Source organism: Streptomyces sp. NPDC037013 (assembly GCF_055607265.1).
In genome coordinates this window covers 279,388-336,197 of record NZ_JBVJRV010000004.1, presented here as the reverse complement: position 1 = coordinate 336,197, position 56,810 = coordinate 279,388, and the positions used below count along the sequence as shown (strand labels likewise).

Genomic DNA, 56,810 nt, shown 5'->3' with positions numbered 1-56,810 from the left:
GTTGGCCACGCCGATGTCGAAGCCCTTGGCCAGTTGGTAGCCGCTGTACTCGCCGTCAAGCAGCGCCGCCAGCACCGCGTGTCGCAGGGCCATCGCCGGATCCCCTTCCCTTTCGCCGCCTCTTCCCCTCATCATAGTCATGAATGTGACTAGTCAGATTCGTGACTATTTAGATTCATGACTACATGACCATGAGACTGCGGTGGCGTCGTGTGCCGCCGTCGGAACCTCGGGAGGAACCATGACTCACCCCACCGCCGCGCGCTTCCGCGCCGTCGTCGAGCGGCGCGACCTCGACGCCCTGGAGGAGCTCTTCACCCCGGACGTGCGCCTCTACAGCCCGGTGAAGTTCACGCCCTTCGACGGCCGTCCCATGGTGCTGGGGCTCTTCGGTGTCCTGCTGCGGACGTTCGAGGACTTCCGGTACGTCGGCGGGCACACCGGCGCGGCGCAGACCAGCGTCGACGGCAGCGAGGCCGATTCGGACGTGCTGGTCTTCCGCGCCACCGTGAACGGCAAGGAGATCCACGGCATCGACCTGCTGCACTTCGACGAGGACGGCCGGATCAAGGAGTTCACCGTGATGGTCCGCCCGCACTCCGCCGTGCAGGCCCTCGGGCAGGCGGTGTACGAGGGGCTCGTCGCCGACGGCCTCGCCCCTGCCCCTGCCCCCGCCCCTGCCCCTGCCCCTGCCCCTCGGTGAGCGTCGCCGGGAGCGGCCTCCTGCGCCGGACGAAGGATTCCGTCACCTGCCCGGCGGCCGTCCGCATGCGCTCCCCGCTCACGCCACGTTGGCTCTTCGTCAGGTAGCACGGGCGATCCCCGACTCTCGGCGGCGCATGGGTTGTACCGCCTCCCGTGTCACCGGAGGGCAGACTCATGCGTACTACTCAGATATGCGTCCGTACCGGCCTGACCGCCGTGGCCGCCGCGCTGCCGCTGGTCCTGGGCGCCCCGTCGGCGTCCGCGGCCGGTGACCTGACCGTCACCGCCACGGGGTCCACCGTCACGGCCACCACCACGGCGTGCGGCACCGACGGCGGCACGGCCTCGCTGATGGGCGGCTCCAGCGCCAGCTTCGCCGGAGGCCGGCAGATGGAGCTGACCAACGGCACGGCGACCTGGCACAACATCGGCGCCGGTACCTACACGGTGCTCGTGGCCTGCAAGGACGGCACGTCAGCCGGTCCGAAGACCGTCACCGTCGGCGCCGGGCCGACGGCCTCCTCGACGACCGCGCCCTCGCGCGGCGTGCGCGGAGGGCTCGGGGGCGGATCCGAGGACCGGGGCCAGCTCACGCTCGTCGCAGGCGGGGCCCTGGTGGCCGTCGCGGCGGCCGGCGGCGGTGCCTGGTACCTGCGGCGCCGCGGAGCCGCCGGCCGTTCCTGATCGCCGGCCGCCCGCGGCGGCCGGAAACGGCACCACCGGCTGCCGTCCACCCGTCGACGACGAGGGTGGACGGCAGCCGCGCGCCTACCCCACACCCTTGTCCGGCCCTGCCACGCACCCTTGCCCGCCCCCGCGAACCGCCTTACCGTCCTCCCAGCCGACAGGGAGGGCGCGTTCATGTCACGACCGCTCAGCGTGCAGCTCTACACCGTGCGCGATCAGCTCCTCGCCGACCGAGAGGAGACGCTGCGCCGCCTCGCCGCTCTGGGATACGGCGCCGTGGAGGCGTACGACGTGCTCGGCGACCCGCAGGGGCTGCGGCGGATCGTCGACGACTTCGGGCTCACCGTCTCCGGCGCCCACGCCCCGCAACTGCTGGGCCCCGAGCCCGGATTCGTCCTCGACGTGGTCGCCACCCTCGGCACGGACCTCGCGATCGTCCCCGCGGGCATCCTGCCCGAGGAGTTCACCTCGCGCGACGGGCTCGCGCGGACCGCCGACCGACTCAACTCCCTTGCCGCCACCGCCGAACGGCACGGCGTCCACATCGGCTACCACAACCACTGGTGGGAGATCGAGCCCCGCTTCACCCCCGACGGCGTCCGCGCGAAGGACGGCGAGGACGGGCTCCATGCCATCGACGTACTCGCCGAACTCCTCGACCCCGCCGTGTTCCTGGAGGTCGACACCTACTGGGCGGCGGTCGGTGGCGCCGAGGTCCCCGGGCTGCTGCGCCGCCTCGGCGACCGGGTGCGGGCGCTGCACCTCAAGGACGGGCCGGGCACCAAGGAAGACCCGAACGTCGCGGTCGGCGGCGGCACCATGCCCGTGCCGGAGATCCTCGCCGCCGCGCCGCCGGACGCCTGGCGGATCGTCGAGTTCGACGCGTGTGCGGGCGACTCGGACACCCTCTTCGACGAGCTCGCGGCCAGCCGCACCTACCTCGCCGCCCTGGAGTCGGCGTGACCACGGCCGCTCGGGGCGCGGGCCCCGTCGGTGTCGCCGTCATCGGCGCGGGCGTCATCAGCGCCGAGTATCTGCGGACGCTGAGCCGGTTCCCGGACGTCCGGGTGCTCGCCGTCGCCGACCTCGACGAGGGGCGGGCCGCCGCCGTGGCCCGCACCCACGGCATACCCGTCTCCGGCGGCCCCGCGGCGATCCTGGCCCTGCCCGAGGTCGAACTCGTCGTCAACCTCACCGTGCCCGCGGCACACGCGCAGGTCGCGGCGGCCGCCCTGCGCGCCGGGAAGCACGTCTACGGCGAGAAACCCATCACGCTGGCGCCCGCCGAGGCGGAGAAGCTGCTCGCCGAGGCGTCGGAGCGGGGGCTGCGGGTGGGCAACGCGCCGGACACGTTCCTCGGCGCCGGGCTGCAGTCCGCGCTGCGGGCCGTCGCGGCCGGGCACATCGGCACACCCGTGGCGGTCCACACCGTGACGCAGGGCCCCGGCCCCGAGGCGTGGCACCCCGACCCGGCGTTCTTCTACCAGCCGGGCGCGGGACCGCTCTTCGACCTCGGGCCCTACTACCTGACGTCGCTGGTCGCCCTGTTCGGCAGCGTGGCCGAGGTGGCGGCGACCTCGGCACGCGCACGCGAGGAGCGCGTCGTCGGCTCGGGACCGAAGGCGGGCCAGCGGTTCCCCGTCGACGTACCGACGCATGTCTCGTCGCTCATCGGCTTCGCCGCGGGCCCGCGCGCCGCCTCCACGTTTAGCTTCGACTCGGCACTGCGCCGCGTCCACTTCGAGATCACCGGCACCGAGGGCACCCTCGCGGTCCCCGACCCGAACACCTTCGGCGGGCCGCTGAAGGTGCTGCCGAGCGGCGCCGACGAGTGGCGGGAACTGCCCGTACGGGGACGGACCGACGGACGCGGCCTCGGCGTGGTCGACATGGCGCGCGCCCTGCGCGGCGGCGGGGCCCACCGGGCGTCGGGCGCGCTGGCGCTGCACGTCCTGCAGACGATGACGGCGATCACGCACTCGGCACGACGCTCGGAGTTCCTCTCCCTGCCCACCCAACTGGTGCCACCGGAACCACTGCCGCCCGACTGGAACCCGGAGGAGGCGACGCTCGGCTAGGGCCCGGCGCCGGGCCGGCGCGTGAGGTCACGGCGCCTCCAGTTCCTCGAGGGTTCGGGTCAGCCACTGTGTCCAGAACGTCTCCAGGTCGATGCCCGCGCGCAGCACCACGTGGCGCAGGCGGTCCTCGACGGTGTCCTTGCCGGGTGGGAAGTCGCGGCGCTCGATCTCCTCGTACTCGGCCAACTGCCGCCGGTGGAGGTCGAGGTGGCGGTGCAGGTCCTCGTGGATTCCCTCGGTGCCGACGACCGCAGCGGCGCGCAGCCGCAGCAGGAGGGTGTCGCGCAGTGGCTTCGGGTCCTGGCTCGCCGCCGTCCAGCGGGCCAGTTCGGCGCGGCCCGCCGGCAGGACCTCGTACTCCTTCTTCTGGCCGCGGGTGCCACCCTGCCGCGGCAGGGCGCGGATCGCCCCGTCGCGCTCCAGCTTGCCCAGCTCGCGGTAGATCTGCTGGTGCGTGGCCGACCAGAAGTAGCCGATCGACTTGTCGAACCTGCGGGTCAGTTCCAGGCCCGACGACGGCTTTTCCAGGAGCGCGGTGAGGATCGCGTGCGGCAGTGACATGGGGCAATCCTAGGGACGGCGCCGGAGCGCGGGGCGGGGCCCGGAGCGGGGGCGGCCGCGCGGCCCGGGGCGGGGCCGCGCGGTCCCCGGCTCACAGCGCGGCGGCCAGCTCCGTGCCCTGCTTGATGGCGCGCTTGGCGTCGAGTTCGGCGGCCACGTCGGCGCCGCCGATGAGGTGCGCGTCGACCCCGGCCGCGAGGAGCTCCTCGTACAGGTCGCGGCGCGGTTCCTGGCCGGAGCAGAGCACGATCGTGTCGACCGGGAGCACGGACGACTCGCCGTCCACGGTGATGTGCAGGCCGGCGTCGTCGATCAGGTCGTAGCTCACGCCGGCGACCATGGCGACGCCCCGGTGGCGCAGCTCCGTGCGGTGGATCCAGCCGGTGGTCTTGCCGAGGCCCTGGCCCACCTTGGACGTCTTGCGCTGCAGCAGGTGGACGGTGCGCGGCGGCGTGGGCCGTACCGGCTCGGTCAGACCGCCGCGCCCGCGGTAGTCCATGTCGACGCCCCACTGCCGGAAGTAGGTCGCCGGGTCGAGGCTCGCCTTCTCGCCGCCGTCGGTGAGGAACTCGGCGACGTCGAAGCCGATGCCGCCCGCACCGATGATCGCGACCCGCTCCCCGACGGGTGCCTCGTCGCGCAGCACGTCGAGGTAGCCGACGACGCTGGGGTGGTCGATGCCGGGGATGTCGGGGGTGCGGGGCATGACGCCCGCGGCGACGACGACCTCGTCGTACGCGGCCGCGGCGAGCTCGTCCGCGGTGACGACGGTGTTCAACCGGACGTCGACACCGCGCAGTTCGAGCTGGGTGCGGAAGTAGCGCAGCGTCTCGTCGAACTCCTCCTTGCCGGGGATCTTGCGGGCGACGTTGAGCTGCCCGCCGATCTCGGCGGCCGCGTCGAAGAGGGTGACGTCGTGGCCGCGCTCGGCGGCCGAGACGGCGAGGGCGAGCCCGGCCGGGCCCGCGCCGACGACGGCGACGCGCTTCTTGGCGCGGGTCGGCGAGAGCACGAGCTCGGTCTCGTGGCAGGCGCGCGGGTTGACCAGGCAGGAGGTGATCTGGAGGTTGAAGGTGTGGTCCAGGCAGGCCTGGTTGCAGCCGATGCAGGTGTTGATGGCCTCGGCCTGCTCGGCCTTGGCCTTGGCGACGAAGTCGGGGTCGGCGAGGAGCGGGCGGGCCAGGGAGACCATGTCGGCCGCGCCGTCGGCGAGCAACTGCTCGGCGATCTCGGGGGTGTTGATGCGGTTGGTGGTGACGAGCGGGACGGAGACCTCGCCCATGACCTTCTTGGTGACGAAGGTGTACGCGCCGCGCGGCACGGACGTGGCGATGGTGGGGATGCGCGCCTCGTGCCAGCCGATGCCGGTGTTGATGATGGTGGCGCCCGCGGCCTCGATCTCCTTGGCGAGGTGGACGACCTCTTCGAGGGTCGAGCCGCCGGGGACGAGGTCCAGCATGGAGAGGCGGTAGATGATGATGAAGTCCGCGCCGACGCGTTCGCGGATGCGGCGGACGATCTCGACGGGGAAGCGGATGCGGTTCTCGTAGGCGCCGCCCCACCGGTCGGTGCGCCGGTTGGTGGGGGCCGCGATGAACTCGTTGATCAGGTATCCCTCGGAGCCCATCACCTCGACGCCGTCGTACCCCGCGAGCTTGGCGAGCCCGGCGGCGCGCACGAAGTCCTCGATGGTCTGCTCGACCTCGTCGTCGGTGAGCTCGCGCGGCACGAAGGGGCTGATGGGAGCCTGGATGGGGCTCGGCGCGACCAGCTTGTCGTGGTAGGCGTACCGCCCGAAGTGCAGGATCTGCATGGCGATCTTGCCGCCCTCGGCGTGCACGGCGGCCGTGACCGCCGCGTGCTCCTTCGCCTCGGCCTCGGTGGTCAGCTTGGCGCCGCCGTCCCAGGGGCGGCCGACCTCGTTCGGGGCGATGCCGCCGGTGACGATGAGGCCGACGCCGCCGCGCGCGCGGGTGGCGTAGAACTCCGCCATCCGCTCGAAGCCGTTGGGCGCCTCTTCCAGGCCCACGTGCATGGAGCCCATCAGGACCCGGTTGGGCAGGGTGGTGAAGCCCAGGTCGAGCGGGTTCAGCAGGTTCGGGTAACGGCTCATGCGGCCCCTCCGTACGCGGTGTCTACAGGACAGTTGTAGACCAGCCCCGAACCGTTGTGCAACTAGTTGCATAAGGCGTGACCGGCGTCTCTCAGGGCGATGTCCGAATCCCGCCAGCCGGGCTCGCGCGCGCGACGCAGACTGGTCCATGTCAGCACGGAGAACCGCGACAGAACGCGGCACCCACGACCGAGGAGAGTCCGATGACCGTCTTCACGACGATCGACAGCCCGCTGGGTGAGCTGCTGCTGGTGGGCGAGGCGTCCGCCACCGCCAAGGGCGGCACCGCGCTGGCCTCGCTCTCCCTGCCCGGCCAGAAGGGCGGCGCCGTGGTCCTGGACGGCTGGGTGCGCGACGACGAGGCGTTCGACGCGATCACCGCGCAGCTGCGTTCGTACTTCTCCGGCAGCCTGACCCACTTCGACATCGAGTACGCCGCCGGACCGGGCACCGAGTTCCAGCGCAAGGTCTGGGACGCCCTGGAGACCGTCCCCTACGGCACCACGACGACCTACGGGCGGCTCGCCGAGCGGCTCGGCCTCTCGCGGGCCGCGGTCCGCGCCCTTGGCACCGCCATCGGGCGCAATCCGCTGCTCATCGTGCGCCCCTGCCACCGCGTGATCGGCGCCGACGGCTCCCTCACCGGGTACGCGGGCGGCCTGGAGAGCAAGCGCCGCCTCCTCGACCTGGAGGCGGCATGACCACCACCGCACGGACCCCCGGCACGGTGGTCGACGCCGCCCCCTGGCCGGCGCTCGCCGCCGAGCTCGACGCGCACGGCTGCGCGCTCACACCCCGGCTCCTCGACCCGGCCGCCTGCCGTCGCATCGCCGCCCTGTACGACGACCCGACGCTTTTCCGCTCCACCGTCGACATGGCCAGGCACCGCTTCGGCTCCGGACAGTACCGCTACTTCACCCACGAACTCCCGGGTGCCGTGGCCGAGTTGCGCTCCGCGCTCTACCCGCACCTGCTGACCGTGGCGCGGGAGTGGGCACAGCGCCTCGGCCGCCCGGCGCCCTGGCCGGACTCCCTGGAGGAGTGGCTAGAGCAGTGCCACGCGGCGGGCCAGACCAGGTCCGCGCAGATCCTGCTGCGCTACGAGGAGGGCGACTGGAACGCCCTGCACCGCGACCTCTTCGGCGACATGGTCTTCCCGCTGCAGGTCGTCATCGGCCTGGACGAACCGGGCCAGGACTACACGGGCGGCGAGTTCCTGCTCGTCGAGCAGCGGCCGAGGGCCCAGTCGCGCGGCACGTCGACCGTCCTGCGCCAGGGCCACGGCCTGGTCTTCACCACCCGCGACCGCCCGGTCCGCTCCGCGCGCGGCTGGTCGGCGGCGCCGGTGCGGCACGGGGTGAGCACGGTGCGGTCGGGGCTGCGCAGGTCACTGGGGCTCGTCTTCCACGACGCGGCGTAGGCGGCTTCGGCGGAAGGACTACGCAAGACCGCTCACGCGCAGCGTGATGTTCAGCCGCCCGGTGAGACCGAGCCGCGCCGGAGCGGTGCCGGGCAGCACCCGGGGCACCCCGTGGTAGGCGAGCCGGGAGGCACCGCCGAAGACCACCAGGTCGCCGCTGCGCAGCTCCACGTCCGTATAGGGCCTGGCGCGCGTGCGCGTGTTGCCGAACCGGAAGACACCCGTGTCGCCGAGGCTCAGTGAGACCACCGGCGCGTCCGACCTCTCGTCGCTGTCGCGGTGCATGCCCATCCGCGCGTCGGCGTCGTAGAAGTTGACCAGGGCGATGTCGTACGCCTCCACGGTGTCGTATCCGGCCGCCTCCGCCGCCCTGCGGCCCAGTTCGGCGAGGCAGGGCGGCATCGGCTTCACCGGGGCGCCGTCCCCGTCGACCACGGTGCGCGCGTACCCGTACGGGTACCAGTGCCACCCCAGGCAGAACTGCCGGGCCGTCATCGCGCCGCCGCCCGGCGTCCTGACCAGTCGCAGCCCGGCGGGCGGCCTCGCCCACTCCCGGCACGCCTCGAGGAGCCGCAGCTGCTCCCCCGGTGTCAGCCAGTCCGGCAGGTGCGCCGCACCCGGGCCGAGGACGGTCCGGGTGCGGGGGAACAGCTCGTCATCCGGCGCCATGCGCCTCCTCGTCGCTCCGCCGTCCGCACGGGCTCAGAACGGCCACGTCCACTCCGCGACCTCGGGCAGGTCCGTGCCGTGCTCGCGGATCCAGCCGTGGTGGCGGGTCCGGGCGTCGGCCATCGTCTGGCGCACGCCCGTCGCCCGCACGCCGAGGCCCGGCACGCGGTCGATGACGTCCATGACGAGGCGGTACCGGTCGAGGTCGTTGCGGACCACCATGTCGAACGGCGTGGTCGTCGTGCCCGCCTCCTTGTAGCCGCGCACATGGAGGTTGGCGTGGCCCGCGCGACGGTAGGCGAGCCGGTGGATCAGCCACGGATAGCCGTGGTAGGCGAAGATCACCGGCTTGTCGGGGGTGAAGAGGGCGTCGTACTCGGAGTCCGGCATGCCGTGCGGGTGTTCCTCCTGCGGCATCAGCCGGGCGATGTCGACGACGTTGACGACGCGCACGGCGAGGTCGGGCAGGTGCTCGCGCAGCAGCGCGGCCGCGGCGAGGACCTCCTGGGTCGGCACGTCGCCCGCGCAGGCCAGGACCACGTCGGGGTCCCGCGTGCCGTCGTCGGTGCCGGCCCACTGCCACGCCCCCGCCCCGCGCGCGCAGTGGGCGCGGGCCTCGTCGAGGGTGAGCCAGTCGAAGCAGGGCTGCTTGCCCGCCACGACGACGTTGACGTAGTCGCGGCTGCCCAGCACGTGTTCGGTCACCGACAGCAGGGTGTTGGCGTCCGGCGGGAGGTAGACCCGTACGACGTGGGGGCTCTTGTTGAGCACATGGTCCACGAAGCCGGGGTCCTGGTGCGAGAAGCCGTTGTGGTCCTGGCGCCACACGTGCGAGGTGAGCAGGTAGTTCAGGGACGGCACGGGTGCCCGCCAGGGCAGTGTGCGGGAGGTCTTCAGCCACTTGATGTGCTGGTTGACCATCGAGTCGATGATGTGGACGAACGCCTCGTAGCACGAGAACAGGCCGTGCCTGCCGGTGAGGGTGTAGCCCTCGAGCCAGCCCTGGCAGAGGTGTTCGGACAGGACCTCCATGACGCGGCCGTCGCGGGCGAGGTGCTCGTCGGTGTCGAGGATGCGGTCCTGCCAGGCCTTGCCGGTGGCGTCGTAGAGCGCGCCGAGCCGGTTGGACTCGGTCTCGTCCGGCCCCACCACCCGGAAGTCGCGGCGGTCGGCGGTGTCGGCCATCACCTGCTCCAGCAGGCCGGCGGCGACCCGGGTCGGCTCGTGCAGAGTGGTACCCGGCTTGTCGACGGTGACGGCGAAGTTCTCCAGCGGCGCCAGGGGCAGCGGGCGGGTGAGCCGGCCGCCGTTGGCGTGCGGCGTGGCACCGAGCCGGCGCTCGCCCGCGGGCACGCAGGCCAGGACCTGCGCGGTGGGGCTGCCGTCCGCGTCGAAGAGGTCGCGCGGCCGGTACGAGAGGAGCCACTCCTCCAGCTGGCGCAGGTGGTCGGGGTTGTCGCGCACGCCGGCCAGCGGCACCTGGTGCGCGCGCCAGGTGCCCTCGACGGGCTCGCCGTCCACCGTGCCGGGTCCGGTCCAGCCCTTGGGGGTGCGCAGCACGATCATCGGCCAGCGCGGCCGGTCGCGCTCGCCGTCGTTCCGGGCGGCCCGCTGGATGGCGGCGATGGTGTCGAGCGCCTGGTCCATGGCCTCGGCCATCGCCTGGTGGACGGCGGCGGGGTCGTCGCCGCTCACGTAGAGGGGTTCGTGACCGTAGCCCCGGAGCAGCGCGTCGAGTTCGGCCTCCGGGAGGCGGGCGAGCACGGTCGGGTTGGCGATCTTGTACCCGTTGAGGTGGAGGATCGGCAGCACCGCGCCGTCGTGGACGGGGTCGAGGAACTTGTTGGCGTGCCAGGAGGTGGCCAGCGGGCCGGTCTCGGCCTCGCCGTCACCGATCACGCAGGCGACCAGCGTGTGCGGGTTGTCGAGCGCGGCCCCGTAGGCGTGCGCGAGGGAGTAGCCGAGTTCGCCGCCCTCGTGGATCGAGCCGGGCGTCTCGGGCGCCACGTGGCTGGGCACACCTCCGGGGAACGAGAACTGGCGGAAAAGCTTGGCCATGCCCGCCGCGTCCCGCGTCACGTCGGGGTAGATCTCGCTGTACGAGCCCTCCAGCCAGGAGTTGGCGAGCACCGCCGGGCCGCCGTGGCCGGGGCCCCACACGCACAGTGCGTCCAGATCGCGTGCGCGGATGACGCGGTTGAGGTGGGTGTGGACGAAGTTGAGGCCGGGCGAGGTGCCCCAGTGCCCGAGGAGGCGCGGCTTGATGTGCTCGGGCCGCAGCGGCTCCGTCAGGAGGGGGTTGCTCATCAGGTAGATCTGACCGGCGGCCAGGTAGTTGGCGGCCCGCCAGTGGGCGTCGAGTGCCGCCAGGTGGTCCTTCGCCAGGGGTGCCACGGAGTTCTCTCCTCGCAGGGGTCGGGACGTACGGCCGGTTCGGGTACGGCGCGCTGCTGGTCTGGTTCCACGCGAGCGGCGGGTCACTCGTGCGGGACGCGGCCCGTGCCTGCTTCAGGACATCAGCCGTGCGCAAGGACCGCCACCGGGGCACGCCGCCTGGCGCGGCGCCACCGGGGCAGGGAGAAGGCGGTACTACGGGGGGCGTCGGCGGGCGGAGCCCCGCGCGGTGCCACCCGGGTCAGCGGCCGCCCTTGACCGCCCGCAGCACCACGAACTTCGGGTCGCTCGCCACGACCTCCGCGTTGCCGAAGAGCTTGCGGAGCTTCACGTGGTAGCCGAGGTGGCGGTTGCCGATGACCCACAGCTCGCCGCCGGGCCGCAGCGCGGCGCGGGCGCCGGTGAACATGCGCCGGGCGGTCGCGCCGGTCGTGGCCTGGTGGCTGTGGAAGGGCGGGTTGTTCAGGACGACGTCCACGCTCTCCGGCGGCACGGCAGCGAGCGCGTCACCGGCCACGAAGTGCGCGTCGGCGCCGTCGGCGGCGTTGGCCCGGAAGGTGGCCTCGGCGGAGGCGACGGCCTGGAACGACTCGTCGATGAAGGTGACCGTGGCGTCGGGGTCCGCGACGGAGGCGGCGGTGCCGAGCACGCCGTTGCCGCAGCCCAGGTCCACGACGTGGGCGCCACCGCGGGCGCGCGGCAGGTGCTTGAGGAAGAAACGGGTGCCGATGTCGAGCCGGTCGGCGCAGAAGACGCCGGCGTGGTTGACGACGGTCAGACCGGCGCCGGCCCCGGAGTCGGCGGGCAGCACGTGACTGCGCGGCCAGGGGCTCGGTCCCGCCGTGCGCGCCGGGTCCGGCGTGCTGAAGACGAGGCGCGCCTTCTGCCGGGCGAGTGAGGTCCTGGTCGGGCCGATGATCCGCTCGAAGAGCTCCAGCGTCGACGTGTGGATCTCGGTGACCATGCCGGTGCCGACGACGACGGTGCCTTCGTGCACGGCGGGCGCGATCCGGTGCAGCTGGTCCTCCAGGAGCGCGAGGCTCTTCGGTACGCGGACCAGGAGTACGTCGACGCGCGCGGGCGGAGCGTCCCTGGTCGTCAGGAGACGTGCCGCGTCCGGCGCGTGGCCCGCCCGGGCGAGGTTGGCCCGGGTCGCCTGCTGGGCGAGGAAGGAGTCGGTGATCTGTACCGGCACGCGCGCGTGCCCCGCGAGGACGGTGGTGAGCGCGCCCCACCGGTCGCCGACGACGACCACGGTGCCGGTGCCGGCTTCGGCGAGGTCGACCGGTTCGGCCCCCTCCTCCCCCGCCAGATGCCGCAGCAGGTAGGCGTCGGCCGCCGACCAGGCACGCAGCTGGTCGCGGGGGTCCTCGGGGAAGCGTGTGAGGTCGTACGCGCCCCATGACGTGCTCAAACGGTTCATCGTGCCCTCAGGCTAACGGAGATCGACGGTGGGCCAGAATCAGCGCATGGACGTCCCCGAACTCCTCGAAGCGGCCGCCCTCCTGGTCCCCCGGGAGGCGGCGACGGAGCACGACCTCACGGTGGACGACGTCTGGGAGCACCTCATCCACGACGAATGGGAGGTGGCTCTCGGGCTCCTGGAAGACCTCGCGGACGACGGCGCTCCCGTCCCGCCGCTGCCGGTCGGCTTCTGGACCTCGTTGGCGGCCGCCGCCGAACAGCTGCGGCTGGAGCGCAGCGCGGCCTGGCGCCATTGGCGCGCCGCGGAGGTCCGCGACGGCGTCGTCCGGGCCGACCTCACCCTCCGCCCGGCCGCCGGGGCGCGGCGGCGGACTCCCGTCGACGGTGCCGGGGTCCTGCGACCGATGTGGGACATCGGCAACCGTTCCCCGGCCGGCGCCCCGGTCCTCGACATCGCCCGGCTCTGGGTGGAGTTCGTCCCCCTCCTGGAGCCCGGCGGCCGGGCCCCGGTACGGCTCGCCCCGCTCGACCCCGCTCGGTGGCGGCACCTCAAGGCCGGTCAATCGATCACCCTGCATGAGGACCGCTCCGTGGCGGGCACGGCCGTCATACGGGAGGTCCGGCCGCCCGCGACCGGCGCCTGACCGGGCGGCTCAGTGGCGGGAGCCGTCGAAGAGGGGGGTGGGGTCCGCGTCGTACGGCAGGGTGGAGAGCGCGTCGGCGTACCCGCGCTCCAGCGCCCGGCACTGGCGTGCGGTGTGCGGGTCGGCGGGGTGTCCGGCGAGTCGGGCCATGCGCTCGCCGTGCGCCTCGGTGAGCTCCGCGGCGGCCGCCCGCCACTCGGCCTCGTCCGGTACGCGCACCAGCTCGACGCACTCCGGTTCGGCGCCCTCGGCGAGGGCGGCCGCGGCCCGGTCGTGGCCGTCGAGGATCACCCAGCCGTCCAGGAAGGAGATCCACCACAGCAGGACGGGGGCGAGGGTGCCGGCGCGGGCGTGTCTGCGGTGGGCCTTCACGCGCGGGGCGTCGGGTTCCGGGAGCGGGCGCAGCGGCAGGACCCCGTGCCAGCCGCCGCCGCAGAGCAGTTCGAGGGTGGCGTCGGGCCACTCCCGGACGAGGTCGCTGCTCCAGATGCCGGGTGCGAAGGCGGCACGCGGGGTGAGGCGCCAACGCCCTCGGTGCAGGGGGCCGTTCTCCGCGTCCTCCAGCCATCGGGCGTAGCGGTGGGCCCAGTCGGCTCCGGCCCGCATCGCCGCGGCCGTCACCGGCGGCAGGGGCGAGCGGTATCCGGGCAGGCGTCGCAGCCGGAGATCGCGGCAGCATCCGTCGCCCTCCGACCGGGCCTGGATCAGCTGCCGTTCGCCCTGCCGAAGCGTCCACCGGCGGTCCGTCACCCGCTCGAAGCGCAGCGGTGGCCGCGCGGGCCATGCCTTGCCCGCGTCCAGGACGAGCCCGCCGTCCGGCAGCGGTTCTCTCGCCGCCCGGGTCACCCGCGCCCGGTCCTGTCGCCCGGTCACCGCTCTTCGGGCGCCTCGAACCAGGTGGGGCCCGCGGCCAGGGCCTGCTTGATCCGGAAGAGCGAGAACTCGTGCAGGTCGGGCAGTGCGTCCACGTCGAACCACGCCACTTCCAGCGACTCGTCGTCGTTGACCCGTGCCTCGCCGCCGACCGCACGGCAGCGGAGGGTGATGTCCATGAACTGGCAGGTGTCGCCGTTGTCGTAGGTGACCGGTTCCAGCGCCTGCACCAGGACCACCCGCTCGGGCACGCAGTGCACCGCCGTCTCCTCGTACACCTCGCGCACCGCGCACTGGGCCGGCTGCTCGCCCGGATCCGGGATGCCTCCGATCACCGACCACCTGCCGTTGTCGGAACGCCGTCCGAGCAGCACCTTGCCGTCGTCGTCGAAGACGATGGCGGTGACCCCGGGGAGCCAGAGCAGTTGGTGACCGGCGTCGGCGCGGATCGTGCGGATGAAATCAGGAGTAGCCATGCCCTCGACCCTAACGGCGGCGCGCCGCCTTCCTGCCGGGACGACGGGGTCTACCGCTCGGCGGTCCGCCGGCTACGCACGGCCGACGTCACGGCCCAGCCGAGGCCGCCCGCGGCGATCAGCACCAGGATCGCCTCCGGCAGGACGCCGAAGCGGGTGGCGGGGGTCCGCGAGGAGCGCAGCGGGACCTCCTCGACCAGCGAATCGGCGGTGTACCACGTCGTCTTCGCCCTGACCTTGCCGTCGGACATGATGACGGCGCTGACGCCACTGGTCACCGGCACCGCCACGGCCCGGCTGTGCTCGACCGCGCGGATCCGGGACATGGCGAGCTGCTGGTAGGTCATCTCGCTGCGGTCGAAGGTGGCGTTGTTGCTCGGCACCGAGATGATCTGCGCGCCGTGGGTGACGGTGTCGCGCACCGCCCAGTCGAAGGCCGCCTCGTAACAGGTCGCGATGCCCACCCGGGTGCCGGCCATGGTGAAGACTCCGGGCTTGATGCCGCGGCTGAAGTCCTGGCGCACCTTGTCGACGTCGCTGCTGAAGGAGCTGATGAGGGAGCGCAGCGGGATGTACTCGCCGAAGGGCTGGATCTGCCGCTTGTCGTAGGTGTCCGTGGGGCCCTTCTTCGGGTCCCAGAGGATCTGCTCGTTGTAGAGCCTGCCGTCCTCGTTCTCGACGACGCCGCCGATGGAGACCGGCACGCCGATCGCCGCGACCGCGCGCTCGATGGCGCCGCGCGCCTCGGGGTCGGTGAACGGGTCCACGTCGGAGGAGTTCTCCGGCCACAGGACCAGGTCCGGGCGCCGGACCTTGCCCGCCTTCACCTCGGCGGCGAGGCGTTCGGTCTCGCGCACGTGGTGGTCGAGGACGGCACGGCGCTGCGCGTTGAAGTCGAGGCCCGCGCGCGGGACGTTGCCCTGGATCGCGGCGATGGTGGCGGTGCCGTCCTCCGCCGTGTCGCTGACGAGCGTCCGCGCCGCGAACGCGCCGGCCACCGGGACGAGCACGCTGAGCGCCGCGACGGCCACCGCGCCCCGACGCACGACGCGGGTGTCGCGCATGTCGGCGGCCCGGCGCACCACCTCGTACAGCCCGAAGCCGCACAGGACGACCGCGAAGCCGAGCACCGGGGTGCCGCCGACCGCGGCGAGCGGCAGGAAGACACCATCCGCCTGCCCGAACGCGATCTTGCCCCAGGGGAAGCCGTGGAACGGCACGCGCGCGCGTACCGCCTCACCCGCGATCCACAGGGCCGCGGCCCAGAGCGGATATCCGGGCAGCCGGGAGACGGCCGCGATGCCGGCGCCCACCAGGGCGACGAAGACCGCCTCGACGGCCGCGAGCGCCAGCCACGGCCCGGGGCCGACCTCGACGCCGGTCCACACCAGGAGCGGCAGCAGGAAGCCGAGGCCGAAGAGGTAGCCGAGACCGAGGCCCGCCTTCCAGGTGCGGCCTTGCAGACACCAGGCGAGGAGCCCGAAGGCGGGGAGCGCGAGCCACCACAGCGTGCGGGGCGGGAAACTGACGTAGAGCAGCACTCCGGAGAGGGCCGCCACGGCGGCGGGCACGAGCCGGCGCAGGACGCGCACGGCGCGAGAGGAGGCCTGCGGGGGCTGCGGATCGAGCTGGTCCGGCTCGTCTACGGGAGTGGTGGTGGCGGTCACCCGGGGAGTGTACGGCGCCCCACCTGGGCGCCGACAGCTCGGTGGGCGGGGATCACGCGGGCCCGCCACGGGGGTATGCGCACCCTCGTTCGCCGCATCGTTTCCGCACAACGGGTCCCCTGGTCGGGGTGGCGACCGTTAGCGTGTGGGTACGTCCCTGATGTCCGGCCGTTTCACGCCACCGTGGAGCGGTCCGCGCCGAGGGGACCCGTCATCGACCGGGGGGCGACGGGTGGGGTCAACGGGGACAGCTGTGTCGATGGGCCCGGCAGTGGCGCGGGAACGGCGGAACGCCTCCGACGCGACGGGCGGAGCGCTGCTCGGCGCGTGCGCCGCCTGGACGCTGATCACCTCGGGCGTGCACGGCGGCAGCCCCGAGGGGGTGCTGCTTGCGGTCCTCGCCGTGGCGGCCGGTTACGCGGGCGGCCGGATCTGCGGGGCACTGCTCCCGGTCGCGGCCCCCTGCGCGGGGGCGCTGGCGGGTCTTGGTCTCGCCGTGACGGCGCCACGGCTCACGCCGGGCCCGTCCTCCCCGCTCGGTCATGCCGGGGCCACGGCCGCTCTGCTGATCCTGTCGGCCGGCGCGGCCTGCTGTGCGGCGTGGGCGGCCCGGACGCCGCGGCTCCGCCTCGCGCTGCGGCTGCTCGCGGCGGGGATCGCCGGTGTCGCGGCGGCGCTCGGCTCACCGGTGGGGTGCGCGGGGGCCCTGGTGGTGCTGCTCTGCTCGCTGGCGGCGGCCAGGCTGCGGACGAGGGGGTTCTGCGTCGCCGGGCTCGCGGTCGCCGCGGCGCTGGTCGCCGGGGTCTGCCTGGCGGTGGCCGACGACGCGCTGCCGGACGGTCTCGCGGCTCCCGTGGAGGGCTCGCTCGGCCGGCACCGCGTACTGCTGTGGCAGGACGCGATGGGCCTCGCGGAGCGGGAACCGGCCATGGGCGTGGGTCCCGGCCGGTTCGGCGAGGCCCGGCCGGTGGTCGTCGAGGACCTGCCGGTGGAGGACAAGCCGCACTCGGCGCCGCTGCAGCAGGTGTCGGAGCAGGGGCTCGTGGGGGCTTCGCTGCTGGCAGCGGTCTTCTGCTGGCTGTTGTTCGCGCTGTGGCGTTCGCCGGGCTCCACGCAGGTGGCGCTCTCGGCGGGCGCGGCCCTCACCGCGCTCACCGCCGTGGCGGCGGTGGGCAACGCGCTGAGCGTGACGACGGTGACGACGGGCGCGGGGCTGCTGGCGGGGATCGCGACGGCGCGGCCGTTGTACGACGAGGTGGCGGACGGCCCGGTGCGTCCCGTCAGGACTCGGTGGACTTGAGGCCGAGCCGGTCCCGGATGGCGCGGACCGCCGCCTCGGCGTTGTCCACGGTCACCGTGAACTTGTGGCCGTCGCCCAGGCTGAGCACCAGGCCCTCGCCGCGCCGGACCACGACGGCGGTGCCCTTCTCGGGCCGCCAGCGGTAACCCCAGCCGCCCCACTGCCGGGGCGTGACGCTCGGCGCGAACTCCGCGCCGACGACGTGCGAGAGCGGGATGTGGCGGCGCGGCAGTCCCAGGTGGCCGCAGCGCACCTCCAGGCAGTCCTTGTCGACCTTCACGGCGACGTGGACGAAGGCGAGCGTCCCGAAGAGCATCAGGAGTCCCACGGTGATGCAGCCGACCACGGACATGACCAGCGGGGCGATGCCCGAGGTCCACATGGAGTCCACGGCCAGCTCGATGCCGAGCGCCATGCAGGCGGCACCGGCGCACGCCAGGAGCCACTGCACGCGGTTGGTCGCGCGTCCGGTCCAGACTTCGGACGGGCTCTCGGGAACGGCCCGCTCGCCCGGGGCTAGGTCCTTCATGGTTCGAGACTACTCAGATTCCGCCGCGAAGCCACCGCGTCACACAGGGTGACGAACGCCACGGCCGTCCGGGGCCGCGGCCGGTGCGGCGCGGGCGGTCCGGCTCAGAGAGCGGGGCTGACCGCCGCGAGCAGGCGACCCTCGGCGTACGCGAGCGCGGCGGGCGGCAACTGCTCCTCGCGTCCGCTCAGCAGCACGGTGAGGGCGGGGGGCTCGGCCGTGGTGCCCGCGCCGGAGAGGGTGCCGGTCCTGCGCAGCGCCTGGGCGGCCACCGCTCCGGCGGAACCGTGCAGGACCAGGGGTGGCATGCCGGGGCGCTGGACGGCGGCGCGGATGCGTTCGGCGACCAGTTCGTAATGGGTGCAGCCCAGGACGACGGCCCTTACCTCACGGGGGGTGAGGGCCGCGGCGGCGGCGATCGTCTCGTCGATCGCCTTCTCGTCCGCGTACTGCACGGCGTCGGCGAGGCCCGGGCAGGGCACCTCGGTGACGTCGACGCCGTGGGCGAAGTCGTCGATGAGTCCGCGCTGGTAGGGGCTGCCGGTGGTGGCGGGCGTGGCCCAGATCGCGACGGGGCCGCCGCCCGCGGCGGCGGGCTTGATCGCCGGCACGGTCCCGATGACGGGGATGTCCGGCTCCAGGCGGGCCCGCAGGGTGGGCAGCGTGTGCACGGAGGCGGTGTTGCAGGCCACGATCAGCGCGTCGGGCCGGTGCGCGGCGGCGGCCTCGGCGACGGCGAGGGCCCGCTCGGTGAGATCGGCCGGGGTGCGCGGCCCCCACGGCATTCCGTCCGGGTCGGAGGAGAGCACGAGATCGGCGTCGGGCCGCAGGCGGCGTACCGCGGCCGCCGCGGCGAGCAGTCCGATGCCGGAGTCCATGAGCGCGATCTTCACCCGGTCACCATAGTCGATGGCCCCCACAGCCCCCGTCCCGTGGGGCAGACTTCGGCGGATGAGCGCCGTTGCGTGGATCGCCACCGGATCGCTTGCCGCGTGGCTGTGGCTGTTGCTGGGGCAGGGCTTCTTCTGGCGTACGGACATGCGTCTGCCGCCGCGCGAAGATCCCGCGCGGTGGCCGTCGGTCTGTGTCGTCGTCCCCGCGCGGGACGAGGCGGGTGTGCTGCCGGGCAGCCTGCCCTCACTCCTCGCGCAGGACTATCCGGGGCGGGCCGAGGTGTTCCTCGTCGACGACGGCAGTTCCGACGGCACGGGCGCGCTGGCCCGCGCGCTGGCCGAGCGCCACGGCGGCCTGCCGCTGCACGTCTCCTCTCCCGGTGAGCCGCCCGAGGGGTGGACGGGCAAGCTCTGGGCGGTACGGCACGGAATCGGCCTGGCACGCGCGCGTGGGCCCGAATATCTGCTGCTCACCGACGCGGACATCGCCCACGAACCGGACAGTCTGCGCCGGTTGGTGGCCGCGGCGGGGCACGGCGGCTTCGACCTCGTCTCGCAGATGGCCCGGCTGCGGGCCCAGAGCGTGTGGGAGCGGCTGGTGGTCCCGGCGTTCGTCTACTTCTTCGCGCAGCTCTACCCCTTCCGGTGGATCGCCGGGAAGGGATCGCGGACGGCGGCCGCGGCGGGCGGCTGCGTCCTGCTGCGCACGGACGCCGCCGAGCGCGCCGGGATCCCCGACACCATCCGGCAGGCGGTCATCGACGACGTGGCGCTGGCCCGGGCGGTGAAGCGCTCCGGCGGTCACATCTGGCTCGGGCTCGCCGAACGCGTCGACAGCGTGCGCCCCTATCCGCGCCTGGGAGACCTGTGGCGGATGGTCTCGCGCAGCGCCTACGCGCAGCTGCGGCACAACCCGCTGCTGCTCCTCGGCACGGTCGCCGGGCTCGCGCTGGTGTATCTCGCGCCCCCCGTGACGCTGGTCGCGGGCCTCGCCACGGGCGACGCGGCGGCGGCCGTCGCGGGCGGCCTCGCCTGGCTGGTGATGACCGCGACGTACCTGCCGATGCTGCGCTACTACGGGCAGCCGCTCTGGCTCGCCCCGCTGCTGCCGGGGACCGCGTTCCTGTACCTCCTGATGACCGTGGACTCGGCGGTGCAGCACTACCGGGGGCGTGGCGCGGCCTGGAAGGGACGTACGTACAAGCGCCCCGACACCACCGCGGCGGAGCCCTCGGCCGAGCCGCGCTGAGCGGTCACTTCCTGCCGGGCGTCCAGTTCATTCCCCACCCGTAGACGTGGTCGATGGTGCGCTGCGGGCTCACGCCGCGCTCCGGGACCAGATAGCGCGCCTCGCGCTGGACGACGAGGTCGCCGCCGTCGTTGGTGAGCAGGGCCAGCGCGCATACGGTCGAGGGGACCGTGCACTCGTCGAGCGAGAAGTCGACGGGGGCGCCGTGCTGCGGCTGGAGGGTGACCGTGGCGTTGAGGTCGGCGAAGCTGCGCGCGCCTTCGTAGATGGTCACGAAGATGACGATGCGCCGGAAGTCCTTGATGTGGTCGAGGTTGATGGTGAGGTTCTCGCCGGTGGCGACGGCGCCGGTGCGGTCGTCGCCGTCGAGCAGGATGTACGGGGGCTGGTGCAGGGCGCCGAAAGCGTTGCCGAGCGCCTGGACGACTCCCTTGCGGCCGTCGGAGAGTTCGTAGAGGGCGCAGAGGTCGAGGTCGAGGTCGGCGTGCATGGCGACGGCTCTGCCGAGCTTGGCTCCCCAGCCCTTGAACTGCTTGCGCACCTCCCAGTTGAGGTTGACGCGCATGCCGCCCGAGGTGCCGCCCTGCTTGGTCAGGGAGACGGAGGGGGCGTCCTTCGTCAGGGTGACCTTGGTCAGGCGTACGGGTGCGGGGGTCGCGGCGGCCGGAGGGGCGGGGGGCGCGGGCGGGGCGGCGGGCACGGTGGCGGGCATCGGCGGGGGCGGAGTCGGGGCGGCCGGGGCCGTCGGGGCGGGCGCCTGCCGCTGCGGCTCGTCCACCGTGATGCCGTAGTCCGTCGCGAGCCCCTCCAGGCCGCTGCCGTAGCCCTGTCCGACGGCGCGGAACTTCCAGGCGCCCTGGCGCCGGTAGAGCTCACCGAGGACGAACGCGGTCTCGACGGTCGCGTCCGAGCTGTCGTAGCGGGCGAGTTCGGCGCCGCTCGACGCGTCGAGGACGCGGATGTACAGGCCGGGCACCTGTCCGAAGGTGCCGCCGTCGGCGGAGGCGGCGAGCACCACGGTCTCGATTCCGGGCTCCACGCGCGCGAGGTCGACCGTCAGCACGTCCGTCACACCGGAGCCGGAGCGCTGCTTGCCCTCGTACCGCACCGCTCCGGAGGAGTGGGCCGGCTGGTTGTAGAAGACGAAGTCGGCGTCCGAGCGCACCTTTCCGGAGGCCTCCAGCAGGAGCGCGGACGCGTCGGCGTCCGGGACGCCGGCCCCGGAGCCCCATCCCAGTTCGATCCGTACCGCGGGTGCCGGCACGGGAACATTCGATCCTTTAGGCATTGTCATGTCCGCCCCCATCGCAAGTCGCCCCGTCCGGCAGGGTCACCGTTGTCGTTCCCGGCCAACCTATTACCCGGCCCGCGCCAAGGCCCACGACCGCGCCCCGCGAGCCCGTCGGGCGACCCCCGGTAACCCGCCCGGAGCTCGGCTTTTACACGATCCGTACGCCGTTCGGCGACCGATTTTCCCGAGTTCGCTCGCATTGGGGGGATCCGCAGCCCCTGCAGACACGTAAAACAACCCTCTTATCGGTCTCCCCAACCAGCACATCAAGGGCTTAACTTATGGAGCATGACCTCCCCCCGCTCCACCTATGGCGGCGGTTACTACTCCGCGCCGTCCTTCCCGGACACTCCGATCTATGACTCGCTCGTCGCCGAGCGGGGCACTCCGCAGATCGCTCCGATCCGGGTCCCTTCCGCGTACGACACGGGCAGTCACCTGCCCGCGCTTCCGGCCGCCCTGCCCGCACTGCCGGCCGCCCCTTCCCATCCGAACCCCTCGTACGGTTACGCGCAGGCCCAGCAGCCCGCACCGCTGCAGCAGGCGCCGGCGCCGTACATCCCGCAACAGGTCGCGGGTCCGCGCGGCTACCCGGGCGCCCAGCCCCAGCGGCCCGCGCCCGGCACGGGGTACGAGGCGATGCGCCCCGCGGCGCCCCGCCCCTCCCCCGCGTCGTACGAGGACCCGTACAACCGCCCCTACCGCGGGTACTGACCGTCCGCGGCCGTGCCGCCGGTGACCGCCGGCGGCACGGCCGCGTGCCGCGCCACGGTCCGGCCAGGTCACCCGCTCACGGCGGCCCGGGGGCACGCGTCACCGCGTGAGGCCGTCCCGGGAGCCCTGAAAGGGCTCCCGGGTGACCACCGATGACCGTCGGCCGGCGACGGCGGACGCACCCTGCGCCAATGGCCGTGACCGGCCGTGGCGTTGATCGCCGTCGGGCCACTGTCCGACGGCGGCTTTCGCATGTCCGCGTCCGGCGCCACCTCCGCGACGAGGCGCCGCATCCATCACGCCCGCGGCCATCACGACCCCCACCCCGCGCAGCGCGGCGGGCGACCACTGCGTACACTCGCCCGCCATCGGCGCTTCGACCACCGCCGGGCGATCACCCGACGCCCGGAACCAGCCGAATCGCCGGACTCGTCCGCGACGATGACCCTTTTCGTGGTCCCGAACGGCCCCCGATTGAGGGGAGCCGGGGCGGGAACTCGGCGTCGGGGCACGGTCGTTGGGCATGGTGGAAGTGAAGGGCAACGCGAAAGGGGCGACCTTGGAGGGTGATTCCGCTCTCTCTTCTCGCCTCCCGCGCGTGGACCGTGCCGTTCCCGGTTAAGACGGACGCGGAAGGGGGTGCAGGGCAGTGCGAGCAATCGTCGGCCTCTGGCGGTGGCGGCACAATCCACTGCGCCGCGGCACCGACCTCGCCGAGGCCTGGCTGGCCCTGATCACCCTGGTGCTGATCGTCGTCGCGGTCCCTCTCGTCGGCGTGTTCACCACGAACCTGTCGCGCGACGCCCTCCTCGGCTCGGTGCGCCGGCAGCACGAGGACCGCCACAGAGTCGTCGGCACCGTGCTGCAGCAGGTCAACGCTCCCCCGTTTGACCCCGACCCCGAGACGTCCTCGGCCCGCAACGCCCACAGTCGCGTGCTCGCCCGCTGGACCGCCCCGGACCACACCGACCGGTACGGCGTGGTGCTGAGCGACCTCAAGTCCCCCGAGGCGGGCGATCACTTCAGGTTCTGGACCGACGGGCACGGCCGGGTCGTCGGCCGCCCGCTGGACGGCGCGACCGCGACCACCCACGCGGTCCTCGCCGGTTTCGGCGCCGCCGCGGCCACCGGCGGACTCCTCGAAGGCACCCGCAGACTGATCCTCTGGCGCATCGTCCGACGGCGTTATGCCCGGCTCGACCGGGCCTGGGACAGGGCGGGCCCCGACTGGGGCCGGACCGGCACGGGTTCCTGACCCGCCCGCCACTACCCGCCGGCCGCCGCCGTCGAACATCCCTGCGCAAGGCCGCCCAGGTGAGAGCCTGGCCATCGGGTCAACTCCGCCTGCTCCCGCGCGCTACGGTGGACCGGCCGAACTCTTCGGCTCCCTGCGCGGTGACACGGCACGACGACGCAGGATCCCGCGTACGACGAGGTGGGGGCAGAGCAACTCCATGGCACAGGGCACGGTCCAGGTGACGCACACCGGCACGTCGCGGTGGCGGCGCCGCACCGGCGAGTACGCATCGCTCGCCGCTGCCTTGGAGGCCGCGAGCGACGGCGACATACTGACCGTCGCCGCGGGCACCTACCGCGAGAACCTCGTCGTCCAGCGCTCGGTGACGCTGCGCGGCCCCGAGAGCGCCCCCGGCTCGGTGCGCATCGCGCCGTCCGACGGAGTGCCCCTGACCGTCCGCGCCTCCGCGGTCGTCCAGGACCTGCACGTCGAGGGCCAGGACTCGTCCGCGCCCGCGCTGCTCGTCGAGGACGGCGCCCCCGAGCTCATCGGCATCCGGGTGGTGACGCGGTCGGCGGCCGGCATCGAGGTGCGCGGCGGGGCGCGCCCCACGGTGCGCCGCTGCACCGTGGACAACCCCGGCGGCATCGGCATCGCGGTCCTCGACGGCGGCGGCGGTGTCTTCGAGGAGTGCGAGATCGTCGCGGCCGGCCAGTCCGGCGTCGCGGTGCGCGGCGGCGCCCACCCCCGCCTGGAGCGCTGCCGGATCCACCACACCTCGGGCGCGGGCCTCTCGGTGACCGGCGAGCACACCGGGCTCGAGGCCATCGGCTGCGAGGTGTACGAGGTCAAGGGCTCGGGCGTGCAGGTCACCGGGCGGGCCGCCGCCCACCTGACCGACTGCGACGTGCACCGCACCACCTCCGACGGCGTCACGCTCGACACGGACGCCGTGCTCACCCTCGCCGACTGCCGCATCCACGACATCCCGGAGAACGCGGTCGACCTGCGCTCGCGCTCCGTGCTCACCCTCACCCGGTCCACGGTGAGCCGCTTCGGCCGCAACGGCCTCTCGGTCTGGGACCCGGGCACGCGCGTGGACGCCAACCAGTGCGAGATCCACGACAGTACGGGCGACTACCCGGCGGTCTGGGTCAGCGATGGCGCCACCGCCGTCCTGGAGTCGTGCCGGGTGCACGACGTGCCGGACGCCCTCTTCGTCCTGGACCGCGGCTCGCGGACCGACGTCGTCGACAGCGATCTCTCCCAGGTGCGCAACACCGCCGTGTCGGTGAGCGACGGCGCGACCGCGCAGCTCGACGACTGCCGCATCCGTGAGGCCGCCACCGGCGCGTGGTTCCGCGACCACGGCAGCGGCGGCACCCTCGCCAACTGCACCATCGACACCGTCCAGACGGGCGTCATCGTCACCAAGGGCGCGGACCCGACCATCGAGCGATGCACGGTCACCGCGCCCGCCGAGGCCGGTTTCTACGTCTCCGCGGGCGGCCGCGGCAGCTTCCACGGCTGCCGGGTCAGCGGCAGCGGCGGCTACGGCTTCCACGTCATAGACGGCTGCCGTACGACGCTGAAGAAGTGCCGCACCGAACGGTGCGCCCGGGGCGGCTTCGAGTTCTCCGAGGAGGGGCCGCTCGTCGAGGAGTGCGCGAGCGACGAGAGCGGCGGCCCGCGCACCCCCGCGGCCGTGACGCCCGGGGCGCCCGCCGTGCAGACGGCCACCCAGACCGTCGGGCTGCTCGGTACCCCGCCCGCCCAGCAGGCACCGCAGCCGGCGCCCGCACCGGCCGGAAAACCCTCCCGCGCCTCCAAGGAGGTCCTCGGTGAACTCGACGCCCTGGTGGGCCTGGACAGCGTCAAGCGCGAGGTGCGCGCCCTCACCGACATGATCGAGGTGGGGCGCCGCAGGCAGCAGGCCGGTCTCAAGGCCGCGTCCGTCCGCCGCCACCTGGTCTTCACCGGCTCCCCCGGCACCGGCAAGACGACCGTCGCCCGGCTCTACGGCGAGATCCTCGCGTCGCTCGGCGTCCTGGAGAGCGGCCACCTCGTCGAGGTCTCCCGCGTGGACCTGGTCGGCGAGCACATCGGTTCGACGGCGATCCGTACCCAGGAGGCCTTCGACCGGGCGCGCGGCGGGGTGCTCTTCATCGACGAGGCGTACGCGCTCTCGCCCGAGGACTCCGGGCGCGACTTCGGCCGGGAGGCCATCGACACGCTCGTGAAGCTGATGGAGGACCACCGCGAGGCCGTCGTGGTGATCGTCGCGGGGTACACCGCGGAGATGCGGCGGTTCCTCTCCGTCAACCCCGGTGTGGCGTCCCGCTTCTCACGCACCATCACCTTCAGCGACTACTCGCCCGAGGAGCTGCTGCGGATCGTGGAGCAGCAGGCCGACGAGCACGAGTACCGCCTCGGCTCGGGCACCTCCGAGGCGCTCCTGAAGTACTTCACGGCGCTTCCGAAGGGTCCCGCGTTCGGCAACGGCCGCACCGCGCGGCAGACCTTCGAGGCGATGGTGGAGCGGCACGCGGGCCGGGTCGCCCAGCTCGACGAGGTGAACACGGACGACCTCACCCTGCTGTATCCGGAGGATCTGCCGGAGCCGGTGTGAGCCCCGGCGCCGGTTCGGGCCCCGCGGGCCGGGGCGGGGGCACCGCGGGCCTGAGCCGGGCGAGGAGCCGCGCGCGTTCCTCATCGAACGCGGGATCGGCCTGGTAGTTGCCGTGTCCCAGGATCGGGGCGGGCAGCGGGTGGTCCTGCGTACGGCCGTAGGCGAGGGGGTCCTTGAGGGCGGGGCGGTCGACCTGTGGGCCGCAGTCGCCGTGCAGGAGGATGGGGCCGCCGATCGGGTCGGTGGTGCGGTGGAGGTTGCGCCAGCAGTCGACCTCGCGGTGGAGCGAGGACAGGGCCGCCGGACCGAAGTGGGCGGGGAACCACCGGCCGTAGAGCCGCTCCAGGGGTGAGCCGTAGGTGAGCAGGGCGACGCGTCTGCGGACGGAGGGGCGCAGCTGCCAGGCCGCGGCCGCCGCGAGCACGCTGCCCTGCGAGTGGCCGGAGAGGACCAGCCGGCCGCCGGTGGCGCTGGTGGCGCGGGTCCAGGCGGCCATCCGCCAGGTCAGGTCGGGCACGGCCCGCTCGGCGTAGCAGGGCGGGGCGAAGGGGTGGGCGGCCCGTGGCCAGAAGGTGCCGACGTCCCAGAGGATGCCGATGGTGCGGCGGGCCGAGGGGTCCTTGTAGGCGCGGCGGCCCCAGGTGACGAAGAGTATGAACCCGAAGCCGATCAGCCAGGAGCCGAGCGCCTGTGCGGTCTCCGCCGCCCCCTCCAGGGCGTCGGGAAGCCCCTGGGCGGCCTGCGCCGGTGCCTTCCCGGTGGCCCACGCGCCGGTGAGCGCGGCGGCGCCGAGCAGCAGGGTGACGGCGGAGATGATGCCGACGAGCACGGGCGCGCGGTCGGTGAGGGCGGCACGCGCGCGGGTGCCCGCGATGCGGCGGGTGCGGGTGAAGTCCCTCGGCTCGTCGGGGTAGTCCAGCGGGATCCGCGCCATCTCGCGGCGCTTGCGCTGCACGGTGCGCACCCCGAACCAGCCGCACAGCACGGCGACGACCACCAGGAGCGGCGGGATGACGGAGGCCTGCCAGGTGAGCAGCACGGGCGGTCCGTCGATGGAGCCCTGGCTGCCGTCCAGCCAGTCGGAGACGCGCTGTGCCCCGCCGCCGGTCATGACCCCGCCGAGCGCGGCGGAGAGCATGGCGACGGCGGGGCCGCCGAAGCCGCGGATGGCGGTGCGGGAGTCGGGTGAGGAGCGGTACAGGAAGTGCGCGGCCGCCGCGAGGCACAGGACCAGGATCCCCTGGGCGAGGGCGATCCCGCCGAACGTGGCGTCGCCCGGCAGCCGGCCCTCGGAGCGCCAGCCTGGGCGCGACCAGCCCGCGTAGAGCAGGGAGAGGACGAGGAGGGCGAGCGCGCCCAGGGGCAGCCGGCGCACCAGGGCCTTGTCCAGCCTGCGGTCGAGCCTGTTCTCGCTGCGTCCCCTGCGGCACACCACCCAGACGACGAACCCGGCGCCGAGGGCGAGCGTGGAGTCCAGGGCCCAGCCGAGGGCGTCGAGCAGCGCGGGTCCGCCGGGGTGGCGGTCCTGCCGCGCGGCCGGGGCGCCGACGGCCGCGGCGACGGTGAGCAGTCCCGCGGCGGTGTGGGCGGCGCGCAGCCGTGCGACCAGGCGGCGGCCGTACCAGAAGCCGGGCCTGCCGAGCGCGGTGCGGCTGGTCTCCTCCTCCGGGTCCGGCTGGTGGGGCAGGGGCTGCTGGGACTCGTACGCGCTCCAGGTGCGGTGGGACAGGTACCAGAGCAGGCCGGTGAGGGCGGCGGGCAGCAGCGCGGCGAGGGCGATGCGGCGGCCGGGCTGGGACCACCAGCCGCCGTGTCCCGAGGCGTCGGCGGCGAGGAAGCCGAGCCAGGCGCGGTCGTCCGAGCACCGGGGGGTGCCCGCGCACTGCCAGGCGGTGAGGTCGATGGCGAGCTCGCAGGCGGCGGCGACGAGCAGCACGGTGAGGGTGAGGCCCATGAGCCGCACGAGGAGGCCGTAGGTGCGCACGAGGCGTCTGCGGTGGCGTGAGGTGGGGCGCATCCAGTGGGCGATGTTGACGACCATGAAGGGCAGCAGCAGGAGCCACAGGGCGCGGGAGCCGTTGCCGGACGTGAGGTTGCACCAGACGTACGCCTCGGGCACCGGTTTGCCGCGGTAGTCGTCGGGGCGGTGCTCGGCGTCGGCGTCCTCGGTGCGGCGGAAGACGGCCGCGGTGTCGTCGCCGGAGATCCGGACGGTGCGCGGATCGCCGAGCATCTGCTCCGGTGTGGTTCCCCCGACTCCGTGGACCAGGAGTTCCAGGGCGGTCTCGTCCTGCGTGGCACGCTCCACTGTTCCGCTTCCCCCGAGAGGCGCATGGTGAGAAACCAGGATCTCGGGTCGTGGCGCTGCGCGCACCCCTCGTCACGCAATCTCCTTCTTACGGCCCTGTTCTCGCGGACCAGGGCCCGGGGCGCCACGGCCGAAGCGGCCGCGGCCACGCCGTCCGGCAGGGGCCGACGCCTCGCCGAACCGCCTGCGTATCGCTAGCGGGGCCTGAGTCCGTCGACGACGATGTCCAGCATTCGGTGCAGCTGGGGGCGCTGCTCGGGCGCGCCGGCCACGGAGAGCAGACCGGCGAGGATGCCGCCCACCTCGACCGGGTCGATGTCGCCGCGCAGTTCTCCTGCTGTGGCGCCGGCCTCCAGCACCATCGCCAGGATCTGCTGGACCTCGTCGCAGACCGGTCCGGTGCCGAAGCGGCCGGAAGCGCTCATGGCGACCAGGGCCTCGCAGATGCCGCGTCGTTCACTCGCCCAGTCGGCGAATCGGAGCATCCACGCGTGGAGGGCCTGCGCGGGCGGCTCGGCGGCCAGCAGGGTGTGCGCGTCTTCGCGCAGGAGCCGGATCTGGTCCCGGTAGACCTCTTCGACCAGATCCTCCCGGGTGGGGAAGTGCCGGTACAGGGTGGCGTTCCCGACTCCCGCGCGCTTGGCGATCGCGTCCAGCGAGATCGCGCGTCCCGACGCGAACACTTCGGCGGCGGTGGCGATCAACTGCTCGCGGTTGCGCTGCGCGTCGGCGCGCAGGGTGCTGCGTGGAAGCGTCATGGCCTTCGTCTTCGTGAGTGTCGGATGAGGCTCGGGGACTATTCGGGGACATCCCCGGTTCAGTGTACGGTGAGGCAAACGGGGAGCTCCCCGGTTACGGCTGGTCCAACGCCCCGAATCGCACCTCCCAGGAGAAGACGATGGCACTCACTCTCGACACCTATCGGCTGCTGGGCCGTTCCGGACTCCGGGTCTCACCGCTGGCGCTGGGCACGGCGACCTTCGGCACCGAGTGGGGCTGGGGCGCCGAGCGCGACGAGGCGCGCAGGCTCTTCGACCGCTACACCGAGCTCGGCGGCAACTTCTTCGACACCGCCAGCACCTACACCAACGGCAGCTCCGAGCGACTGCTCGGCGAATTCGCCCGTACCGACCGCGACAAGATGGTGCTGGCGACGAAGTACTCGACGCTGCGGCAGCCCGGTGACCCGAATTCCGGGGGTACCCACCGCAAGAGCATGCTGGCGTCGGTGGAAGCCAGTCTGCGGCAGCTGAACACCGACTACATCGATCTGCTCTACGTGAACGTATGGGACTTCAGGACGCCGGTGGAGGAGATCCTGCGGGGCCTGGACGACCTGGTGGGGCAGGGCAAGGTGCTGTACGTGGCGATGGCCGGCGCCCCGGCCTGGCAGGTGTCGCGCATGCAGGCGATCGCCGACCTGCGCGGCTGGTCACCGCTGGTCGCGCTGGAGACCGAGTACAGCCTGATCGAGCGCACCGCGGAGCGTGACCTGATCCCGATGGCACGCGAGATGGGACTCGGCGTGGTCCCCTTCTCCCCGTTGGGCGGCGGGGTGCTCACCGGCAAGTACAGCCGGGAGGACCAGAAGCAGGCGGGCCCCGTAGCCGGCGAGACGGCCACCAGCCGCAAGAGCCTCAACGTCGCCCTGGGACAGGTCACCGACCGCAACCTCGCCATTGCCGATGCGGTGAAGGAGGTGGCCTCGGAGCTGGGCCGTACGCCCGCCCAGGTCGCCCTGGCCTGGACCCTGAACGCCCCGGGCGTGACGGCGCCCATCATCGGCGCCCGCACCATCGCGCAGCTGGAGGACAACCTGGGTGCCCTGCAGGTCGACCTCCCCCCTTCCCGGCTGGCCCGCCTCGACGAGGTCAGCGCCATCGCCCTCGGCAACCCGCACGACCTGCTCGCCGGCGACCACATCCGCACGGTCACCACAGGCGACATGAGGATCGAATCGCTCCGCTGATTCGCTGCACGAACGGCGACATCCAGATGTACCGGCACGTCTTTGATGATGGAACGGAGCACCCTCGGCATGGGTAAGTACAGCGACAAGAACGTGGTGATCACCGGTGGCAGCAGCGGCATGGGCCTCGCGCTGGCGGAGCTGCTGGTTCAAGGCGGAGCCCGTGTGGTGATCACCGGCCGTTCTCGGACCAAGCTCGACGCGGCACGCGAGCGGCTCGGCGCGAATGCCGTGGCCGTCCGGGCGGATGTGGCCTCACTGTCGGAGCTGGATATGCTCGTCGGCCGTGTGAAGAGCGAGCTCGGCTCGGTCGAGGCTTTGTTCGTCAACGCCGGCATCTCATCCCTCACGCCCCTCGAGTCGACGACCGAGGACGTCTACGACGAGCTGTTCGCGATCAACGTCAAGGGCGCCTTCTTCACCGTGCAGAAGTTCGCTCCGCTGCTGAGCGCGGACTCCGGCATCGTCCTCACCACCTCGATCGCGAACGTCATCGGCATGGTGGACATCAGCGTCTACGCGGCCGGCAAGGCGGCGCTGCGCTCGATGGCCCGCAGCTTCTCCCGCGAGTTGCTTCCGCGGGGAATACGGGTCAATGCGATCAGTCCGGGCCCCATCGACTCGGGGATCCTGGAAACGATGGACTTGTCCGAAGAGGCCGCAGAGCGGTTCAGGGCGGAGCGGACCGCGAGCAACCCCATGAAGCGCTATGGCACCGTCGAGGAGTTCGCCGAGGCGGCCGCGTTTCTCGCCTTCGACGCCACGTACACCACCGGCACCGAGCTGGCCGTGGATGGCGGCGAAACCCAGCTCTGAGCCGGGCGGGCACCCGCACCTGCCGCACCCGTATCCGTCGCCCCACACCCGAGATTGTGCGGGAACAGGGCCCTTACGTGCTGTTCCCGGCCGTGATCACCCTCCCGGGCGGTGGGACGACGGGGGGCGGCACATGCGAGGATGAGGCGGCGCGCCGGACGGGCGCGAGGGGTGTGACGAGGTAGGGGAGCCGGACCGGGCGTGAGTGACAATCAGAACCTTCTCGCCGAACAGCGTCGCGCCCTGATCCTCGACGAGGTGCGTCGCCGTGGTGGCGTACGCGTCAATGAACTGACCCGCAAGCTCGGCGTGTCCGACATGACCGTCCGCCGCGATCTCGACGCACTGGCCCGCCAGGGTGTCCTGGAGAAGGTGCACGGCGGCGCGGTCCCGGTGGTCGAGGCGAGCACGCACGAGCCGGGGTTCGAGGCCAAGTCGGGGCTGGAGCTGTCGGCGAAGGAGGACATCGCGCGGATGGCGGCGTCCCTGGTGGCCCCCGGCACGGCGATCGCCCTGTCGGGCGGCACGACGACGTACGCGCTGGCGCATCACCTCCTGGACGTGCCGGACCTGACGGTCGTGACGAACTCGGTGCGCGTGGCGGACGTCTTCCACTCGGCGCAGCGCACCGCGGGCCAGCGGCAGGGCGCGGCGACCGTCGTCCTGACCGGTGGCGTGCGGACACCGTCGGACTCGCTGGTCGGCCCGGTCGCCGATCAGGCGATCGGGGCGCTCCACTTCGACGTGCTCTTCCTCGGCGTGCACGGCATATCGCTGGAGGCCGGCCTCTCGACGCCGAATCTGGCCGAGGCCGAGACGAACCGGCGTCTGGTGCGGTCGGCACGGCGCGTGGTGGTGGTCGCCGATCACACCAAGTGGGGCACGGTGGGCCTCAGTTCGTTCGCCGCGCTCTCGCAGGTGGACACGTGGGTGACGGACGCGGGGCTGCCCGCGGAAGCGCGTGCGGAGATCTCCGAGCATCTGAACCGGCTCATGGTCACGGGCGAGCGGGAACCGGCGAAGGAGAGCGACGGGACGACCGGCGCGGTCGGCGCGACCGGAACGTCCGGCGTCCCCGGCGGAGTCGACAACTCCGAGGCCGACGCAGACATCTGACGGGCCGCCAGCTATGGTGTCGGGGCCCGGTCAACCGTCCCGTTCCGCTGGGGGGTCACCTTCCATGGCACGCCGACTGAGTCCCGTGGGACTCGACTTCGTCGATTCCGCCCCGGTACGTCTGGTCTTCTCACGTGAGGTGGCCGCGCCGCCCGAGACCGTCTACCGCGCGCTGGCCGACGATGTGACGGGCTGGCCCCAGTGGTTCTCCGCGGTCACCCTCTGCCGGCCCACCGGCGGCGGCACGGGCCGTGAGGTCCGGCTCAAGGGCGGCACCCGTTTCCAGGAGACGATTCTCGCGGCCGACGAGCGGGAGCGGTACGCCTACCGCATCGACGAGACGAACGCGCCCGGCCTGCGCGCCCTCGTCGAGGAGTGGCGGCTCGCCCCGGCCGGGAGCGGTACGCGGGTGCAGTGGACGTTCGCCGCGGACGGCACGGCCCCGCTGCGCGGCACCCTGCGGCTGGGCCGCGCGGGTCTCGGCCGGGCGTTCCGCGACGCGGTCACCGCCCTGGACCGGCGGCTCTCGGCTGCCGCCGCCTAGGACCTGTCTGACCATTCCCGTCGTCGCCCGGAGGGCGGCCTCGCGGCGTCAGGTGCGTGCTCTCGGCGTGCCGGGCGTAGGGCCTCGTACTGGGCGTACGTGGCTCTGCGCCCGGTGCGGCGAGAGTGCGTGCATGGCGTCGCGAGGCAGGCGGGAATGGTCAGACAGGTCCTAGGGCGCCGCGGGGCGCGGGCGCGTCACTCGGGCCATGCCCCGGTACCCAGGAGGGTGTCGATGGCCTGGGCGTACGGCCCGATGTCCAGGCCCTGTTCGGCCAGCCACGCGTCGGAGTAGTACTTGTCCAGGTAGCGGTCGCCGGGGTCGCAGAGGAGGGTGACGACACTGCCGGTGCGGCCGGTGGCCACCATCTCGGCGACGATCTTCAGGGCGCTCCAAAGGCCCGTACCGGTCGAACCGCCCGCCTTGCGACCGATGGCCTGTTCCAGGGCGCGTACGGCGGCGACGGAGGCGGCGTCCGGCACCTTCATCATGCGGTCGATCGCGCCGGGCAGGAAGCTCGGCTCCATGCGGGGCCTGCCGATGCCCTCGATGCGGGAGCCGCAGTCGCTCGTCGCGTCCGGGTCGCTCTTCGTCCAGCCGTCGAAGAAGCAGGAGTTCTCCGGGTCGGCGACGCAGATGCGGGTGTCGTGCTGCATGTAGTGGACATAGCGGGCGATCGTCGCCGAGGTGCCGCCGGTACCCGCCGTGGCGACGATCCACGCGGGCTCGGGGTACCGCTCCAACCGCAGCTGCTGGTAGATCGATTCGGCGATGTTGTTGTTGCCGCGCCAGTCGGTGGCCCGTTCCGCGTAGGTGAACTGGTCCATGTAGTGCCCGCCGGTCTCGACGGCGAGGGCCGCCGACTCCGCGTACATCGTGCGCGAGTCGTCCACGAAGTGGCACTGGCCGCCGTGGAATTCGATGAGGCGGATCTTCTCGGCGCTGGTCGTGCGGGGCATCACCGCGATGAAGGGCACGCCGATCAGCTTCGCGAAGTACGCCTCGGAGACGGCCGTCGACCCGCTGGAGGCCTCGATGACCGGGCGGCCGGGCCTGATCCAGCCGTTGCAGAGGCCGTACAGGAACAGCGAGCGGGCGAGCCGGTGCTTGAGGCTGCCCGTCGGATGGGTGGACTCGTCCTTGAGGTACAGGTCGATGCCCCACTGCTCGGGCAGCGGGAAGCGCAACAGGTGGGTGTCGGCCGACCGGTTGGCGTCGGCCTGGACCTTGCGGACGGCTTCTTTCAGCCAGGCCCGGTAGGTGTCGTCGCTGTGATCGACGTCGAGTGTCGGCATCGGTTCGTCGACCCGATCCTGCGCTGAGGTGGTCACGGCGGGGCTCCTTCGCGTCGTGCCGGACGCGATTCGACGCGGCCGTACACCTCGATCTTAAACACCCGCCACACCCTTCTCACCTGCATAAACACACCTTTGAGCACCTCAAAGGCACGGCTGGCGCAGCCTTGGGCAGGCCTTGGGGTGACGGCGGTGAGCAGGCCCGGCGGGCCCGTGCGACGCAGTCGGGCGAGGTGTCCATGCACACTGGTGCTGAACGCCCGGTGCGTGCAGACTGCACCGCACGGGGCACTCGTCCCGTTCGGGCGATTCACCGACGCGCACAAGGAGGCGGTGCCATGGCGGAGCCGGAGTTCACGGCCAGGGGCGTGCAGATCGAGCGGCGCATGCGATCTCTCACGCGCGCCGGACAGGTACGCATCGCCGACGGCCGACTCGAGTTGCTCACCAGCTACGGCACGGAGATCGACAGCGCGCCGCTGCAGTCGGTCCGTACGGGCAAGCCGTGGTTCGCCGCGGACGACCGTGCGCTCGCCGAGGTGAACGGCACGCGGTACAGGCTGACTCTCGGCGAACGCGAACCGCGGCCGGGCGAGCCGGGACCGCCCACGGCGCGCAGATTCATCGAGGCGGTACGCAGCGCCGCCGAGCACCACCGCCCGCGAGGCTGAGCGGGCACGCGAGTTCGCGCGCGGAGTTGCACGCCCTCAACCCCTGGGTCACTCTGGTCTCACATCACTCTGGGTTTACCGGCGATGACGCTGCGAACCAGCCGCCGCCGGCCGTACAGCAGGCGGCAGACCACGCGGCCCCTGCTGGATCCGAACGTCGCCTTCTTCCGGACCTCAATTCGGGGAGTCGCAGCCGTGATCAGCCAGCCAAGCAGGCATTGCACGGTAGAGCTCCAAGCCCTGCCGTCGCGGATCCGCCAGGTCCGCAGAATCGTATCTGCGCAGTTGCGCTACTGGCATCTGGACCCCTTGATAGACCAGGCCGCCATCGGGGTGACGGAACTGCTCACCAACGTCCATCGGCATGCCGAGCCGGACAAGATGTGCACCGTCGAGATCGAGCTGCTGCTCGACCGCCTCACGGTCTCCGTCCACGACCATGACCCCCGCCTCCCGCAGATCGGTGACGCGGACCCCTTCGCCACGTGCGGGCGGGGCCTCGCGATGGTCGCCGCGGTCAGCGAGAGCTGGGGCGTGAGCCCACAGGGAGACGCGGGGAAGACCGTGTGGTTCACGTTGCCCACCCCCGTCCCCGCCGGGGCCCGCTCCACCTATCCCGTGTACCGGGTGGGTGCGAAGACTCCCGCCCGGTCGGCCGTTGCCGGCTGACCGGGCGGTGATCCTCCCCGCCGGGCGCCCCGCCCCGCCCGTACGCAGTCCCTGGTACGGGGACTGGCCGGGCGTCACTCGGTGGCGATGGCCCGCAGCACATCGAGGCGTGCCGCTCGCCGAGCCGGGCGCAGGCCCGCCAAGGCGCCCGCCGCCAGGCCCACCAGGGCGACCACCGCGAGCTGCGTCGGCGGGACGGCGAACGCGAAGTCGCTCTCGGTCGTACTGTCGGACGCCTTGACGAGGACCCAGCCGAGGAACCCGCCGAGCGCGAGCCCGCCCGCCGTCCCGAAGGCCGCGACGAGCACCGACTCCCAGCGGACCATGGCCCGCAGCTGCGCCCTGGTCTGCCCGACCGCGCGCAACAGGCCCAGTTCACGGGTGCGTTCGTGGATCGCGAGCGTCAGCGTGTTGGCGATGCCGAGCAGCGCGATGAGAACCGCGAGCGCGAGGAGCGCGTAGACGAGGGTGAGCATCATGTCGATGCCGCCCGCCGACGCCTCCGCGTATGCGGAGCGGGTCTGCACATCCGGGTTGCCGTACTCCCGCACGGTCTCCTCCACCGCGGCCTTGCCCTCTGCCGCGCTCACACCGTCCTTGAAGGTGACGGAGATGAGACTGTCGGCGTCCTGCATGCGGTGCGGTGCCCACGCCTGGCGGGTGATGACGTAGTCACCGGCCAGCTCGGAACGGCCGTAGACGGCGCGGACCGTAAAGGTCTCCTTCTTGCCGTCGGCGAAAGCCAGTTCGGCCCTGGAGCCGACCTTGAGGTCCTGCTTCTCGGCCTCCGACCGTGTGAGGGCGAGGCCGTTGGCGCCGAGCGCGGCCAAGGAGCCGTCGACGTCGCCGAGTTCGAAGGACTTGGCGAAGGGGGCCGGGTCGGTGACGGTCAGGGCCCGGCCCTCGCCGTTGACCTCCGCGGCGCCCTTGCCCAGGCCGACGGCGGTCTCGACCTCCGGCAGCCGTGCCAGCGCGGGCGCCAGCTTCGGGCTGAGGCCGCTGCCGCCGGCACCGAAGCCTGGGGTGCTCACCGCGACGTCGCCGGCGAAGGAGCGGTTCACGGTCTGGTCCATCGTGGCCTTCAGCGAGGCCCCGAACACCGTGAAGAGCGAGACGACGGCGACACCGATCATCAGCGCGCTCGCCGTGGCGGCGGTCCGCTTGGGGCTGCGCAGGGCGTTGCGCCGGGCGAGTCCGCCGGGGACGCCGCGCAGCCGGTCCAGCGGCCCGCCGAGGATGCGCACCGCCCGCGAGGACGCGACCGGCCCCAGCACCACGAAGGCGACGAGGGCGAGCACCGCGCCGGCGCCGGCCAGCCAGACGGAGGGGCTGACCAGGACGCCGGTCAGGGCGAGACCGACGGCGACCAGCGCCAGAGCCGCCCCCGCGACGGCGCGGCCGCGCGAGGCCGCCGAGTGGTCGACCGCGGTCTCGCGCAGCGCGGCGAGCGGGGCGGTCCGGCCGGCCCGTACGGCGGGCAGCAGCGCGGAGCCCAGACAGACCACGAAGCCGACGGCGAGCGGCAGCAGCATGGAGAGCGCACCGATCACCAAGTCGCCCTCGGGGAAAGGGAATCCGATGGCCGGGAAGAGCACCTGGAGTCCGGCCGCGATGCCGATGCCGCCCGCGAGGCCCGCGGCCGACGCGACGACGGCGACGGCGCTCGCCTCGACGAGGGTGGAGGCGGTGACCTGGCGGCGCGAGGCGCCGAGCGCGCGCAGCAGCGCGTTCTCGCGGGTGCGCTGGGCGACGACGATGGCGAAGGTGTTGTGGATGCTGAAGGTGGCGACCAGCAGCGCCACTCCGGAGAACACCAGCAGGAGCGTGGTGAAGACATCGAGGAACTGACCCGAGATGTTGTCTGTGTTCTCCGCCGCCGACGCCTCTCCGGTGATCGCCTCGACTCCCTTCGGCAGTACGGGAGTCAGCGCGTCGACGAGTTCCCGCTCGCTCACGCCGGGGCCGGCCCGTACCTGGATGGTCGAGGCCTCACCGGGCCTGGGGGTGAGGTACTTCTCTGCGTCGGCCTGCGTCATGCCGGTGAAGGTGGTCTGCGCCATGCCGTCCTCGCCGCCGAAGGTCGCGAGGCCCACGATCCGCACCTTGATCGGGTCGGGGGTGCGCAGCGTCGTCGTGTCGCCGACCTTCAGGCCGCCGCTCTTTGCGGCGCCGCGGTTGACGACGACCTCGCCGGTCTTCTCCGGAGCGCGCCCTTCGGCAAGGCGGTACGGGTTCAGGGCGGCGTCGTCGATCCAGTTGCCGGCGAGGGTGGGCGGGCCCTGGCCGCCGATGGGTTCGCCGTCGCTGCCGAGGAGTTGGCCCGCGCCCTGGATGCTCGGCGCCGCGGCGGCCACCGCGTCGCTGCGCTCGATGGTCCTGACGAGGGCGGTGCTGACGGGCTTGCGCGTGCCCTGGGTGTCGTCGGGGGTGGTGATCGCGTCGGCGCTGCGGACGACGGCGTCGGTGCCCTTGGTGGCGTTGCCGAACATCGTGTCGAAGCCGGCGCGCAGGGTGTCGCCCATGACGAGGGTGCCGGCGAGGAAGGCGACGCCGAGCATGACGGCGAGGAAGGTACCGGCGAAGCGGCGCTTGTGGCCGCGCAGCGAGGACATGCTGATGCGCGCCGAGGCGCTCAGGGAATTCAGGGAGCTTCGGGAATTCAGGGAGCTTCGGGAACTCAGGGAACTCATGACGACGGCCCCTTTCCTGCGGGTGCCGCGGACGGGCCGCTGTCGAAGGCCTTGAGCCGGTCGAGGACCCGCTCGGCCGTCGGGGACTCCATGCGGTCCACCAGGCGGCCGTCGGCGAGGAAGACGACCTCGTCGGCGTGGGCGGCGGCCACCGGGTCGTGGGTGACCATGACGACGGTGCGACCCATCTGCTGCACCGCCCGGCCGAGCAGGTTCAGCACCTCCTCGCCGGAGCGGGAGTCGAGGTTGCCGGTCGGCTCGTCGGCGAAGACCACGTCGGGCCGGCCGGCGAACGCCCGGGCGACGGCGACGCGTTGCTGCTGGCCGCCGGAGAGTTCGGCGGGCCGGTGGTGCAGCCGGTCGCGGAGCCCGACGACGTCGATGAGGGCATCCGTCCACGCGCGGTCGCCGCGAATGCCGGCGAGGTCCGTCGGCAGGGTGATGTTCTCCGCGACGGTGAGTGTCGGCACCAGGTTGAAGGCCTGGAAGACGAAGCCGACGCGGTCGCGCCGCAGCAGTGTCAGGCGCCGGTCGTCCAGGGTGCCGAGCTCCGTGTCCCCGATGAAGGCGGCGCCCGAGGTGAGTGTGTCGAGCCCCGCCGCGCAGTGCATCAGGGTCGACTTGCCCGACCCGGACGGGCCCATGATCGCGGTGAAGCGTCCGGCCGGGAAGGCGACGCTCACCCCGTCCAGGGCCCGTACGGCGGTGTCTCCGCTGCCGTAGACCTTCACGGCCTCGGCGACCCGGGCGGCGGCGCCGGTCTCCACCGGCCGGGCCGTCCGGCCGGTCGCGGTGCTCATGCCGCACCGTCCTTGTAGGTACGGCCGAATTCCTCGTTGAGGACGGTCAGCCGCCGCCAGTACTCGTCCTCGTCGATCTCACCGGAGGCGAAGCGCCGGCCGAGCACCGCGATGGGCGAGTTCTCCTCGACACGGGTGGGTCCGGTGGGTCCGCCGGGTCCGGTGAATCCGCCGGGACCGGTCATGCCCCGGAAAGGGCCGCGCCGGCCGCGCCACACGGTGCGGCGGAGCAGGGTGACGACGCCGATGACGACGGCCGCCCAGATCAGCGGGAAGAAGAGGATCCACGGGCCGGGCCCGCCGTCCCATTGCGCCAGGGTCTGCATCTGAACTCATCTCCTCGGGAGGGGTTTTTGTGCTGCCTCCAAACTCGCCCCGACACGGCCCTCACGTCGTCGTACGGCCAGCGGCACCCCGCGTACCACGCCGGGAGTACGCGGGACGGGGGCGCCTGCTCCCGCCCGTGGTGATCACCTCGTGTGTCGCCTCCTGTGTCCCTTCTCAGCCTTCTTCTAGATTCTGTACCTACTAGTATGTACAGTGGCCGCATGAGCACACCGGAGCGCCTGATCGAGTCCACCCGCGAGCTTCTGTGGGAGCGGGGATACGTCGGCACGAGCCCCAAGGCCATCCAGCAGCACGCGGGCGCGGGGCAGGGCAGCATGTACCACCACTTCGCCGGCAAGCCCGATCTGGCGCTCGCCGCGATCCGGCGGACCGCCGAGGAGATGCGCGCCACCGCCGAGGCCGTCCTGGGCGGCACCGGATCCGCGTTCGCACGCATCGAGGCCTATCTGCTGCGCGAGCGGGACGTGTTGAAGGGCTGTCCGGTCGGCCGCCTCACCATGGATCCGGACATCATTGCCAGCGACGACCTGCGTGCCCCCGTCACCGAGACGCTCGACTGGCTGCGCGAGCGGATCGCCGGGATCGTCGAAGAGGGGCGCGCGGCAGGCGAGTTCATCGATGCGCTAGACCCGCGGGACGTGGCGTCGACGGTCGTCGCGACGGTGCAGGGCGGCTATGTCCTGGCCCGCTCGTCCGGTTCGTCCGAGGCCTTCGACGCGGCGGTGCGGGGCCTGCTGGCGCTGCTCGCGGCCGCCCGCACACCGAGCGCTGGGCACTGACGCGGACCGACCGGGCGCTGAAGCGGGTTGACCGCGAGCACCACGGTCCGACCAGGGCCACCGCCGGCAGAGCTGGATGCCGGGGTGCCAACTCCGGGGCACGGGTTGCGCCGGGGCACGGACGTCTCGCCCTTCGTCGCCTCCGCGTCTTCCCCGATTCCATCCACCGATCAGTGAGGATCCGTACGTTGCGCATCACCCGTAACCGACCCGACAGCCGGCCGGGGCCGGCCGAGCACTTCACCGGCACCGTCTGGCTCGACGAGATCGCCGCTCCCGACTCCCCCTCGCGCCTGCGGATGTTCAGCGTGCACTTCGCGCCCGGCGCCCGGACCGCCTGGCACCGCCATCCGCACGGGCAGGTCCTGCACGTCACGGAGGGCGAGGGGCTCGTGCAGCGCGAGGGCGGCCCCGTCGAGCCGATCCGGGCCGGTGACACGGTCTGGATCGAGCCCGGGGAGACGCACTGGCACGGCGCCGGGCCGCGCACCTTCATGACCCATCTGGCCACGGTCGAGGCCGCCGACGACGGCACGACCACGCACTGGGGACCGCTGGTAGACGAGACGGCCATCGCCCCCAACTGACCTTGCTGCCATAGGAGTACGCGATGCACGCGATGCAGTACGAGATCACCCTGCCCGCCGATTACGACATGGATGTCATCCGGCACCGCGTCGAGTCCAAGGGCCACCTCCTGGACGACTTCCCGGGCCTCGGCTTCAAGGCCTACCTGATGCGCGAGCGCGGTGTGGCCGGCTCCCTCCTCAATCAGTACGCGCCGTTCTACCTCTGGAACACCGACGAGGGCCTGAACTCCTTCCTCTGGGGGCCCGGCTTCCAGGGACTCGTCGACGATTTCGGGCGGCCCGTGGTGAACCACTGGACGACCCTCGCGTACGAGGAGGGCGGTGCCGCCACGGCCGTACCGAGGACGGCGGTACGCCGGCGGCAGCGGATACCCGAAGGGACAGCACTCCCGGACCTTGCCGTCGAACTGGCCGCCGAAGCACGGAGGCTGGCTCGGCATGACGGCGTGGTGAGCGCGTTGGCCGCCGTCGACCCCCGCACCTGGGAGGCCGTGCACTTCTCGCTCTGGGACCATGACACGCCCACGGAGGCCGGCGACGTGTTCCAGGTGCTGCACGTCTCGGCGCCGGAGCGGGCGAAGCTGGCGCAGGGACGGCAGTGGTGACGGGGGCAGCGGTGACGGGCCCCACGGTCCGTACCGTCCTCGGGGACGTCGCCCCGGCGGAACTCGGCGTGTGCGACGCCCACGACCACGTATTCCTGCGCAGTCCGCAACTCCCCCGCCAGGAACTGGACTCGGCCGTGCATGCGGCGCAGGAGCTGACCGCGTTCCGTGACGTGGGCGGGCAGAGTGTCGTGCAGTGGACGCCGCACGGGATGGGGCGGCACGCCGAGCGGCTTCCCGGGCTCTCCCGGGCGACGGGCGTCCGCCTCGTCGCGGCGACCGGCCTGCACCAAGCCGTGCACTACACAACGGAGTTCCTCGGACGGCTGCGCTCCGAGGGCCTCGCGGAGGTCTTCGTCCGTGAAATCACCGAAGGCATCCGCGATTCCGGCGTACGGGCCGGGCTGATCAAGGTGGCGGGCGGTTTCCACGGGCTCGACGCCCACGCGCGCTGGACGATGACGGCGGCGGCCGAGGCGCACCACGCGACGGGTGCGCCGATCGCCGTCCACCTGGAGCTGGGCACGGGTGCACTGGACGTACTCGGTCTGCTCTGCGGCGACTTCGGCGTGCCGCCGCACCGCGTGATCCTCGGTCACCTCAACCGCTCCCCCGATCTGACCACACACGTACAGGCCGCGGCGGCCGGAGCCTACGTGGCCTTCGACGGCCCCTCCCGCGCCCACCACGCCACGGACTGGCGCATGCCGGACGCGGTGCGTCACCTCGCGGACGCGGGCCACGGCGACCGGATCCTGCTCGGCGGCGACACGACCACGTCCGGCGCGCGGTCGGTGCACGGCGGCCCGGGCATGCCGCATCTGCTGCGCAGGGTGCGGCCCCGCCTCGAACTCGCCGTCGGCGCCGAGCTGGTGGAGCGGATCCTGACGGTGAACCCGGGGCGGGCCTTCGCGGTGGAATGGTCGGGCGACTCGGATTCGGCGTCACCCACGGGGCGGCTGGTTCGAACGTCACCTTCGCTACCCGACGCGGACTGTCTGCGGCCGATCTGAACCGACTGGGCATGAAGGTTCCCGCGGACCTCGCCCAGATCGAGTTCTCACCCTCGCACCGCCAACGCCCGCACCTCGAAGGTGCGCCCATCAGCGAGCCAAAGATCCTGCGGGCCCGGCAGCATCTCGCTGAACGTCACGACGGGGCGGTCCGCGCCGTTCGGGGCGTGTCGCAGGAGGCCGGCGAACGCGCCCACGGACAGCGGGTTCCGGAAGTCGAGCAGGGTGGGCTTCGGCTCCCACGGCAGGCGTACGAAGACCAGCTCGGGCATGCCGTGCTCGAACCGGAACGCCCGGGCGGCCAGGTGCTGTTCGGCGTCCCGCAACCCGCCGATGGCGGGGGCGGGCACCCGCCAGGTGGCCCGCTGCGCCACGGTGCGCCCGACGACGACCCGGGGTCGCAGCGGCCCCAGGCCGAACGGCACGCTCTGCACAGCGGGAAAGGAGAGCGCGGCCAGCGGGTCGAAGGTGTCGGTGGCGGGGCGGACGGCGGGCAGCAGCCACAGTGGCCCGTGCGAGTCCCAGAGTGCGATGCCGTCCCCCTCGTCACCTTCATCCGATGCGCTCAGTTTTCTCCGTACGGTCAGCTGTGAGGCGGGCAGGGCCGCATGGTCCGGCAGATGGGGACGCAGCTGCACCGCGACGGCGGGCTGTCGGTACTGGAAGATCTTGGTGTCGCGGCCGGTGACCAGCCAGGCCGCCCTGCGCCCGGTGCGCTGGAGCGCGCCGAACAGCCAGCTGTCCCGCCGCGTGTGGGCCCCGGGGTCCCGCAGGCGCGCGAAGTGGTCCGTCGGGAAGACGGACAGCAGATGCCCGGCGTGCGCCTCGCCGAGGACCCAGCGCCGGTCCCCCCGGAACGCGGCTGCCGCATCAGGGGCGGCGAGCAGGAGGTCGACGGAGGTGAAGACCGGCCCTGCCACGGCGTACGCGAGAGACAGCAACTCACCTGGGTCCAGGCGCACTTCATCGGTGGACTCACCCACGAGCTCGGCCACCCTCGTCTCGGCCGGGGTCGGGGCCGACACGGCGGGCAGGGTCGCGGCGGCGCGGAGGAAGGCGGGCAGCGGAACCGCGGGCCTGCCGGGCCACTCCCGGTCGTACAGCGCGGCGGCGGCCCGCTGGTACTGCCGGTGCCGCTGGCAGGCGACCGCGGCCCAGTAGGTGAGGACGGGGGCGAGGTCGTCGGGCAGTTCCGCGGCGGCCCGGCCGCCGACGGTCAGGGAGAGACGGTTCTCGCGCTCCTCGAACAGCACGCTGCGGTCGGCGTACATCCGGCCGCCGCCCTGCCGGGGGGCGCCGCCGGTCAGCGCGGCGACGCGGTCCTCCGCCCGGGCGAGCGCCGCGCGCCGGGCGCCGCTGCCCGAGGCCTCCCCGAACGCCCGCATGTCCGCGCGCAGTTCACCCAACCGTGCCAGCCACTCCTGCACCGCGGGCCGGGGCCCCAGGTCGCGCAGCCAGGCTTCGAGCGAGGCGAGCGGGTCGGCGGTCCACAGGTCGAGGGGCACCTGGCGGACAAGCGCCCCGATCTTGAGGAGCCGGTCCGGCGACGGGTCCGAGACGGGCGGGGGCGAGGCGTCGGCGCCGGGGCAAAGAGCCGACAAGAGAGCCGCTTCACCCGGGCTCACCCGCGTCGAGCGCCCGCTCGGCAGATGCGTCAGCCGTCCCTCCGCCAGCGTGAACATCGGCGACCTGCGCAGCACCAGGTGGGGGGCGAACTCCGGCTCCGCAGCGATCAGGTCGGCCAGGGCCCGGACCGTGCGGGGGCTGCTGAACACCGCCGGAGGCCCGTGCCCGGGCGTGCCGTCGACGCGCAGCGGCACCGGCGCGTCCGGGCAGAAGGCGGCGGCGCCGATCGGCCCGAAGTAGCTGTTGGTCTCGTTCTTGGCGACCAGGCGCTGCAGATACAGCAGGAACCGGTGCTCCAGGCTGCGGACGCGGCTGGTGCGCGTCGGGGGCAGCGGGGCGTGCGCGAAGCGGTGGAGCGCCTCACCGAAGGACGGGCTGAGCAGGCCGATGGCCTCCAGCAGCGGCTCTTCGCGGGCGAGTTCGTGCAGCCGCCGCCGTAGCGCCGGAACGTCTTCGGTCCAGCTCCCGGTCAGGCCGGACACGGCTTCCCGTACCGCCTCAAGCCGTCCGTTCCACTCCCGCAGCGCGTCCCGTACGCAGGCCGGTGCCGCCTCCGGTGCCGCCACCGGGCGGTTCTTGCCCACCGCCGTACGGCACTTGCTGAGCACGCGGCGCGTCGCGGGGTCACCGGCGGCGTCGACGGCGGCGGGGAACGTGGCGGTCAGCAGCTCGGCCCGGTGCTGACGGGCGGCCGCCCAGCGCGTGTCCAGCTCGGCCTGCGCGGCGAGCAGCGAGGGAGGGGGCAGCCGCTCCCACCAGGAGAAGGGGAAACCCGCCATCCGCAGCGCCGCGTGGGGGTGCACCGACCAGCCGTCCGTGGTGTCCGTCACCCGACGCTCCCCTCGGAAAGGAGCACGGCGGGGGCGGCCAGGCCGCGGAAGACCGCCGAGTGGTGCAGCGTCGGGCCGCACGCCGCCACCGTACGGAGCCAGCCGAAGAGCCCCACCTCCAGCGTGACCGGACCGACGGGACGGTCGGGCTCGCCGGCGCGCACGTGCCAGCCGAACAGCTCCAGGCGGATCTTCCGGCCGCCGTCGGTCCGCACGGCGGGGCGGCACACGGCGACCGCTTCGAGCCCGGTGCCGAGGAGGGCGCGCAGCTCGTCCACGCCGTCGGAGCCACCGCCCGCACCGGCCCCGCCGCCGCCCTGCGGCAGCAGCGCGAAGCCGCGGACGGCGGGCCCTATGGGGCCATCCGGCTCGCTGCGCACCGCACAGCCGTTGGGCGGGCACCCGAAGGCGGCGGCCGTCGCCCGCGAGTGCAGGAACCCGCGCAGGACGCCGGACTCCAGGAGGACGTTGCGCGCCGTGGGCACACCTTCGTCGTCGACGAGGGAGCCGTACGGCCCGTCCAGGCGCCCGTCGTCCACCACCGTGACGGCCGGGGCGGCGATGCGGCGGCCGACCCGCTCCCGCAGGGCCCGCATGCCGCCCAGCACGTTGGTGCCGTTGACCATGCTGGCGAGGAGGTTGACCAGGTGCAGGGCGACGGCCGGACGCAACAGGACCGGCATCGTGCCCCGTGGCCCCGGCCCGGCGTCCCGCACCGCGAGCAGTCCGAGGCGCTCCTCGCGCGGGACCAGCGGGTCGGGCAGCCGGTCCCCCCAGGTCACGGCGCCCTCCAGGTGCTGCCCCCCGGCGCCGCCGACCCAGTGCCGCAGCCGCCGGTGCGTGTGCTCCCACCGGGTCAGCCCGTCGGCGCTCAGGACGGTGACCTCGCTGAACGTCTCGGCGTACTCGGTGTCGACGACCTCGGGGCAAGGCTGCCCGGTGGCGGGGTCGAGGAGGCACGCCGACACCCGTCCGGCCGCGTCCGTCGGCGGTGGGTGCGGTAGCGGCGGCGCGGCGCCGTCGGAGAGTTCGGTGGACCAGTGGGAGCCGGTCCGCACCGACACCACGACGGAGCGGTGGGTGCCGCCGCGCCGGGAGACCGCCCCGTCGTAGCCGGTGCGGTACGCGGAGGTGACGGAGTCCGTGACGCGGACGCGTACCTCGTCCGCACCGTGGGCGGCCCGGTGCGCGGTGATCCGCCGGGCGAGCCGGTCGGCGGGCAGGATGTCGGTCATGCGCCGGTGACCCCCAGGGCACGGATGCGGAGGGTGGGCTGCCCGACCGACACCTTGAGCGGGAACTGCCCCTGCTTGTTGCAGTGGTAGCCGTACGCCAGGAAGTCCAGGTCGTCGCAGACGACGTCGACCTGCCGCAGGACGTCCGCGCCGGAGCCGTGCAGGGTCGCCGACCGTACGGGAGCGGTGATGCGGCCGTTCTCGACCAGGAAGCTCTCGGTGACATTGGCGGTGAACTCGCCGCCGCTCATGTCGGTCTCACCGGTCACGACGGACCGCACGTACAGCCCGCGGCGGATGCCCGCGAGAGCCTCCTCCGGCGGGGCCTGGCCCGCCGCGAGATACGTACAGCTCATCCGGGACAGCGCGGGGTGGGCGTGATCGAGGCGTCGGCCATTGCCGGTCGCGGGGTGGCCGGTACGCCGGGACACCTCGCCGTCGGCGAGGTAACCCGTGAGCACGCCCCGGTCGATGAGGGTGGTCGGCCCGGCGGCCCGGCCCTCGTCGTCGACCCGGTACAGCGGCGCCCAGCTCGGCATGCCGGGGTCGTCGACGAGGGTCACCAGGGGCGAGGCCACGCGTCGGCCGAGCAGGTCCTGGTAGGCGCCCCCGGGCGCGCACGCCACGTCGGCCTCCAGGCCGTGCCCGCATACCTCGTGCAGCAGCGCGGCGGGCCCGGCGGGCCCGAGGACCACCGGCAGTTCGCCCTCGGGCGGGTCGACCGCGTCGGTCCGCGCCAGGGCGCCGCGGACGACCTCGTCGGCGGCGGCCAGGTGCCGGTCGCCCTTGAGCAGCAGTTCCAGGGACGCGGCGGAGACGATGCGCAGGCTGCGCGCGGTCGGCGGGGCACCGGCGATCCGCGCCCCGATGCGCAGCTCCAGATACAGCCGGTCGTCGGCGGCCAGGGTCCCGTCGGCGCGCAGCACGGCGATACGGGTACGGGTGGCGTCGGCGTTGATCAGCGGAAGGAGCCCCGGGGGGCCGCCGGTGAGCATGCGGTCGGCCAGCTGTCCGGCGAGGCCGGGCAGCGCCGCCGCCACCTCCGCGGGCAGTTCGTCCCCGGCGTCCGGCGCTTCCCGCCCGGCGGCCTCGGGGGCGGTGGCCGCGCGGGATTCTCGGGCGGCCTCGGTGAGGCGGTGCAGTGCGGCGGCCGAGCAGGCGCCGGTGAACGTGTGGCGGCGCGTGCCGGGGCCGACGGTCTCCAGGGCGGAGCCCATGGTGCCGCGCCGGGTCGAGGTGACGGCGTCACCGCGCAGGGCGGTCTGCTGCATGGCGCTGCGGCGCAGCAGCGCGAGGGTGTCCGGGCCCAGTTCGCGCAGCGCCGGCACCAGCGCGGCGTGCTCGCCGTCGCCGAACAGCCCGGCGGGGCTCACTCCGCGTCCCCTCGTCCGGAGTCTCCCAGGTGCCCCGACGGTCCTGGTGGTTCCGGTTGTCCCGGTTGTCCCGGTTGTCCCGGGCCGTTCGTCCGGTCGAGCACCATCGTGGTGCGCAGTTCGGCGCAGTGCCTGCCCTGCTCTCCGCGCAACCACAGCCCGTCCGGTCCCGGCAGCAGTTCCGTGAGGACCACGTGGTCCCGCGCCGCCCGGGCAGAGAGGTGGCGCCCCAGGTCGAGCAGCGCGGGGGCCCGCAGGTCGAGGAGTACGGGCTTGCGCTCGCCCGGCACCTTGAGGAAGCTCCGGCGCGGCAGCCCGTGGGCGGCGGCCGCCGCGCGGGCGGTGCGAAGAAGCCGCAGTTCGTCGACCCCGCCGCCGTGCTGCGGGAACAGCTCGGCGCGGTCCACCTCCCAGCGGGCCCGCGCCAGGACGACATCGCCGAGCACCACACGTGGTGTGCGGGGGGACTGTCCGAAGCGGACGGGACGGACCCGGGGCGGGGCGAGGACGTTGTGCACGTCGGAGTCCAACTCGCCGTGGTGGAGCAGGAAGTGCGGTACGCCGGGCGCTGTGCACACCAGTCTGTCGCCGCGCAGCACGACCCCCACGTCGGCGATCGGCAGGCGCGGCCGGTCGCCGTGCGGCGGCGTACTGCCGAGGTCGACCACCGGGCCGGGGAAGTCGAACGGCACGATCTTCGCCCGGCGGGAGCCGAGCACGACCGCCATCGTGGTGTCCGCGCAGGCGCGGCGCAGGAGGTCGGCGCCGGCCTCCTGGACCTGCTGCCGCTGGGGGTGGAACTGCAGCGCCCACCCCCAGATCAGCAGGGTGTCGTGGCACTCGGCGAGCACCAGGTCGCCGTCGCCCGCGAGGACGTCGGCGAGGCTCGCGGCACGGAACATCACGTCGGGCGAGGCGATCAGCGGGTCGGTGCCGAGGTCCACCGGGGGGAGGTCGGCCGGGTCGACGCGCAGCGGGCGGCCGGGATCGGTGCGTGCCGCCCGCTCGACGAGTTCCGCCAGGCGCAGGCCCGCGGGCGTGAGCGGCCCGTCGTCCGGTGGCGCCGAGTCCGTCGCGGGCGTACGCAGCAGGGTGAGCAGGGGAACCGTGGCGCCCGAGGCGAGTTCGGGGTGGCGCTCCAGGAACTGCCGGGTGAGCCGGGCGTGGTGGGCCACGGCCTCGGCGGCGAGCAGGTCGAGTGCGGGTGCGAGCCGCTCGCGCAGCCTGTCCTGGAAGGCGCGCCCGAGCGGCAGCGGGCTGACACTGCCCAGCGCCTCCTCGTGCACCACCAAGCGGTCCGCGTACCACTCGCCGCCGCCACGGCGCACCGCACCGTCCCCCTGGCGGGCGATCTCCCGCTCCAGTTCGGCGAGCAGCTCCCGCCGCCGCTCGAGGCCTGCCGTGCCGAAGGCCGCCAACTGCCGCTGGATGCGGCCCAGAAGGCGGAGCCAGTCCGCCCCGGAGGGGAACGACGCGACCTCCGCGTGCAGCCACCCGAGCGCGTCGGTGACGGCTACCGGCGGGCGGCAGTCGAGGAGGAGCAGGCCACGGTCCGCCGCGTGCCGCGCCGTCGCGAGGACCGCGTCGGGTGAGACGCCGAGGGACCGGGCCAGTTCCGTCACCGTGCGGCGGCCGTCGGCGGCGCGCAGCAGTGCCAGGGTGGCGGGCGGCAGGCTCGGCCGCTTGCCCGCGACGGTGAGCGGCTCCGCGCGGGAGACGAGGCCGCTGGTGCGCGGGCGCAGGTACGGCCGGACGGCGGGATCGGCCGCGACCGCGTCGGCGAGGACCACCACCGCCCAGTACGCGAGCGAAGCCGAACGCAGCGCCGGGGCCGAGACGAGGGGTTCGGCGCCGGTCGGCTCCTGGCCGAACTCGGCGTAGTTGACGGGGCCGAAGAACGACGTGGTCTCGTTCTTGGCGGACAGCCGCTGCAGGTACGCGGCGAACTGGCGGCGCAGTCTGCGGGCCGGTCCTCGCGAGGGGCGCGCCGCCAGTGCGGACAGTTCGCCGATGCCACGGTCGTGCATCGAGGGGCTGGAGAGCCACACGGCCTCGCGCAGGGCGGGGTCCGTGACGGCGTCGACGAGCGCCCGGTGACTCTCCCCGGTCTCCTCGTCCGCGCACCACGCGGCGGTGTGCCGCGCGTCCCGCACGGCCGCGAGACGCTTCGCGTACTCCCGGAGGGCCGAGCGGACCGGCCGGCTGTCGACGGCGGTGAACAGCTCGTCGGGTGCGTCGTCGTGGCGGCTCAGCGCCTTGCGCAGCTTGCGGGAGAGGCGCGGCTCCACTGCCGACGGGTCGGCCCGTACGGCGGTGACCACGCCGGTGACCGCGTCCGCGAGGTCCGCCTCGGCCCGGTCGAGGTCGGCGAGGGCGGCGTCGGTGCGCGGCCAGTCGAGGGCTTCGACGAGCTGCCAGGGAAAGCCCGTGCTGCGGAGGATCGCGTGGTCGTGGAGCAGCCATCGACCGCTCATAAAGCGGTCCTCGCCGGGTCGAAGTGCACCAGTTCCTCGGGCTGTTCACCGGAGACCAGCGCGGCCACCAGCTCGCCGGTGCGGCTTCCGGTGAGGATGCCCTGGCCGCCGTGGCCCGTGGCGACGACGACGCGGGGGTGGCCGGGCAGTCGGCCGATCAGTGGACGGCCGTCCTTGGTCGTGGCGCGGAAGCCGTACCAGGTGTCGACCACCCGGGCCGTGCGGAGCGCGGGCCAGTTCCGGGCGACGTGGGCGAGCAGCATCAGGGTGCCTTCGACCGTGGGCCCCGGTGTGAAACCGGTGTCCTCCTCCGTGGCCCCGACCAGCACGGTGCGTCCGTCGGGTGCCGGGGCGAGGTAGAGCGGGCCGGAGACGATGTGACGGGGGCGCTGGTCCGCCGACTCGGGGGCGAGACGGAGCATCTGGCCCCTGACGGGTCGTACGGGAAGCGCGGGCAGGCCGGGCAGCGCGCCGGTCCAGGCGCCCGCCGCCAGGACGAGGGTGTCGGCGCGGACCGGACCGTCGGGCAGCTCGGCGGTCACGCCCTGGTCGTCGGAGCGCAGGCCGAGGAGCGGGCAGTCGGTGCGTACGGTGACACCGGCCCGGCGTGCCTCGGCGACGAGTGCGTCCACGTAGGCGGGGGCGTCGACGACGGTGGCGCCGGGATCGAGGTAGGCGCCGTGCGTGCCCTTCCGCATCGTGGGCTCCAGAGCGGCGACCTCGTCCGGGGAGACCCAGGAGCCGAGGAATCCGAGGTGCTCGGCCGCGAGCGCGGCGAGGCGGTCCGCGGCCGCCTGGTCGGCGACGGGCCGCAGCACTCCGCAGGCCCCCGACAGCGGGCGTTCCGGCGTCGCGAGCCGGTCGAGGTCCTTGGCCAGGGTCTGCTGACCGCGGAGCGCGAACGCGAGCATGGGCGGGTCCTGGAGGAGCCGCACGGAGGGTACGCCCACCCCGGCGGCGGCGCGGGAACCGGCTCCCGGCGCTCGGTCACGGTCGATCAGCAGTACGCGGGCGCCCGCGTGGGCCAGTTCGCGCGCCGTGGAGGCGCCGACCACACCGGCACCCACGACGATCGCGTCCGGCTGCCGGGCAGCGCTCTTGTCAGACATGGTGCTCCGCATCAGGGACGGTCGAGTCAGGGACAGGCGGATCAGAGACGGGCGAGGAGGGTTCCCAGCCGACGGTCAACCGCCATTCGCAGCTGACGAGTCGTCCCGCGGGGCGCAGCCACCACTGCCCGGGCTCGGGCAGCATCTCGGTCAGGTCGGCGGTCGGGGACTTGCGCAGGTAGTGCGAGAGGTGCAGCAGGCTGGTGGGGCAGTGCAGGTCGGCGAAGACGGGTTTGCGGGCGGCCGGTGACTTGGCGAACACCCGCCGGGGCAAGCCCAGTTCATCCCTCACCTCGGCCGCCGCCCGTACGAGCGGCGCCGGGTCGCGGACCGCCGCGAGCTCGCGCGTCCGGTGGGCGTCGAGACGCCACCGGCGACGCCAGGCCACCACGTCGCCGACCAGGACGCGGGGCGCGTACGCGGCGTCGCGCAGCGGCAGCGGGGCGATCACGGGCGGCGGCCCGAACAGCCAGTTGGCGGGGGCGCGCGGATGTCTGGCGCGTAGTCGTACGGGAGTGCCGTCCAGGGCGGTGAGGCGCAGGACACCGCCGCTCTGGTGGACGGTGAGCTGCGCCGCGTCCCACACGCGGGTGTGCGGCTGGGCGAGAGCGGCGCGGAACCGCACCGCCGGTCCCGGCAGTTCCCGTTCGAAGGCCTTCCCCTGGGTGCGGCGGCAGACGAGGGAGGCGATCTCGAGGTCCGCCCCGGTCGACGAGGTCCATGAGGTCCCCGAGGCCACCGAAGCCACCGCGGCCTCCGTGGCCGACGGTTCGGGGTCGAGCACGGACAGCTGGGACCACACCTGGGCGCCGTGGTGGACCTCGCCGATGACGAGGGGGTTGTCCGCCATGGACGTACGGGCGGGGTCGGCGCACAGGAAGATGTCGGGGGAGACGACGAGGCCGGGCGGCGGCTCGGTCAACAGAGGGGCGAGAGCGGCAGGTTCGAGGTGGGCGGTGCCGTCGGTGGTGCGGGCGTCGATCAGCGCGTCGAACCGGTCGCGCCAGGCGGTGGGGCCCGGGGCGGCGTGGGCGTCGGCGATCGGCAGTGCGGCGTCCAGCTCCGCCACGAGCCGCAGATAGCTCACCGCGCCTCCGCGGGCCAGCTCGGCGTGGAGCTTCAAGGCCCGGTCGTGAACGGCGCGTTGGACGACGGTGCTGTAGGAGGCGCACAGCAGCAGCGCCGGGGAGAGCCTGCGGATGAGGGTCTCGGTCTCCCCGGCCGGCACGGTGCACTCGGTCACCCCGCCCCGGTAATCCTCGGTGACGAGCAGCCGATCGGCGAAGTGGTCCCCGGCCCCACGCCGGGCGGGCTCACCGGTGGCCTGGGTGAAGGCGGCTTCCAGGGCCTCGAGGTGGGGGACCTGGCCGGGCTCGGCATCAACCCCTCCGGTCGACTCCGTCGCCCCGCGGACCAGTGCGGCCACCGTGTCGCGCCACGGCTCGGCCACGGTGGTGCCCGAGCGCACGAGGTCGTTCAGTTGGTCGAGGAGCCAGGCGCCCGGGTCGTCCAGTGCGGTGGGGACCAGCGGGCGGCAGGTGAGCAGGCCGCGGGTGAGCAACTCCTCCACCACCGAGGGGTCGTGGCACCAGGATCGAAGCTCCGCACAGCTGTACCGTCCCGATGCGGCGCGGCGCAGCACGGTCGCGCGGTCCGCGCCGAGGCGCACGCGACGGTCGGTGGTGGCGATCAAGAGTTCCCCGTCGGGGGTCAGGGCGCAGCCGTCGCGCAGCCGCACCGGAAGGCGCTCCGCGAGGGCGGGGTCCCGGGCGACGCGGTCGGCGAGGGCTTGGACCGCCCAATGGGCGAGCCGGACGCTGCGGGCCTGCACCGGCCGATGGGCGTAGCGGAGCCGTGTGGTCGCCGCTTCGCCGCTTTCGCCGTTGCCGTCCTTCGCGGCCTTCGTGGCCTTCTCGCCGGTGTCGCCCGTGTCGAAGGCGCCGTAATCGACGGGGCCGAAGAAGCTGACGGTCTCGTTCTTCGTGGCGAAGCGCTGTGCGTACGCGTACACCGTCCGTTCGGTCTGCCGGGTGGCCGAGCGGCGCCCCTGAGGGTCGGCCCGCAGGGTGCGGGCCATGTTGGCCGCGGCGCCCGGATTGGACACCGTGAGCGCGGCGGCGAAGCGGCGGTCGGCGAGGAGCGCGCGGAGCGCGTCGCGGCCGTGTTGCGCGGCGCGACGGACCGCGTCGTCCAGCTCCTGTTCGGTGCTGTCGAGGAGGGTGAGGCAGGCGTGCCAGTCACGGACCCAGGCGGCGTCGAAGTACGCGGCGACGGCCTCGGGGACCGGGCGCAGGGACGTGACCTCCCGCCGCGCCCTGTACACGGCCTTGAACAAGGAGCGGTCGGCCCGCGCGGCGCCTTCCGGTGGATGCCCGAGCCGGTCCACGGCGGCATCGAACCGCTCCGGCCACTGCCGCAGCAACTGGGCCGCCCGCGCACGTGGTTTCGCTACGCGGTCCAGGGCCTCAACGACCTCGGCCGCACCGCATTCCGTCAGCTCGAGCGGGAATCCAGCACTCCGAATAAGAAAACGGAATACGGGGCGCCACTTTCCTGTAATCCCGGGCGTAATGATCTCGGGCATTGCCCTCCCTCGGGAGCCACGAGGTCAGCGTGGAACCACTTCATGATCGGAAAGATTTCATTTGAGGGCCTTGCGTGTCAATAGTGATGGCCCCTACAGTTTCTTCGGGTACGCCTCGCTCGTCTTCTTCGAGTGCGCCCTGACCGGTCTGAGCGGTTCCACATGGCGTCAGAGCATCGGCGGAAATCGATAAAACACAGGATGCAACGGGAGGATCACCATGTCCGACAGCGAGAAGGTCCTGGACGCGAGCACCGTCGAAGTGGCCGAGGGGTCCGAATCAGCCACGGGCGAAACGGGCAATACCGAAGAATTAACCTCCGAGGTGGCCACCGGGCCCACTGAAGCGGCAGACCACGACGACCTCGACGACGACCTCGACGACATGGAATTCATGCTCGACGAGATCGAGAACCGCATCGCTCCGCTGGCCTGAGAACATTTCCCATATGCTGCGAAGGCAGAATGGCGTGAAAACACCGCCGACGCTTCTGTTGATGGGCGCACCGCCAGTATCCTTATATGAAGGTGAAGTGGCGGAAATAAATATCGGCCCCGGCCTCCCTGCCGGGTTGGACGGTATGCGTCACATCCTGCTGAAACTGGCCGCCTTGGGTGCGAACCGCGCGGCTGCGATCCGGAAAGTCGCCGAACAGCGCGCCTCGGAATGGAACATTCTCTTTCCTGGAGAGTTTCCCGACGCCGCCCCGCTTCCCGTCATCGCCGCGACCTGTTCCGAGCGGCGCCTGCACGCCGAAAGCGAGCAGATGTTCCGGGTCATCACAGCGGTCGGACAGGCGGTGACAGCCGCCGCGCAGGCCGAGCCGGTCACGCTGGTGCTCCGCCGGACGGCGGCCCTCGACCTGCCGACCCTGCGGGCCGTCCCGCACCTGGTGGAGAGGGCCGCGCTCTGCGGAGCCCCCCTGCGCCTCGTCCTCGCCGAACTCGACCCCGACGGGCCCGACGCGAACGCCGACGGGGCCGAACTGATCGCCGACGGCCCCGTTGACGGGCCTGCCGCGGTCCCCGACGGCTTCGGCGACGCCGCGCAGGAACGCTCCGCGATCCGCCGCCTCTACCTCACCGCCCTCATCGACCGCCTCGGCGCCCCGGTGGAACCCGGTGAGCCCGCCTCGGCAGCCGGCACGCCGGCCGCACCAGCGGTCCGGCCACCGAGCCGCGAACGCCAAGCCCTCGACGCCCTGCGGGCCGCCACCTCACCCGAAGCGGCCGTCGCGGCGGCCATCGCCCTGATGCGGGCCGCGTTCTTCAACACCCACCACGACATCGGCGTCCTCGCCGCCCACCGGCTCCTCGCCGAGGCCGACCAGCACCCCGTGCTGGACACCCGCGCCGTCCGACTCCTGCTGGAGGAGTGGGACCTCGGCGACGACCCCGGATCCGTCGGCGTCGACGCGAGCGCCGTCACCAGCGCCGACGCCCTGCGCAGTCTCGCCCACCGCTATCTGGGCATGGTGCACGTCTTCGTACTCGACTACCGCACCGGCGCCGCACACCTGCGCCGCGCCGCCGGCCTCGGCCCGGCCGTCGTGCGCGCCCGGGCCCAACTCCTGCTCGCGCTGCTGCTCATCAAGCGCGTGCGGCAGGTCCCGGAAGGCTTCGCCGCGGCCGACGCCGGGCTCGCCGCCCTGGTGGGCGACACCACCCCGGCCGCCATGGTGGAAGCAGCCTGGCTGCACAACGTCAAGGCGCTCGGCCACGTCCAACTCCGGGACGGGAGCGCGGCCATGGCCGAGGAGAGGATCGCGGTCCGCCTGATCGGGAAGCTGGCCAGCACCGACGCCACCCACCTCAAGGTCAACCTCATCTCCAACATCAGCGTCCTCAAGGAGTACGCGCGCCGGCCCGAGGCCGCCGTACAGGTGTGGCGCCGCTTCTCCCGGCGCAGCACCGAGTGGGGCGACACCTTCTTCAAACACCACGCCTACCGCGAGGCGGGACTCCTGATCGCCGCCGGCGAAGTCGAGCAGGCGCGGCCTCTCCTCGCCGAATCCTGCCGACTTGCCGAACTCGCCCACGACGACTTCTACGGCGCCCACATGGCCCTGGAACGCGGCGCGTTGCTGCTCACGGCCGACCCCGGCCAAGCCGCACGGGCCTTCGCCGACGCGGGGGACCACGCCACCGCGCTCGGCGACCCCTACCTGCGCGCGCTCGCGGTCGTCGGCGGCGCGGCAGCGGCCGGGCAGATCGGCGACGCGCCCCGCCGGGAAGCGGCCGTCCTCCTGGAAGCCTCCACCTCCTACCCCGAGCAGAGCGCCCGGCTCGCCGCCGCGCTGACCGACGGCACCGACGACGAACTGCGCGCCTTCCTGCCCGCTCCCAGAACCAAACTCAACCGGCCCTTCGCCACCGTACGGCTGGCCTTCCCGGAGCGCGCATGAACTGGAAGCTCAGCGACACCTTCCTGCTGCGGCGGGCCGGTTTTCCCTTCGACCTGTTGGACGGGTTCGCCGCCACCGACCTCGCCCGCCTCGCCCTGCGCTGGGCCGACGTCACGGAGGAGGCCGAGCGGCGGCGCCGGGTACTGCTCGGCGAGCTGTTCCCCGCCGCCGTGGAACGGGCCCGCAAGCGCGAAGACCGAGCGGCGCTGCGCGGCCTGTCAGCGCTGCGCCGCTCGGTCGGCCGCAACCGGGTCCGCCCCGCACCGCCGAGCCTCGACGACGAAGAGCTGACCCAAGCCCACCGCGCCTGGACGGAACAGGCCGACCGAGCCGCCCAGCTGGCCGCGGAGGTGCAACGCGCCGTGGCACCCGCCTGGGAGAGCGCCGCCCGCGGCCTGCGCGAACTCGCTGAGCGCGAGGACATCTCCGACGCCCTCCTCCAGCTCTCGCCCGACTTCCACGAAGCCACCACGCGCCACCTCGCCGACGACCGGCGCGCCGACGCGGCGTCCCGGGCGCACGACCGGCGCCTCTGGTCCTACCTGCAGCGCCTCGCCGCCAAGAACGAAACCACCAGCGCCTTCGGTCCCGTGACCTTCGGCTCCTTCGGCGCGGTCGACGCACCGGAGGCGGGCGCGGAACTCCCCCACGGCGTACGCGAACGCGTCGCCTTCGTCTCGTTCTGGGCCGCCGTGGCCATCGGCCGCGCCGCGACCCGCAGCGCCGCCGTGCGCAACCTCGTCCCGGCGCGCCGCCTGTCCGCCGTCCACCTCACCGGCGACCTGGCGACGCTGCCCGGCCGCCCGCCCGTCCCGCTCTCCGAGACCGAGCTGAGCGTGCTGCACGCCTGCGACGGCACCCGTGACGCCCAGGGCATCGCCGACGCAGCCCGGCTCGACATCGCCGCCACCCGCGCGGCCCTGGCCGCCCTGGAGCGCTCCGCGATCATCCAGCGGCGCTGCGAACCGTGCTCCACCAGCCTCGACCCGCTGCGCGACGTACTCGACCAACTCCCCGACACCCCCGACCTGCACGCGTTCACCGCCGCGGCGAAGGAGTTCGCCGATCTCGTCGCCGCCTTCGCCACCAGCCCGCCGGACGCGCGCCGCGCCGCGCTCCGCCGCGCCGAGCGGGCCTTCGAAGTCCTCACCGGCGCCCCCGCCCGGCGCAACGCCGGCGGCACCTACGCCGACCGACTCGTCCTCTTCGAGGACTGCCACGGAGACGGCCAGCCCCTCACCCTTCCGGAGCGCTTGCGGCAGCGCATCCAGCACGAACTGGGCCCCGTGCTCGACTTCGGCCTCACCGTCGGACAGCGGGTGCGCGCCGCCCACCGGCAGCTGGCCACAGAACTCCTCGCCGAAACCGGCGAGTCGGGCTTCCTCGAATTCGCCGCGCGGCTCACCC

49 protein-coding genes (2 of these 49 only partly in view) are annotated in these 56,810 nt (G+C 73.2%); 25 read left to right on the top strand and 24 right to left on the bottom strand.

Going from position 1 to position 56,810, the window contains the following annotated elements:
• Positions 1–93 carry the 5' end (the start) of a PadR family transcriptional regulator gene (locus ACZ7DY_RS16065; RefSeq protein WP_471135317.1) on the bottom strand. Its footprint begins 471 nt before the window's first position, so the window shows 93 of its 564 coding nt (coding positions 1–93); the start codon lies at positions 91–93; its stop codon lies beyond the left edge, outside the window.
• 148 nt (positions 94–241) lie between these two features.
• Between ACZ7DY_RS16065 and ACZ7DY_RS16060 the strand changes: the two genes are divergently transcribed.
• From ACZ7DY_RS16060 to ACZ7DY_RS16045, 4 genes are all read left to right on the top strand, one after another.
• Complete coding sequence (locus ACZ7DY_RS16060; RefSeq protein WP_471135315.1) at positions 242–703, top strand: nuclear transport factor 2 family protein; 462 nt, start codon at positions 242–244, stop codon at positions 701–703.
• A gap of 176 nt (positions 704–879) precedes the next feature.
• A complete protein-coding gene (locus ACZ7DY_RS16055; protein WP_471135312.1) occupies positions 880–1,389 on the top strand; it encodes a hypothetical protein in 510 nt (169 codons plus the stop codon).
• A gap of 177 nt (positions 1,390–1,566) precedes the next feature.
• Positions 1,567–2,355: a sugar phosphate isomerase/epimerase family protein gene (locus ACZ7DY_RS16050; protein ID WP_471135309.1), complete on the top strand. Its 789-nt coding sequence runs from the start codon at positions 1,567–1,569 to the stop codon at positions 2,353–2,355.
• A complete protein-coding gene (locus ACZ7DY_RS16045; RefSeq protein ID WP_471135307.1) occupies positions 2,352–3,470 on the top strand; it encodes a Gfo/Idh/MocA family protein in 1,119 nt (372 codons plus the stop codon). The genes ACZ7DY_RS16050 and ACZ7DY_RS16045 overlap by 4 nt, the downstream gene beginning before the upstream one ends.
• Positions 3,471–3,497: 27 nt before the next feature.
• On the opposite strand, the gene ACZ7DY_RS16040 is transcribed toward ACZ7DY_RS16045, so the two are convergent.
• Positions 3,498–4,031 (bottom strand): PadR family transcriptional regulator, encoded by a 534-nt coding sequence (locus ACZ7DY_RS16040; RefSeq protein ID WP_471135305.1) that lies wholly within the window; start codon positions 4,029–4,031, stop codon positions 3,498–3,500.
• 91 nt (positions 4,032–4,122) lie between these two features.
• Entirely contained in the window at positions 4,123–6,144 is a 2,022-nt protein-coding gene (locus tag ACZ7DY_RS16035) for an oxidoreductase (RefSeq protein WP_471135302.1), read from the bottom strand.
• Between the two features lie 203 nt (positions 6,145–6,347).
• Between ACZ7DY_RS16035 and ACZ7DY_RS16030 the strand changes: the two genes are divergently transcribed.
• Positions 6,348–6,845: a methylated-DNA--[protein]-cysteine S-methyltransferase gene (locus ACZ7DY_RS16030; protein ID WP_471135299.1), complete on the top strand. Its 498-nt coding sequence runs from the start codon at positions 6,348–6,350 to the stop codon at positions 6,843–6,845.
• Entirely contained in the window at positions 6,842–7,564 is a 723-nt protein-coding gene (locus ACZ7DY_RS16025; protein ID WP_471135297.1) for a 2OG-Fe(II) oxygenase, read from the top strand. Before ACZ7DY_RS16030 ends, ACZ7DY_RS16025 begins: the two co-directional genes overlap by 4 nt.
• A gap of 18 nt (positions 7,565–7,582) precedes the next feature.
• On the opposite strand, the gene ACZ7DY_RS16020 is transcribed toward ACZ7DY_RS16025, so the two are convergent.
• The 3 genes from ACZ7DY_RS16020 to ACZ7DY_RS16010 all read right to left on the bottom strand — a co-directional run bounded on the left by ACZ7DY_RS16020 (position 7,583) and on the right by ACZ7DY_RS16010 (position 12,050).
• Positions 7,583–8,233 carry an alpha-ketoglutarate-dependent dioxygenase AlkB family protein gene (locus tag ACZ7DY_RS16020; protein ID WP_471135295.1) on the bottom strand — a complete coding sequence of 217 codons (651 nt, stop codon included), beginning with the start codon at positions 8,231–8,233 and terminating at the stop codon, positions 7,583–7,585.
• Positions 8,234–8,266: 33 nt separating this feature from the next.
• Entirely contained in the window at positions 8,267–10,645 is a 2,379-nt protein-coding gene (locus ACZ7DY_RS16015; RefSeq protein WP_471136670.1) for a phosphoketolase family protein, read from the bottom strand.
• Positions 10,646–10,868: 223 nt separating this feature from the next.
• Entirely contained in the window at positions 10,869–12,050 is a 1,182-nt protein-coding gene (locus ACZ7DY_RS16010) for a methyltransferase (RefSeq protein WP_471135293.1), read from the bottom strand.
• Positions 12,051–12,096: 46 nt separating this feature from the next.
• Between ACZ7DY_RS16010 and ACZ7DY_RS16005 the strand changes: the two genes are divergently transcribed.
• A complete protein-coding gene (locus ACZ7DY_RS16005; protein WP_471135291.1) occupies positions 12,097–12,696 on the top strand; it encodes a hypothetical protein in 600 nt (199 codons plus the stop codon).
• 9 nt (positions 12,697–12,705) lie between these two features.
• Here the strand turns inward: ACZ7DY_RS16005 and ACZ7DY_RS16000 are convergent, their stop codons facing one another.
• The 3 genes from ACZ7DY_RS16000 to lnt are packed head-to-tail and all read right to left on the bottom strand — an operon-like array spanning position 12,706 to position 15,712.
• Positions 12,706–13,569, bottom strand: coding sequence for a hypothetical protein (locus ACZ7DY_RS16000; protein ID WP_471135289.1), 864 nt, complete (start codon positions 13,567–13,569; stop codon positions 12,706–12,708).
• Positions 13,566–14,045 (bottom strand): NUDIX hydrolase, encoded by a 480-nt coding sequence (locus tag ACZ7DY_RS15995; RefSeq protein ID WP_471135287.1) that lies wholly within the window; start codon positions 14,043–14,045, stop codon positions 13,566–13,568. The genes ACZ7DY_RS16000 and ACZ7DY_RS15995 overlap by 4 nt, the downstream gene beginning before the upstream one ends.
• A 50-nt stretch (positions 14,046–14,095) precedes the next feature.
• The gene (lnt, locus tag ACZ7DY_RS15990; RefSeq protein WP_471135284.1) at positions 14,096–15,712 is read right to left on the bottom strand and encodes an apolipoprotein N-acyltransferase; all 1,617 of its coding nucleotides are present in this window, start codon (positions 15,710–15,712) and stop codon (positions 14,096–14,098) included.
• Between the two features lie 259 nt (positions 15,713–15,971).
• On the opposite strand from lnt, the gene ACZ7DY_RS15985 reads away from it, so the two are divergent.
• Entirely contained in the window at positions 15,972–17,012 is a 1,041-nt protein-coding gene (locus tag ACZ7DY_RS15985; RefSeq protein WP_471135281.1) for an O-antigen ligase family protein, read from the top strand.
• Here the strand turns inward: ACZ7DY_RS15985 and ACZ7DY_RS15980 are convergent.
• Positions 16,993–17,541 (bottom strand): hypothetical protein, encoded by a 549-nt coding sequence (locus tag ACZ7DY_RS15980; RefSeq protein ID WP_471135279.1) that lies wholly within the window; start codon positions 17,539–17,541, stop codon positions 16,993–16,995. The genes ACZ7DY_RS15985 and ACZ7DY_RS15980 overlap by 20 nt on opposite strands.
• Before the next feature lie 104 nt (positions 17,542–17,645).
• Complete coding sequence (locus ACZ7DY_RS15975; protein ID WP_471135277.1) at positions 17,646–18,434, bottom strand: glutamate racemase; 789 nt, start codon at positions 18,432–18,434, stop codon at positions 17,646–17,648.
• 58 nt (positions 18,435–18,492) lie between these two features.
• Between ACZ7DY_RS15975 and ACZ7DY_RS15970 the strand changes: the two genes are divergently transcribed.
• Positions 18,493–19,683 (top strand): glycosyltransferase, encoded by a 1,191-nt coding sequence (locus ACZ7DY_RS15970; RefSeq protein ID WP_471135275.1) that lies wholly within the window; start codon positions 18,493–18,495, stop codon positions 19,681–19,683.
• 4 nt (positions 19,684–19,687) lie between these two features.
• Here ACZ7DY_RS15970 and ACZ7DY_RS15965 read toward each other — a convergent pair whose 3' ends face one another.
• Complete coding sequence (locus tag ACZ7DY_RS15965) at positions 19,688–20,989, bottom strand: TerD family protein (protein WP_471135272.1); 1,302 nt, start codon at positions 20,987–20,989, stop codon at positions 19,688–19,690.
• Between the two features lie 273 nt (positions 20,990–21,262).
• On the opposite strand from ACZ7DY_RS15965, the gene ACZ7DY_RS15960 reads away from it, so the two are divergent.
• From ACZ7DY_RS15960 to ACZ7DY_RS15950, 3 genes are all read left to right on the top strand, one after another.
• Positions 21,263–21,688 (top strand): DUF6643 family protein, encoded by a 426-nt coding sequence (locus tag ACZ7DY_RS15960; protein ID WP_471135269.1) that lies wholly within the window; start codon positions 21,263–21,265, stop codon positions 21,686–21,688.
• A 649-nt stretch (positions 21,689–22,337) separates the two neighbouring features.
• Positions 22,338–22,943 (top strand): Rv1733c family protein, encoded by a 606-nt coding sequence (locus ACZ7DY_RS15955; protein WP_471135266.1) that lies wholly within the window; start codon positions 22,338–22,340, stop codon positions 22,941–22,943.
• A 199-nt stretch (positions 22,944–23,142) separates the two neighbouring features.
• Positions 23,143–25,554 (top strand): right-handed parallel beta-helix repeat-containing protein, encoded by a 2,412-nt coding sequence (locus ACZ7DY_RS15950; RefSeq protein WP_471135263.1) that lies wholly within the window; start codon positions 23,143–23,145, stop codon positions 25,552–25,554.
• Here ACZ7DY_RS15950 and ACZ7DY_RS15945 read toward each other — a convergent pair.
• Complete coding sequence (locus ACZ7DY_RS15945) at positions 25,514–27,862, bottom strand: hypothetical protein (RefSeq protein WP_471135262.1); 2,349 nt, start codon at positions 27,860–27,862, stop codon at positions 25,514–25,516. The genes ACZ7DY_RS15950 and ACZ7DY_RS15945 overlap by 41 nt on opposite strands.
• Before the next feature lie 194 nt (positions 27,863–28,056).
• Complete coding sequence (locus ACZ7DY_RS15940) at positions 28,057–28,620, bottom strand: TetR/AcrR family transcriptional regulator (RefSeq protein ID WP_471135260.1); 564 nt, start codon at positions 28,618–28,620, stop codon at positions 28,057–28,059.
• A gap of 140 nt (positions 28,621–28,760) precedes the next feature.
• Here ACZ7DY_RS15940 and ACZ7DY_RS15935 point away from each other — a divergent pair, with 140 nt between their 5' ends.
• The 4 genes from ACZ7DY_RS15935 to ACZ7DY_RS15920 all read left to right on the top strand — a co-directional run bounded on the left by ACZ7DY_RS15935 (position 28,761) and on the right by ACZ7DY_RS15920 (position 32,307).
• Positions 28,761–29,831 (top strand): aldo/keto reductase, encoded by a 1,071-nt coding sequence (locus tag ACZ7DY_RS15935; RefSeq protein ID WP_471135258.1) that lies wholly within the window; start codon positions 28,761–28,763, stop codon positions 29,829–29,831.
• A gap of 69 nt (positions 29,832–29,900) precedes the next feature.
• Positions 29,901–30,647, top strand: a complete 747-nt coding sequence (locus ACZ7DY_RS15930; RefSeq protein ID WP_471135256.1) for an SDR family oxidoreductase — start codon at positions 29,901–29,903, stop codon at positions 30,645–30,647.
• A gap of 201 nt (positions 30,648–30,848) precedes the next feature.
• Positions 30,849–31,763 (top strand): DeoR/GlpR family DNA-binding transcription regulator, encoded by a 915-nt coding sequence (locus tag ACZ7DY_RS15925; RefSeq protein WP_471135255.1) that lies wholly within the window; start codon positions 30,849–30,851, stop codon positions 31,761–31,763.
• A gap of 64 nt (positions 31,764–31,827) precedes the next feature.
• Positions 31,828–32,307 carry an SRPBCC family protein gene (locus ACZ7DY_RS15920; RefSeq protein WP_471135252.1) on the top strand — a complete coding sequence of 160 codons (480 nt, stop codon included), beginning with the start codon at positions 31,828–31,830 and terminating at the stop codon, positions 32,305–32,307.
• Positions 32,308–32,504: 197 nt separating this feature from the next.
• On the opposite strand, the gene cds1 is transcribed toward ACZ7DY_RS15920, so the two are convergent.
• Complete coding sequence (gene cds1, locus ACZ7DY_RS15915) at positions 32,505–33,602, bottom strand: L-cysteine desulfhydrase Cds1 (RefSeq protein ID WP_471136668.1); 1,098 nt, start codon at positions 33,600–33,602, stop codon at positions 32,505–32,507.
• 338 nt (positions 33,603–33,940) lie between these two features.
• Between cds1 and ACZ7DY_RS15910 the strand changes: the two genes are divergently transcribed.
• Together ACZ7DY_RS15910 and ACZ7DY_RS15905 are read left to right on the top strand one after the other, a co-directional pair.
• On the top strand, positions 33,941–34,273 hold the full coding sequence (locus ACZ7DY_RS15910; RefSeq protein WP_471135251.1) for a hypothetical protein: 333 nt from the start codon (positions 33,941–33,943) through the stop codon (positions 34,271–34,273).
• Positions 34,274–34,468: 195 nt separating this feature from the next.
• On the top strand, positions 34,469–34,942 hold the full coding sequence (locus ACZ7DY_RS15905) for an ATP-binding protein (RefSeq protein WP_471135248.1): 474 nt from the start codon (positions 34,469–34,471) through the stop codon (positions 34,940–34,942).
• A gap of 74 nt (positions 34,943–35,016) precedes the next feature.
• On the opposite strand, the gene ACZ7DY_RS15900 is transcribed toward ACZ7DY_RS15905, so the two are convergent.
• The 3 genes from ACZ7DY_RS15900 to ACZ7DY_RS15890 are packed head-to-tail and all read right to left on the bottom strand — an operon-like array spanning position 35,017 to position 38,758.
• Entirely contained in the window at positions 35,017–37,578 is a 2,562-nt protein-coding gene (locus tag ACZ7DY_RS15900; protein ID WP_471136666.1) for an ABC transporter permease, read from the bottom strand.
• 50 nt (positions 37,579–37,628) lie between these two features.
• A complete protein-coding gene (locus tag ACZ7DY_RS15895; RefSeq protein ID WP_471135247.1) occupies positions 37,629–38,432 on the bottom strand; it encodes an ABC transporter ATP-binding protein in 804 nt (267 codons plus the stop codon).
• Entirely contained in the window at positions 38,429–38,758 is a 330-nt protein-coding gene (locus tag ACZ7DY_RS15890) for an SHOCT domain-containing protein (protein ID WP_471135245.1), read from the bottom strand. The genes ACZ7DY_RS15895 and ACZ7DY_RS15890 overlap by 4 nt, the downstream gene beginning before the upstream one ends.
• A 207-nt stretch (positions 38,759–38,965) precedes the next feature.
• Here ACZ7DY_RS15890 and ACZ7DY_RS15885 point away from each other — a divergent pair, with 207 nt between their 5' ends.
• From ACZ7DY_RS15885 to ACZ7DY_RS15870, 4 genes are all read left to right on the top strand, one after another.
• Positions 38,966–39,559 (top strand): TetR/AcrR family transcriptional regulator, encoded by a 594-nt coding sequence (locus tag ACZ7DY_RS15885; RefSeq protein ID WP_471135242.1) that lies wholly within the window; start codon positions 38,966–38,968, stop codon positions 39,557–39,559.
• A 188-nt stretch (positions 39,560–39,747) separates the two neighbouring features.
• Positions 39,748–40,146, top strand: coding sequence for a (R)-mandelonitrile lyase (locus tag ACZ7DY_RS15880; protein ID WP_471135239.1), 399 nt, complete (start codon positions 39,748–39,750; stop codon positions 40,144–40,146).
• A gap of 23 nt (positions 40,147–40,169) precedes the next feature.
• A complete protein-coding gene (locus tag ACZ7DY_RS15875; RefSeq protein WP_471135236.1) occupies positions 40,170–40,754 on the top strand; it encodes a DUF4865 family protein in 585 nt (194 codons plus the stop codon).
• Positions 40,751–41,767 carry a phosphotriesterase family protein gene (locus ACZ7DY_RS15870; protein WP_471135233.1) on the top strand — a complete coding sequence of 339 codons (1,017 nt, stop codon included), beginning with the start codon at positions 40,751–40,753 and terminating at the stop codon, positions 41,765–41,767. The genes ACZ7DY_RS15875 and ACZ7DY_RS15870 overlap by 4 nt, the downstream gene beginning before the upstream one ends.
• 47 nt (positions 41,768–41,814) lie before the next feature.
• Here ACZ7DY_RS15870 and ACZ7DY_RS15865 read toward each other — a convergent pair whose 3' ends face one another.
• Genes ACZ7DY_RS15865 through ACZ7DY_RS15840 form a run of 6 tightly spaced genes read right to left on the bottom strand, consistent with a single transcriptional unit; the run spans position 41,815 to position 52,800 of the window.
• Complete coding sequence (locus ACZ7DY_RS15865; protein ID WP_471135231.1) at positions 41,815–44,223, bottom strand: hypothetical protein; 2,409 nt, start codon at positions 44,221–44,223, stop codon at positions 41,815–41,817.
• The gene (locus ACZ7DY_RS15860; protein WP_471135229.1) at positions 44,220–45,458 is read right to left on the bottom strand and encodes a metallopeptidase TldD-related protein; all 1,239 of its coding nucleotides are present in this window, start codon (positions 45,456–45,458) and stop codon (positions 44,220–44,222) included. Before ACZ7DY_RS15860 ends, ACZ7DY_RS15865 begins: the two co-directional genes overlap by 4 nt.
• Complete coding sequence (locus ACZ7DY_RS15855; protein ID WP_471135226.1) at positions 45,455–46,831, bottom strand: TldD/PmbA family protein; 1,377 nt, start codon at positions 46,829–46,831, stop codon at positions 45,455–45,457. The genes ACZ7DY_RS15860 and ACZ7DY_RS15855 overlap by 4 nt, the downstream gene beginning before the upstream one ends.
• Positions 46,828–49,305, bottom strand: coding sequence for a lantibiotic dehydratase (locus ACZ7DY_RS15850; RefSeq protein ID WP_471135225.1), 2,478 nt, complete (start codon positions 49,303–49,305; stop codon positions 46,828–46,830). The genes ACZ7DY_RS15855 and ACZ7DY_RS15850 overlap by 4 nt, the downstream gene beginning before the upstream one ends.
• Complete coding sequence (locus tag ACZ7DY_RS15845) at positions 49,302–50,414, bottom strand: NAD(P)/FAD-dependent oxidoreductase (RefSeq protein ID WP_471135223.1); 1,113 nt, start codon at positions 50,412–50,414, stop codon at positions 49,302–49,304. Before ACZ7DY_RS15845 ends, ACZ7DY_RS15850 begins: the two co-directional genes overlap by 4 nt.
• Entirely contained in the window at positions 50,407–52,800 is a 2,394-nt protein-coding gene (locus tag ACZ7DY_RS15840; RefSeq protein ID WP_471135220.1) for a hypothetical protein, read from the bottom strand. The genes ACZ7DY_RS15845 and ACZ7DY_RS15840 overlap by 8 nt, the downstream gene beginning before the upstream one ends.
• A 418-nt stretch (positions 52,801–53,218) precedes the next feature.
• Here ACZ7DY_RS15840 and ACZ7DY_RS15835 point away from each other — a divergent pair, with 418 nt between their 5' ends.
• From ACZ7DY_RS15835 to ACZ7DY_RS15825, 3 genes are all read left to right on the top strand, one after another.
• A complete protein-coding gene (locus tag ACZ7DY_RS15835; protein WP_471135218.1) occupies positions 53,219–53,434 on the top strand; it encodes an ammosamide/lymphostin RiPP family protein in 216 nt (71 codons plus the stop codon).
• 175 nt (positions 53,435–53,609) lie between these two features.
• Positions 53,610–55,403, top strand: a complete 1,794-nt coding sequence (locus ACZ7DY_RS15830; RefSeq protein ID WP_471135215.1) for a hypothetical protein — start codon at positions 53,610–53,612, stop codon at positions 55,401–55,403.
• Positions 55,400–56,810, top strand: the 5' portion of a protein-coding gene (locus ACZ7DY_RS15825) for a lantibiotic dehydratase (RefSeq protein ID WP_471135213.1). It continues 968 nt past the right edge of the window; only the first 1,411 of its 2,379 coding nucleotides appear in the window; the start codon lies at positions 55,400–55,402; the stop codon falls past the right edge of the window. The genes ACZ7DY_RS15830 and ACZ7DY_RS15825 overlap by 4 nt, the downstream gene beginning before the upstream one ends.

Coding starts and splice junctions, on each gene's coding strand:
- ACZ7DY_RS16060 (WP_471135315.1), top strand. CDS start 242: ATGACTCACCCCACCGCCGCGCGCTTCCGCGCCGTCGTCGAGCGGCGC.
- ACZ7DY_RS16055 (WP_471135312.1), top strand. CDS start 880: ATGCGTACTACTCAGATATGCGTCCGTACCGGCCTGACCGCCGTGGCC.
- ACZ7DY_RS16050 (WP_471135309.1), top strand. CDS start 1,567: ATGTCACGACCGCTCAGCGTGCAGCTCTACACCGTGCGCGATCAGCTC.
- ACZ7DY_RS16040 (WP_471135305.1), bottom strand. CDS start 4,031: ATGTCACTGCCGCACGCGATCCTCACCGCGCTCCTGGAAAAGCCGTCG.
- ACZ7DY_RS16035 (WP_471135302.1), bottom strand. CDS start 6,144: ATGAGCCGTTACCCGAACCTGCTGAACCCGCTCGACCTGGGCTTCACC.
- ACZ7DY_RS16030 (WP_471135299.1), top strand. CDS start 6,348: ATGACCGTCTTCACGACGATCGACAGCCCGCTGGGTGAGCTGCTGCTG.
- ACZ7DY_RS16025 (WP_471135297.1), top strand. CDS start 6,842: ATGACCACCACCGCACGGACCCCCGGCACGGTGGTCGACGCCGCCCCC.
- ACZ7DY_RS16020 (WP_471135295.1), bottom strand. CDS start 8,233: ATGGCGCCGGATGACGAGCTGTTCCCCCGCACCCGGACCGTCCTCGGC.
- ACZ7DY_RS16010 (WP_471135293.1), bottom strand. CDS start 12,050: ATGAACCGTTTGAGCACGTCATGGGGCGCGTACGACCTCACACGCTTC.
- ACZ7DY_RS16005 (WP_471135291.1), top strand. CDS start 12,097: ATGGACGTCCCCGAACTCCTCGAAGCGGCCGCCCTCCTGGTCCCCCGG.
- ACZ7DY_RS15995 (WP_471135287.1), bottom strand. CDS start 14,045: ATGGCTACTCCTGATTTCATCCGCACGATCCGCGCCGACGCCGGTCAC.
- ACZ7DY_RS15985 (WP_471135281.1), top strand. CDS start 15,972: ATGGGCCCGGCAGTGGCGCGGGAACGGCGGAACGCCTCCGACGCGACG.
- ACZ7DY_RS15980 (WP_471135279.1), bottom strand. CDS start 17,541: ATGAAGGACCTAGCCCCGGGCGAGCGGGCCGTTCCCGAGAGCCCGTCC.
- ACZ7DY_RS15970 (WP_471135275.1), top strand. CDS start 18,493: ATGAGCGCCGTTGCGTGGATCGCCACCGGATCGCTTGCCGCGTGGCTG.
- ACZ7DY_RS15965 (WP_471135272.1), bottom strand. CDS start 20,989: ATGGGGGCGGACATGACAATGCCTAAAGGATCGAATGTTCCCGTGCCG.
- ACZ7DY_RS15960 (WP_471135269.1), top strand. CDS start 21,263: ATGACCTCCCCCCGCTCCACCTATGGCGGCGGTTACTACTCCGCGCCG.
- ACZ7DY_RS15950 (WP_471135263.1), top strand. CDS start 23,143: ATGGCACAGGGCACGGTCCAGGTGACGCACACCGGCACGTCGCGGTGG.
- ACZ7DY_RS15940 (WP_471135260.1), bottom strand. CDS start 28,620: ATGACGCTTCCACGCAGCACCCTGCGCGCCGACGCGCAGCGCAACCGC.
- ACZ7DY_RS15935 (WP_471135258.1), top strand. CDS start 28,761: ATGGCACTCACTCTCGACACCTATCGGCTGCTGGGCCGTTCCGGACTC.
- ACZ7DY_RS15930 (WP_471135256.1), top strand. CDS start 29,901: ATGGGTAAGTACAGCGACAAGAACGTGGTGATCACCGGTGGCAGCAGC.
- ACZ7DY_RS15920 (WP_471135252.1), top strand. CDS start 31,828: ATGGCACGCCGACTGAGTCCCGTGGGACTCGACTTCGTCGATTCCGCC.
- cds1 (WP_471136668.1), bottom strand. CDS start 33,602: ATGCCGACACTCGACGTCGATCACAGCGACGACACCTACCGGGCCTGG.
- ACZ7DY_RS15910 (WP_471135251.1), top strand. CDS start 33,941: ATGGCGGAGCCGGAGTTCACGGCCAGGGGCGTGCAGATCGAGCGGCGC.
- ACZ7DY_RS15895 (WP_471135247.1), bottom strand. CDS start 38,432: ATGAGCACCGCGACCGGCCGGACGGCCCGGCCGGTGGAGACCGGCGCC.
- ACZ7DY_RS15890 (WP_471135245.1), bottom strand. CDS start 38,758: ATGCAGACCCTGGCGCAATGGGACGGCGGGCCCGGCCCGTGGATCCTC.
- ACZ7DY_RS15885 (WP_471135242.1), top strand. CDS start 38,966: ATGTACAGTGGCCGCATGAGCACACCGGAGCGCCTGATCGAGTCCACC.
- ACZ7DY_RS15875 (WP_471135236.1), top strand. CDS start 40,170: ATGCACGCGATGCAGTACGAGATCACCCTGCCCGCCGATTACGACATG.
- ACZ7DY_RS15860 (WP_471135229.1), bottom strand. CDS start 45,458: ATGACCGACATCCTGCCCGCCGACCGGCTCGCCCGGCGGATCACCGCG.
- ACZ7DY_RS15850 (WP_471135225.1), bottom strand. CDS start 49,305: ATGAGCGGTCGATGGCTGCTCCACGACCACGCGATCCTCCGCAGCACG.
- ACZ7DY_RS15845 (WP_471135223.1), bottom strand. CDS start 50,414: ATGTCTGACAAGAGCGCTGCCCGGCAGCCGGACGCGATCGTCGTGGGT.
- ACZ7DY_RS15835 (WP_471135218.1), top strand. CDS start 53,219: ATGTCCGACAGCGAGAAGGTCCTGGACGCGAGCACCGTCGAAGTGGCC.